54 protein-coding genes (2 of these 54 only partly in view) are annotated in these 56,330 nt (G+C 65.4%); 21 read left to right on the top strand and 33 right to left on the bottom strand.

What is annotated here, in order from left to right; all coding sequences use genetic code 11:
• Positions 1-1,156 carry the 3' portion of an autotransporter assembly complex protein TamA gene (locus C5F44_RS01335; RefSeq protein ID WP_107671689.1) on the top strand. 620 nt of this gene lie to the left of the window's left edge, so 1,156 of the gene's 1,776 nt are visible here — the last part of the coding sequence; the start codon falls outside the window, past its left edge; its stop codon occupies positions 1,154-1,156.
• Entirely contained in the window at positions 1,156-4,680 is a 3,525-nt protein-coding gene (locus tag C5F44_RS01330) for a translocation/assembly module TamB domain-containing protein (protein ID WP_107671688.1), read from the top strand. The genes C5F44_RS01335 and C5F44_RS01330 overlap by 1 nt, the downstream gene beginning before the upstream one ends.
• A gap of 97 nt (positions 4,681-4,777) precedes the next feature.
• Here C5F44_RS01330 and C5F44_RS01325 read toward each other — a convergent pair whose 3' ends face one another.
• From C5F44_RS01325 to C5F44_RS01275, 11 genes are all read right to left on the bottom strand, one after another.
• Complete coding sequence (locus tag C5F44_RS01325) at positions 4,778-5,008, bottom strand: hypothetical protein (RefSeq protein ID WP_107671687.1); 231 nt, start codon at positions 5,006-5,008, stop codon at positions 4,778-4,780.
• A 78-nt stretch (positions 5,009-5,086) separates the two neighbouring features.
• Complete coding sequence (locus C5F44_RS01320) at positions 5,087-5,374, bottom strand: hypothetical protein (RefSeq protein WP_146161884.1); 288 nt, start codon at positions 5,372-5,374, stop codon at positions 5,087-5,089.
• Between the two features lie 37 nt (positions 5,375-5,411).
• Complete coding sequence (locus C5F44_RS01315; protein ID WP_107671685.1) at positions 5,412-5,636, bottom strand: hypothetical protein; 225 nt, start codon at positions 5,634-5,636, stop codon at positions 5,412-5,414.
• 145 nt (positions 5,637-5,781) lie between these two features.
• Positions 5,782-6,420 (bottom strand): YjbF family lipoprotein, encoded by a 639-nt coding sequence (locus tag C5F44_RS01310; protein WP_181318141.1) that lies wholly within the window; start codon positions 6,418-6,420, stop codon positions 5,782-5,784.
• On the bottom strand, positions 6,417-8,531 hold the full coding sequence (locus tag C5F44_RS01305; protein WP_235822474.1) for a YjbH domain-containing protein: 2,115 nt from the start codon (positions 8,529-8,531) through the stop codon (positions 6,417-6,419). Before C5F44_RS01305 ends, C5F44_RS01310 begins: the two co-directional genes overlap by 4 nt.
• Before the next feature lie 58 nt (positions 8,532-8,589).
• Positions 8,590-11,154: a polysaccharide biosynthesis protein gene (locus tag C5F44_RS18300; RefSeq protein ID WP_181318140.1), complete on the bottom strand. Its 2,565-nt coding sequence runs from the start codon at positions 11,152-11,154 to the stop codon at positions 8,590-8,592.
• A complete protein-coding gene (locus C5F44_RS01295) occupies positions 11,151-11,990 on the bottom strand; it encodes an NAD-dependent epimerase/dehydratase family protein (protein ID WP_107671681.1) in 840 nt (279 codons plus the stop codon). The genes C5F44_RS18300 and C5F44_RS01295 overlap by 4 nt, the downstream gene beginning before the upstream one ends.
• 87 nt (positions 11,991-12,077) lie before the next feature.
• A complete protein-coding gene (locus tag C5F44_RS01290) occupies positions 12,078-12,524 on the bottom strand; it encodes a MarR family winged helix-turn-helix transcriptional regulator (RefSeq protein ID WP_107671680.1) in 447 nt (148 codons plus the stop codon).
• Positions 12,521-13,351 carry a carbon-nitrogen hydrolase family protein gene (locus C5F44_RS01285; RefSeq protein ID WP_107671679.1) on the bottom strand — a complete coding sequence of 277 codons (831 nt, stop codon included), beginning with the start codon at positions 13,349-13,351 and terminating at the stop codon, positions 12,521-12,523. Before C5F44_RS01285 ends, C5F44_RS01290 begins: the two co-directional genes overlap by 4 nt.
• Entirely contained in the window at positions 13,351-13,605 is a 255-nt protein-coding gene (gene grxC, locus C5F44_RS01280; RefSeq protein ID WP_107671678.1) for a glutaredoxin 3, read from the bottom strand. The genes C5F44_RS01285 and grxC overlap by 1 nt, the downstream gene beginning before the upstream one ends.
• Positions 13,606-13,640: 35 nt before the next feature.
• Positions 13,641-14,354 carry a ComF family protein gene (locus tag C5F44_RS01275; protein WP_107671835.1) on the bottom strand — a complete coding sequence of 238 codons (714 nt, stop codon included), beginning with the start codon at positions 14,352-14,354 and terminating at the stop codon, positions 13,641-13,643.
• A 30-nt stretch (positions 14,355-14,384) separates the two neighbouring features.
• On the opposite strand from C5F44_RS01275, the gene C5F44_RS01270 reads away from it, so the two are divergent.
• Together C5F44_RS01270 and hemH are read left to right on the top strand one after the other, a co-directional pair.
• Positions 14,385-15,224 carry a methyltransferase domain-containing protein gene (locus tag C5F44_RS01270; RefSeq protein WP_107671677.1) on the top strand — a complete coding sequence of 280 codons (840 nt, stop codon included), beginning with the start codon at positions 14,385-14,387 and terminating at the stop codon, positions 15,222-15,224.
• A 57-nt stretch (positions 15,225-15,281) separates the two neighbouring features.
• Positions 15,282-16,397 (top strand): ferrochelatase, encoded by a 1,116-nt coding sequence (gene hemH / locus C5F44_RS01265; RefSeq protein ID WP_107671676.1) that lies wholly within the window; start codon positions 15,282-15,284, stop codon positions 16,395-16,397.
• A gap of 99 nt (positions 16,398-16,496) precedes the next feature.
• Here the strand turns inward: hemH and C5F44_RS01260 are convergent, their stop codons facing one another.
• Together C5F44_RS01260 and C5F44_RS01255 are read right to left on the bottom strand one after the other, a co-directional pair.
• Entirely contained in the window at positions 16,497-16,676 is a 180-nt protein-coding gene (locus tag C5F44_RS01260; protein ID WP_107671675.1) for a hypothetical protein, read from the bottom strand.
• A gap of 144 nt (positions 16,677-16,820) precedes the next feature.
• Positions 16,821-17,417, bottom strand: a complete 597-nt coding sequence (locus C5F44_RS01255; RefSeq protein WP_164681940.1) for a L,D-transpeptidase — start codon at positions 17,415-17,417, stop codon at positions 16,821-16,823.
• Positions 17,418-17,619: 202 nt separating this feature from the next.
• On the opposite strand from C5F44_RS01255, the gene dalA reads away from it, so the two are divergent.
• Positions 17,620-18,111, top strand: a complete 492-nt coding sequence (gene dalA, locus C5F44_RS01250; RefSeq protein WP_235822473.1) for a divisome-associated lipoprotein DalA — start codon at positions 17,620-17,622, stop codon at positions 18,109-18,111.
• A gap of 15 nt (positions 18,112-18,126) precedes the next feature.
• On the opposite strand, the gene C5F44_RS01245 is transcribed toward dalA, so the two are convergent.
• The 8 genes from C5F44_RS01245 to hslO form a co-directional block, all read right to left on the bottom strand.
• Entirely contained in the window at positions 18,127-18,888 is a 762-nt protein-coding gene (locus tag C5F44_RS01245) for a class I SAM-dependent methyltransferase (protein WP_107671673.1), read from the bottom strand.
• Between the two features lie 79 nt (positions 18,889-18,967).
• The gene (locus C5F44_RS01240) at positions 18,968-19,462 is read right to left on the bottom strand and encodes a L,D-transpeptidase family protein (protein WP_107671672.1); all 495 of its coding nucleotides are present in this window, start codon (positions 19,460-19,462) and stop codon (positions 18,968-18,970) included.
• 89 nt (positions 19,463-19,551) lie between these two features.
• Positions 19,552-20,778 carry a class I SAM-dependent RNA methyltransferase gene (locus tag C5F44_RS01235; protein ID WP_107671671.1) on the bottom strand — a complete coding sequence of 409 codons (1,227 nt, stop codon included), beginning with the start codon at positions 20,776-20,778 and terminating at the stop codon, positions 19,552-19,554.
• The gene (locus C5F44_RS01230) at positions 20,775-22,628 is read right to left on the bottom strand and encodes an ABC transporter ATP-binding protein (RefSeq protein WP_107671670.1); all 1,854 of its coding nucleotides are present in this window, start codon (positions 22,626-22,628) and stop codon (positions 20,775-20,777) included. Before C5F44_RS01230 ends, C5F44_RS01235 begins: the two co-directional genes overlap by 4 nt.
• A gap of 10 nt (positions 22,629-22,638) precedes the next feature.
• Complete coding sequence (locus tag C5F44_RS01225) at positions 22,639-24,489, bottom strand: ABC transporter ATP-binding protein (RefSeq protein WP_107671669.1); 1,851 nt, start codon at positions 24,487-24,489, stop codon at positions 22,639-22,641.
• Positions 24,490-24,684: 195 nt separating this feature from the next.
• Positions 24,685-25,824 (bottom strand): CCA tRNA nucleotidyltransferase, encoded by a 1,140-nt coding sequence (locus C5F44_RS01220; RefSeq protein ID WP_107671668.1) that lies wholly within the window; start codon positions 25,822-25,824, stop codon positions 24,685-24,687.
• Positions 25,821-26,414 (bottom strand): CoA pyrophosphatase, encoded by a 594-nt coding sequence (locus C5F44_RS01215; RefSeq protein ID WP_107671667.1) that lies wholly within the window; start codon positions 26,412-26,414, stop codon positions 25,821-25,823. The genes C5F44_RS01220 and C5F44_RS01215 overlap by 4 nt, the downstream gene beginning before the upstream one ends.
• A complete protein-coding gene (gene hslO, locus C5F44_RS01210; protein WP_107671666.1) occupies positions 26,407-27,390 on the bottom strand; it encodes an Hsp33 family molecular chaperone HslO in 984 nt (327 codons plus the stop codon). Before hslO ends, C5F44_RS01215 begins: the two co-directional genes overlap by 8 nt.
• A gap of 80 nt (positions 27,391-27,470) precedes the next feature.
• On the opposite strand from hslO, the gene C5F44_RS01205 reads away from it, so the two are divergent.
• Positions 27,471-27,908 (top strand): NUDIX hydrolase, encoded by a 438-nt coding sequence (locus C5F44_RS01205; RefSeq protein WP_107671665.1) that lies wholly within the window; start codon positions 27,471-27,473, stop codon positions 27,906-27,908.
• Here the strand turns inward: C5F44_RS01205 and C5F44_RS01200 are convergent.
• Positions 27,845-29,176 (bottom strand): PP2C family protein-serine/threonine phosphatase, encoded by a 1,332-nt coding sequence (locus C5F44_RS01200; RefSeq protein WP_107671664.1) that lies wholly within the window; start codon positions 29,174-29,176, stop codon positions 27,845-27,847. The genes C5F44_RS01205 and C5F44_RS01200 overlap by 64 nt on opposite strands.
• Before the next feature lie 153 nt (positions 29,177-29,329).
• Between C5F44_RS01200 and C5F44_RS01195 the strand changes: the two genes are divergently transcribed.
• Positions 29,330-29,659, top strand: a complete 330-nt coding sequence (locus C5F44_RS01195; RefSeq protein ID WP_107671663.1) for an Hpt domain-containing protein — start codon at positions 29,330-29,332, stop codon at positions 29,657-29,659.
• Here the strand turns inward: C5F44_RS01195 and ilvA are convergent.
• Complete coding sequence (gene ilvA / locus C5F44_RS01190; protein ID WP_107671662.1) at positions 29,656-30,903, bottom strand: threonine ammonia-lyase IlvA; 1,248 nt, start codon at positions 30,901-30,903, stop codon at positions 29,656-29,658. The genes C5F44_RS01195 and ilvA overlap by 4 nt on opposite strands.
• Before the next feature lie 102 nt (positions 30,904-31,005).
• Between ilvA and C5F44_RS01185 the strand changes: the two genes are divergently transcribed.
• The 3 genes from C5F44_RS01185 (at position 31,006) to C5F44_RS01175 (ending at position 33,974) form a co-directional block, all read left to right on the top strand.
• Positions 31,006-32,229 (top strand): argininosuccinate synthase, encoded by a 1,224-nt coding sequence (locus C5F44_RS01185; protein WP_107671661.1) that lies wholly within the window; start codon positions 31,006-31,008, stop codon positions 32,227-32,229.
• A 242-nt stretch (positions 32,230-32,471) separates the two neighbouring features.
• Positions 32,472-33,110 carry an outer membrane protein gene (locus C5F44_RS01180; protein WP_181318139.1) on the top strand — a complete coding sequence of 213 codons (639 nt, stop codon included), beginning with the start codon at positions 32,472-32,474 and terminating at the stop codon, positions 33,108-33,110.
• Positions 33,111-33,245: 135 nt separating this feature from the next.
• On the top strand, positions 33,246-33,974 hold the full coding sequence (locus C5F44_RS01175) for an outer membrane protein (protein WP_107671659.1): 729 nt from the start codon (positions 33,246-33,248) through the stop codon (positions 33,972-33,974).
• 17 nt (positions 33,975-33,991) lie between these two features.
• On the opposite strand, the gene C5F44_RS01170 is transcribed toward C5F44_RS01175, so the two are convergent.
• Positions 33,992-36,247, bottom strand: a complete 2,256-nt coding sequence (locus tag C5F44_RS01170; RefSeq protein WP_107671658.1) for an NADP-dependent malic enzyme — start codon at positions 36,245-36,247, stop codon at positions 33,992-33,994.
• A 125-nt stretch (positions 36,248-36,372) separates the two neighbouring features.
• Between C5F44_RS01170 and mutS the strand changes: the two genes are divergently transcribed.
• Entirely contained in the window at positions 36,373-39,000 is a 2,628-nt protein-coding gene (mutS, locus tag C5F44_RS01165; protein ID WP_107671657.1) for a DNA mismatch repair protein MutS, read from the top strand.
• A 68-nt stretch (positions 39,001-39,068) separates the two neighbouring features.
• Here mutS and C5F44_RS01160 read toward each other — a convergent pair whose 3' ends face one another.
• Positions 39,069-39,623, bottom strand: coding sequence for a nucleotide exchange factor GrpE (locus C5F44_RS01160; protein ID WP_107671656.1), 555 nt, complete (start codon positions 39,621-39,623; stop codon positions 39,069-39,071).
• 25 nt (positions 39,624-39,648) lie between these two features.
• On the bottom strand, positions 39,649-40,719 hold the full coding sequence (hrcA, locus tag C5F44_RS01155) for a heat-inducible transcriptional repressor HrcA (RefSeq protein ID WP_107671655.1): 1,071 nt from the start codon (positions 40,717-40,719) through the stop codon (positions 39,649-39,651).
• 112 nt (positions 40,720-40,831) lie between these two features.
• Here hrcA and rph point away from each other — a divergent pair, with 112 nt between their 5' ends.
• The 3 genes from rph to hemW are packed head-to-tail and all read left to right on the top strand — an operon-like array spanning position 40,832 to position 43,310.
• On the top strand, positions 40,832-41,548 hold the full coding sequence (gene rph / locus C5F44_RS01150) for a ribonuclease PH (RefSeq protein ID WP_107671833.1): 717 nt from the start codon (positions 40,832-40,834) through the stop codon (positions 41,546-41,548).
• Positions 41,545-42,150 (top strand): RdgB/HAM1 family non-canonical purine NTP pyrophosphatase, encoded by a 606-nt coding sequence (rdgB, locus tag C5F44_RS01145; protein ID WP_107671654.1) that lies wholly within the window; start codon positions 41,545-41,547, stop codon positions 42,148-42,150. The genes rph and rdgB overlap by 4 nt, the downstream gene beginning before the upstream one ends.
• Positions 42,147-43,310, top strand: a complete 1,164-nt coding sequence (gene hemW, locus C5F44_RS01140) for a radical SAM family heme chaperone HemW (protein WP_107671653.1) — start codon at positions 42,147-42,149, stop codon at positions 43,308-43,310. Before rdgB ends, hemW begins: the two co-directional genes overlap by 4 nt.
• A gap of 1 nt (position 43,311) precedes the next feature.
• Here hemW and C5F44_RS01135 read toward each other — a convergent pair whose 3' ends face one another.
• The 7 genes from C5F44_RS01135 to C5F44_RS01105 all read right to left on the bottom strand — a co-directional run bounded on the left by C5F44_RS01135 (position 43,312) and on the right by C5F44_RS01105 (position 50,631).
• Positions 43,312-44,190 (bottom strand): ParB/RepB/Spo0J family partition protein, encoded by an 879-nt coding sequence (locus C5F44_RS01135; RefSeq protein WP_107671652.1) that lies wholly within the window; start codon positions 44,188-44,190, stop codon positions 43,312-43,314.
• Between the two features lie 19 nt (positions 44,191-44,209).
• Positions 44,210-45,025 carry a ParA family protein gene (locus C5F44_RS01130; protein ID WP_328588430.1) on the bottom strand — a complete coding sequence of 272 codons (816 nt, stop codon included), beginning with the start codon at positions 45,023-45,025 and terminating at the stop codon, positions 44,210-44,212.
• A complete protein-coding gene (locus tag C5F44_RS01125) occupies positions 45,012-45,632 on the bottom strand; it encodes a 16S rRNA (guanine(527)-N(7))-methyltransferase RsmG (protein ID WP_181318138.1) in 621 nt (206 codons plus the stop codon). The genes C5F44_RS01130 and C5F44_RS01125 overlap by 14 nt, the downstream gene beginning before the upstream one ends.
• Complete coding sequence (gene mnmG, locus C5F44_RS01120) at positions 45,633-47,492, bottom strand: tRNA uridine-5-carboxymethylaminomethyl(34) synthesis enzyme MnmG (RefSeq protein WP_181318137.1); 1,860 nt, start codon at positions 47,490-47,492, stop codon at positions 45,633-45,635.
• 10 nt (positions 47,493-47,502) lie between these two features.
• Positions 47,503-48,777, bottom strand: coding sequence for a tRNA uridine-5-carboxymethylaminomethyl(34) synthesis GTPase MnmE (mnmE, locus tag C5F44_RS01115; protein WP_107671650.1), 1,275 nt, complete (start codon positions 48,775-48,777; stop codon positions 47,503-47,505).
• Between the two features lie 15 nt (positions 48,778-48,792).
• Positions 48,793-50,061 carry a transcription termination factor Rho gene (gene rho, locus C5F44_RS01110; RefSeq protein WP_107671649.1) on the bottom strand — a complete coding sequence of 423 codons (1,269 nt, stop codon included), beginning with the start codon at positions 50,059-50,061 and terminating at the stop codon, positions 48,793-48,795.
• Between the two features lie 120 nt (positions 50,062-50,181).
• Positions 50,182-50,631 (bottom strand): CopD family protein, encoded by a 450-nt coding sequence (locus tag C5F44_RS01105; protein WP_107671648.1) that lies wholly within the window; start codon positions 50,629-50,631, stop codon positions 50,182-50,184.
• A 416-nt stretch (positions 50,632-51,047) separates the two neighbouring features.
• On the opposite strand from C5F44_RS01105, the gene C5F44_RS01100 reads away from it, so the two are divergent.
• The 7 genes from C5F44_RS01100 to flgK all read left to right on the top strand — a co-directional run.
• Entirely contained in the window at positions 51,048-51,638 is a 591-nt protein-coding gene (locus C5F44_RS01100; RefSeq protein WP_107671647.1) for a Maf family protein, read from the top strand.
• Positions 51,635-52,474 carry a shikimate dehydrogenase gene (locus C5F44_RS01095; protein ID WP_107671646.1) on the top strand — a complete coding sequence of 280 codons (840 nt, stop codon included), beginning with the start codon at positions 51,635-51,637 and terminating at the stop codon, positions 52,472-52,474. The genes C5F44_RS01100 and C5F44_RS01095 overlap by 4 nt, the downstream gene beginning before the upstream one ends.
• A complete protein-coding gene (gene coaE, locus C5F44_RS01090; protein WP_107671645.1) occupies positions 52,471-53,076 on the top strand; it encodes a dephospho-CoA kinase in 606 nt (201 codons plus the stop codon). The genes C5F44_RS01095 and coaE overlap by 4 nt, the downstream gene beginning before the upstream one ends.
• Positions 53,069-53,764 (top strand): DNA polymerase III subunit epsilon, encoded by a 696-nt coding sequence (gene dnaQ / locus C5F44_RS01085; protein ID WP_107671644.1) that lies wholly within the window; start codon positions 53,069-53,071, stop codon positions 53,762-53,764. Before coaE ends, dnaQ begins: the two co-directional genes overlap by 8 nt.
• Positions 53,765-53,886: 122 nt before the next feature.
• On the top strand, positions 53,887-54,717 hold the full coding sequence (locus tag C5F44_RS01080; RefSeq protein ID WP_107671643.1) for a flagellar motor protein MotB: 831 nt from the start codon (positions 53,887-53,889) through the stop codon (positions 54,715-54,717).
• Between the two features lie 88 nt (positions 54,718-54,805).
• The gene (locus tag C5F44_RS01075) at positions 54,806-56,122 is read left to right on the top strand and encodes a flagellar hook protein FlgE (protein WP_107671642.1); all 1,317 of its coding nucleotides are present in this window, start codon (positions 54,806-54,808) and stop codon (positions 56,120-56,122) included.
• Positions 56,123-56,131: 9 nt separating this feature from the next.
• On the top strand, positions 56,132-56,330 hold the beginning of the coding sequence (gene flgK, locus C5F44_RS01070) for a flagellar hook-associated protein FlgK (protein WP_107671641.1). The gene runs 1,259 nt beyond the window's last position; the window shows 199 of its 1,458 coding nt (coding positions 1-199); the start codon lies at positions 56,132-56,134; the stop codon falls past the right edge of the window.

Raw genomic sequence — 56,330 nt, 5'->3', positions numbered from 1 at the left:
CATCAAGATCGCCGGTCTGCGCCAGGGCGAAAGGTTCAGCCAGTCCGAGATGGACCGCGCCGCGCAACGGCTGCGGCGGTCGGGCGTGTTCTCCTCGGTCACGCTGACCGAGGGCGAAAGGCTGACGGCTGACGGGCTGTTGCCGATCAATGTCGCGGTGGCCGAACAGAAGCCCCGACGTTATTCCATCGGGACCGAAGCGGCCACCATCGACGGGCTGTCGCTGACCGGTTATTGGCTGCACCGCAACCTTCTGGGCGGTGGCGAACGGCTGAAGATCGACGCCGAAATCACCAACATCGGGTCCAGTGTCAGCGGTGTCGATTACGCCCTGGGCTTCACGCTGGACCGGCCCGCCACCTTTTCACCCGATACGACCGCCAGCCTGTCGGCCAAGATCGGCCATCTGGACGAGGTGGACTATGCCGCCGATTTCGCCAAGGCCGGGCTGTCGCTGACGCATTACTTCTCGGACAGCCTGACGATCCGCGCCGGCGTCGCCTATGAATACATTGATGGCAGTGACCCGGGCGGCGATTTCCGCTTCCGCAACCTTTCGCTGCCACTTGGTGCCACATGGGACCGGCGCGACAACACGACCGACGCGCACAAGGGGTTTTACCTTGATGCCACCGTCAAACCGTTCCTGGGCCTTGGGACCACCGGCTCTGGCGTGCGGCTGACCTTCGACGCCCGCGGCTACCGCAGCTTTGGCGCCAAGGACGGGGTGACGCTGGCAGTGCGCTTCCAGGGCGGTGCGATCCTTGGCAGCGATCTGCTGGAAACCCCGCGCGACGATCTGTTCTTCTCGGGCGGCGGCGGCACGGTGCGGGGGCAACCCTACCGCTCGCTGGGCGTATCCGTCACACGCGGCTTCGGCCCGGCCTTCATGATTGGCGGCACGCACATGCTGGCCGGCTCTGCCGAAGTGCGGACACGGATCACCGAAAAGATCGGCATCGTCGGCTTTGTCGATGCCGGGCAGATCGGGGTGGACGGGTTCGATGGCGTGCTCAGCGACTGGCACGCCGGCGCGGGCCTGGGCCTGCGCTATGAAACCGGCTTCGGCCCGATCCGGCTGGATGTGGCCGCCCCGGTGGGGGGCGACACGGGCGACGGGGTGCAGGTCTATATCGGTCTGGGGCAATCGTTCTGATGCGCGGCGTATTCCTTTCCTGCATCCTGATCACCTCGGCCGGCATCGCCGCCGCGCAAGAGGATGATCGCGGCTATCTGACCGCCTTTCTTGAGGACAACCTGTCCTCTGCCGGCCGCAAGGTGACGATCACCGGCTTTGCGGGGGCGTTGTCGTCGCAGGCCACCGTGCAGCGGATCGAGATTTCAGATGACAAGGGCATCTGGATCACGCTTGACGGCGTGGTGCTGGACTGGAGCCGGTCTTCGCTGCTGGCGGGCCGGGTCGAGGTGAACGCGCTGACCGCCGAGAAGATCGTGCTGCAACGCTGGCCCGCGTCTGACGAGGAAAGCCTGCCGTCACCCGAAGCCAAGGGGTTCAGCCTGCCCGAATTGCCGGTTTCGGTGAAGGTGGGCGAAATCGCGGCGCGTGAACTGGTGCTGGGCCCCGATATTCTGGGCGAGCCGGTCGAGGGCGTGGTCAGCGCCTCGGTCGAACTGGCCGGGGGTGAAGGCGACATCTCGGTTACCATCGAGCGCACCGATGACGGCCCCGATGGCAAGGTGACGCTGACCGCAGGCTATGCCAACGCAACCGGGCAACTGGACGTGGCGCTGGCCGCGGTTGAGGACAAGGGCGGCATCGCCGCGAAACTGCTGGGGTTGCCGGGGGAACCTGCCGTCGGGCTGACGCTGGATGGCACCGGCACGCTGGACGATTTCAACGCCAGTTTCCGGCTGGAAAGTGACGGGGCTCCACGCCTGTCGGGGCCGATCACGATCAAGGCCACCGAAGATGGGGCGCGCGATTTCGCGGCGCAGCTTCAGGGCAACCCCGCGCCGCTGTTCGTGCCGGAATATGCCGAGTTTCTGGGCGACCGCGTGGCGCTGGACGTTTCGGGCACCACCTTCCCGACCGGCCGCCTGCTGCTGGACCAGTTGCACCTGACAGCGCGGGCGCTGGACCTGCGCGGCAGCCTTGCGCTGGCCGATGACGGCTTGCCGCAGGCCTTTGATCTGACCGGCCAACTGGGCCTGCCAGACCGCAGCCCCGTTGCCCTGCCGCTGCCGGGTGAGGGGGTCACCCGCGTGGCTGCGGCGGATCTTTCGCTGAAGTTCGATGCCGCCACCGGCAACCTCTGGACAGCGCAGATCACCGTGGACGGGCTGGATCAGCCCGACTTTTCCGCCACCCAGGCCACGCTTTCCGGCGAAGGCCGGATCGAGCGGACCGCCGGCAAGGGCGGCGTTGACGGCACGCTGGATTTCCGGCTGACCGGCGCCGCCCCGCGCGATCCGGCGGTGGCGCAGGCCATGGGCGCCAACCTGGGCGGCAAGCTGGCGTTTTCCTGGGTCGAAGGCGCGGATGCCCTGTCGCTGCCGCAGCTTTCGGTTACCGGCGAAGGCTATGACCTGACCGGCGCCTTGCAGATGGAAGGCCTATCCGAAGGCCTGCGGACCAGCGGCACGGTCAAGGCGACGCTGGCCGATTTCGGACGGCTCTCGGGCCTGGCCGGGCGGCCGTTGGGCGGGTCTGGCACGCTGCAGCTTGAGGGGCAGGCCAGCGCCCTGAGTGGCGCCTTCGATGCGGTGATCGCGGCCACGACGCGCGGGCTGAAGGTTGGCCAACCCGAGGCTGACCGCCTCATGGCGGGCGATGCCACGCTGACCGCATCCATCCTGCGCGATGAAACCGGCACCCATCTGCGGGCGATGGATTTCGGTGCCGCCTCGGTCAAGGCCTCGGCCTCGGGCGAATTGTCGTCGCAGACAAGCACGCTGAAAGGCCGGGTCGATATTGGCTCTCTGGCCGACATTCGCCCCAGTCTGGGGGGCAGCCTGTCGGCCGAAGGAACCTTTGCCGGAGATGCCAGCAACGCCGCCCTGACTCTGACCGGCGATGCCCGCGGCCTGCGCATCGGCCAGCCCGAGGTTGACCGGGTGCTGGCGGGCGAAACGCGGCTGACCGCCGCAGCGCGGCTGGTCGATGGTGCCCCGCGCCTGGACAACCTTGATCTGGCCGGCCAAAGCCTGACCCTGACCGCCAGATCCGAAGGCAACGGTCCGCGTCTGCGGGTGGATGGTCGCCTGCGCGATCTTGCCCTGCTTGTGGCGCAGTTCCCCGGCCCCGTCTCGGTAACCGGCAGCCTTGAACCGCGCGGCACCGATCAGGTGGTGGACCTTCGCGTCACCGGCCCCGGCGGCATCAATACCCGTGTGGCCGGAACCGCAGGCGCAAGGGCAGACCTGACACTTCAGGGCACGGCGCAGGCCGGCGTGGCCAATGGCTTCATCGACCCGGTCAGCGTAGACGGCGCGCTGTCCTATGACCTGCGGCTGAACGGGGCCTGGGGCCTGTCGGCGCTGTCAGGCCGGGCCACGCTGTCGGGCGGCAAACTTGCCATTCCGGCGCGCGGCCTGTCGCTGAACCGTCTGGCGGTGGCCGCCGATCTGGGCAATGGCCGGGTGCGGCTGACCGCCACCGGCGAAGGCCCGCGCGGTGGGCGGCTGCGCGTCGATGGTCCCGTCGGGCTGACCTCGCCCTATCCGGGCGACCTGACGGTGCAGATCGACGGCCTGCGCCTGCGCGACCCCGAGCTTTACGAGACCATCGTTTCCGGCGGGCTGACGCTGAACGGCCCGCTGATGGGCCGAGCCCGGCTTGCCGGCGAAGTGAACGTCGGCGAGACCGAGCTGCGCGTGCCCTCGACCGGCTTTGCCACCGCGGCCGAGCTTGAGGCGGTGCGCCATGTGAACGACCCGGCGCCCGTGCGTGCAACCCGTAGCCGCGCGGGTGTTGGCGCCGCAGGGTCGGGTGGCGGAAGCAGCGCCTCGGGCGGCGGGATGCCCGACTGGGCGCTGGACCTGATCATTTCCGCCCCCAGCCGCATCTTCCTGCGTGGCCGCGGACTGGATGCCGAACTTGGTGGCACCCTGCGCCTTGGCGGCAGCCTGCGCGCCATCGTCCCCTCGGGCGGGCTGGACCTAATCCGTGGCCGGCTTGATATTCTGGGCAAACGTCTGGTGCTGACCGAAGCCTCGCTTGCGATGGAGGGCGACTTCATTCCCTTCCTGAAAGTTTCCGCCTCGAACGAAACCGATGGTGTCACCAGCACCGTCTCGATCGAAGGGCCGGCGAACGAACCTGTGGTCACCTTCTCCTCAAGCCCCGAACTGCCACAGGAAGAGGTGTTGTCCTGGCTGTTGTTCGGGCGCGGGCTTGATACGCTGTCGGCCTTCCAGGCGGCACAGCTTGCCAATGCGGTGGCCGTTCTGGCCGGGCGGGGCGGCGAAGGGCTGGTCGGGAAACTGCGCAAGAGTTTCGGCTTCGACGATCTGGATGTCGGCACCGATGACAGCGGCAGCGTCTCGGTCAAGGCCGGCAAGTACATTTCCAAGAACGTCTACACGGAAATTGATCTGGGCCAGGACGGCAACAGCCGTATCAACCTGAACCTTGATGTCAAACCCGGTGTCACCATCAAGGGCCGCGTCGATTCAGACGGCGACAGCGGTGTCGGGGTGTATTTCGAGAAGGACTACTGACGGCCGTCGATCAGCGCGGGACGTTCCAAAAAATATGCCGGGCCCGCCAACGCGGACCCGGCCATCACGACTGAGCGTGTTCTCCTGGGAGGTGATGTCAGTCCAGCGCGGGTTCTTCCCCCCGCTGCGGATCGTCGCTGCCGCCGCCGCAGGCAACGGCACAGAGCAGGACAAGGCCGATCAGAATCGGTAGGGCGCCAACGCTGGACGAGGATTGTTGTTGAACGACCTCGGGCTGGCCTTCCTCAACCACCACAACAGGGCCGCCGGCAAAGGCAACCGAAGCGCTGAGGGACAAGGCCGCAAGAGTGGCGACAATCTTCTTCATGGCAATTCTCCGCATGGAATTCAGGGCGCGTCAGGTTGGGCGGCAAGCCGAACTGCCGCCCACCCCCGCAAAATCGTCTTAGCCCGCAGGCTGCGGTTCCGGGTCGTCACTGCCACCACCGCAGGCGACGGCGCAGAGCAGGACAACCCCGATCAGGATCGGCAGAAAGCCGACGCTGGATGAGGACTGTTGTTGAACAACCTCGGGCGGGGGCTCTTCAACGACAACGACAGGACCACCCGCAAAGGCGGCCGAGGCGCCAAGGGAAAGCGCAGTGATGGCAGCAACAAGCTTCTTCATGGCATTTCTCCGGTTGGAAGTAAGGGCACTCTTGTCGAAACCGTTCTGAACCAGATTGGCGGTCAATTTTGTCTCACGACCGATCCGCCAATCTGCAGAAATGTTATTGTTCCTCGAGCTGCGGCTCCGGGTCGTCACTGCCACCACCGCAGGCGACGGCGCACAGCAGGACAAGGCCGATCAGGATCGGCAGGGCGCCGACGCTGGACGAGGACTGTTGTTGAACCACCTCGGGCTGGCCTTCTTCGACCACGACAACCGGGCCACCGGCAAAGGCGACGGATGCGCTCAGCGAGAGGGCTGCAATGGACGCGACAAGCTTGTTCATTCTGGTCTCCTCAAAAGTGATGTGTTCATAGAAAAGTTATATCTTTTGATAGCATCGTGTAGACGGTCAAAAAAGCCGGGGCATTTTTATGCGGGGGTCTGTGCTCAATTCCACACAGTTCCCAACATATTCTACTTGCGGAATACTACTCCTTGATCGTTTCAAACACCGCAAAGCCGGCGCCCGGACCGGCCCATTGCCGTGACGCCCGGACCGTTCGGCCATCAATCCAGTAATCCGATGTCAGCTTTCCACCGGATCTCTGGCAGGTTTCGCGCAGATGGCGAAGGTGCCGCCTAGCGGGCGCCTCATCCGGCACAGCCTCTGTGCTGCATGTGTAAGACCGCTGATCTACATCGTTTTCAAAACCGCTGACGAAGAAGGTCCGGCTGTAGGGCGCCCCCGTCCGCGCCAGTTGCGCCGGGGAAGGGGCGGCTGACGACATCAGATCAAGGCTGAGACCGCGCGTTTCGATCAGCACCCCGTCGCGGAGGCTGAAGGTGGCCCCGGTGGGTGCCTGCCAGGTTGCCACATCGCCATCGCGGTCGCGCAGCGTCAGATAACTGTCCAGCCCCAGCGCGGCGATCTGCACCCGCATCAGCGGCTTGTCATAGGCGGCAATCTCGGCGGCGGTCAGCGTGCTGCGGCCCGGCGCGGCCTGCTTTTTGCCACCGATTATCTTCTGCGCGCTGCCCATCACGGCGGTCAGCGGCGACTTGCCGCCGCAGCCGGCAAGAACAAGGCCGGCCGCCAGCAGAACGGCAAGGGGAAATGCGCGCCTCATCGCCAGAAGCTTCCCCATTGGTCGTCCAGCTCATTGCCCTGATAGTCGCGAATCGTCTCATACAGCCGCCCCGAGACGTTCAGCCGCGCGCCACCATCGCTGGAATAGGGCCGGAAGGTGCGGCTGACGCTGTTTCCGGCCTTGCGGCCCATCAGCCAGTCAAGCGGGATGGTGACGCGGATGCCCTTGTCAAACGAGCCCGGACCGAATTCCTCATCCGAGGCGTCGGTCAGCGTGGCAAAGGCGCCAAACCGCCAGCCGTTGGCAAACTCACGGTCCAGCGACAGGGTCGCGCCCACATCGCCGGCCAGGTACTTGCCGACGTCAAGCTGGCCGGAATAGCCGCGCCCGAAATCGTAATAAGCCGACACATGGCCGGTGGTGACCTCATAGTCGAACTCACCAAAGCCGAACCCGCCATCGGTATCCCGCTGCTTGGTGTGGTTCACCTCGACGCCCAGCGCCAGCCGGCTATCGACCGGCTTCCACAGCAGTTCGGCAGAAATGCCGGCGTGCATGGTTTCAAGATAGCCAACGGTGACGCGCGAATAGAAATTCTCGGCCGGCCGGGCATACCAGGCCAGCGTCAGCGATTCGAGCGCGGGTTCGCCGTTCTCCAGGTATTCGGCGCTGCGGCTGCGCACGGGCGGCAGCGGGCCCGGCGTTGCCGGGTCAGCCGCAGGCCGGCCAGTCAACGTCTGATAAACCGATCCGCCAAGGATCAGGCCCGGCTGAATCTCATAGGTGCCGCGCAACCGGAGACCCGCATCGCCCTTGAGCGAGGAACTCAGCCGCAACGCGGGCTTCAGGCTCCAGGTGAACTTGGGATAGCGATCCTCGGGGAAGACCAGGCCTTCGGGAACGGGGCCAGCATCGCTGATCACCACGCGGTCGCGGATCGCGGCATGGTTGCCGGCGATATGTTCAAGCGCCTCAAGATCAGACCGGCGCACGGTGATCTTTGACACACCAATACCTTGCGCCACCGGAACGATCTCGAACACCTCGACCGAGGCCGGCATCACATGGCTCATCGCACGGGCGACCCGGCCGATGACCTGCGCTTCGGGTTCGGCCCGGGTTGACCGGATGCGCAACTGCGCCTTGCCGGGGCTATAGGCCAACCCCTCGACCCGGATGCCATCAACCGCCAGCCGTTTGGCCAGGTTGGCCTGCAACACGGTTCCGGCGTCGGGCTGGGTAACCCAGCCACCGTCATAGGCCTCGGGGTCAGCGGAGCGCGACGGGCGCTTGCCAATCGCCACCGGGGCCCGGCCGCCGGGGGCGATGGCGGTCTTGGGGTCCAGCACAAGCTGGAAGGAAAGCCCGATCTCGGACCCGTACAGCGAATAGAGGCCGGCCTTGAAGAACCGGCCACGGCTGTATTCGACCCCAAAGTTCAGCGGGCTGTCCCGTTCGAACACATCCCGGGTTCCGGCGTATTCGGCATAGGCATCCGACGAATACTCGGCCTTGACCGTCCAGGCGTCGTTGATCTTCCATTCCACGCCGGCAAAGGCGGCGGCCGGGCCGGCGAACCAGTTTTCGGGTTCGGGCTTGCCGCCCAGACCGAAATCGCTGACCGGGCGCGCGCCGAAGGGTGACCCCATCGACCCGTATGACCCCAGCCGCCCCCAGCCCACGCCGGCGGTGACCTTCAGCCGGTCGCCAAAGGTCTTGGTTGCCGCGATATATTCCGCACCGTCCTTGCCGGTGTTGAACACGTCCTGCAGGCCAAGGGTCACAGACGGCAGGCTGTCGGTTTCCTCAAGCAGGGTGAACCGCAGGTCAAAGCTCTTACCTTCGTAGGTCGAGGAATCGCCGGGAAACAGCGCGTTCCAGTCGCCCACCCTTTCGAACCGATAGGTGGCGGCAACGCGGGACGAGATCTGAAAGCTGAGGGCGCCCCGGCGAATTCCGCCGAAATGCGAGGCGCTCATCGAAAAGGTGCCGTCGGGCTGGCTTTCGCCGGACGGCATGTCGATAACACCGGGAACGCCGCGGAAACTGAGCGTTGGCTTCATCTCGGCCTGCGCCGGAAAAGCGGTTGCCAAGGCCAGCCCCGAAAGGCAGGCCGCCATCCGCCATTGCCGCTGGGTCAGTCGCGCCAAACGTCACCCCCCTCATGCAACGGACAGGGCAATTCATGGCCCGAAACCCGTTATGCGTTCATATGCCGCCGGCCGCGTTCACCCGGCCTTTTCCGGCATCATGGGCATGGACGACCCCAAGCGCAAGCCGCCGTGCAGCCTCGGGACTGCCGGTCACGGCACAACGCCCGATTTCCTGCAGCATCGCGGCCACAGCCACAGGTTCAGGCGCAGCCTCCCGCGCCCGAAGGATGCGCGGATGGGGGGTGGGCAACAGCCCGTCGCCGATCAGCAACTCTTCATGCAGCTTTTCGCCCGGACGCAGACCGATCACGCGAATCTCGATATCGCCAGCCGGGTTCACGTCGTCGCGCAGCGTATAGCCGGCCGCCTGGATCAGATGTTCGGCCAGGTCGCGGATGCGGACAGGGCGCCCCATGTCCAGCACGAAGACATCGGCATCCGCCGTCTCCGCAGCGGCATCCAGCGCACCGGCCAGCAGGACCAGGCGGCAGGCTTCCTCGATCGTCATGAAATAGCGGGTGACATCCTCATCTGTCAGGGTAACAGGGCCGCCCCGGGCGATCTGGTCCTTGAACAGCGGAATGACCGACCCGGATGACCCCAGAACATTGCCAAAGCGCACGATGGCAAAGCGGGTGGTCTGGCTGCGGCGGGCCAGATCCTGCACCACCATTTCCGCCAGCCGCTTCGACGCCCCCATGACATTCGCCGGTCGCACGGCCTTGTCGGTGGAAATCAGGATGAAGCGGCCCACGCCCGCCTGTCGGCAGGCCGTGGCCAGAACGCGGGTGCCGGTGACATTGTTCACCAGCCCGGGCAGCGGGTTCGCCTCAACCAGCGGAACATGCTTGTAGGCCGCCGCGTGCAGAACGATCTCAACCTCATGCTGGCGCAATATCCGCTCTACCGTGACCGGATCGGTGACCGAGCCCAGCACCGGCACCACCTCGGTCCAGCCGTCGGCGTTCAGATCCGAAAGCTCGCGGTCGATCTGATACAGCGCGGCTTCGGACAGATCGAACAGCACCAGCCGCCGCGGGCGGCAGGCCAGCACCTGCCGGCACAGTTCCGCCCCGATCGACCCGCCCGCCCCGGTGACAAGCACATTGCGCCAGCCATAGCTTTCGCCCGGGTCGGGCAAACCTTTCACCACGGGGTCGCGGCCAAGAAAACGATCCGGCTGCAGTGCCGTCAGCGTGTCAACCAGCCGCTCGGTTCCCACCAGTTGCGCGAATGAGGGCAGAACCTGCACCTCAAGGCCCAGGGTCCGCAGGCGGCGGCCCAGTTGCGCCCGTTTCGGTGCCGAAAGATCCGGCATCGCCAGGATCACCCGCGCGATGTCATAGCTGCGCACCACATGGGCAAGCCGGTCCGGCGCGTGGATCGGCAACCCGCCCAGCCGCTGCCGCGCCAGCGAAGGATCATCATCGACGAAACCATAGACGGCAATCCCGGCATGGGATCGCAGGGCCGAGGCCAGTTGTTGCCCGGTTGGCCCTGCGCCATAGATCAGAACCCGCGTCTGCGGCTGCCCCGACCGCAGCGCCCAGCGCAGCAGCAGCAGCAGCGACAACCGGGCAGCCAGCGCCCCCAGATGCAGGATCAGCGAAAATGCCACCAGCCCGGCCAGCGGAAACTGCAAATCCAGCCCGCGGGTCATGATGGCCAGCGCCAATGTGACCAGCGCAGCCATGGGCAGCAGCCCTGTGGTGCCAAGGCTTTCATAGGTTTGCAGCTTGATCCGTGGCAGGCCAAGCGCCAGCGAGATGCCGGCGGTAACCAGCGCGATCAGCCCGAAGATTTCGCCATGGCGCAACAAGGCCGGGTCAGGCCAGGGCGCCGCGTGCACAACCGCGCCCGCCAGATACAGCGCGACGGGTGCCGAAATGATGTCGATGCCCCACAGCACCAGTTGCTTGGCCCGGCGTGACATCCGGCGCGACAGGACAAGCATCAGATGCCGCGGCATCCGCCCGATCCTGGCGCCTTGCCGGCGAACGCCACCCCTTGCAAGGCCCATCACCCGCAGCCCCGTTTGCACCAGGATATAGACATCCAGCCAGACCGAGGCCCTGCGCTGGTAAAGCAGATCCAGCCGCGCCTTTCGGGGAACGCAGCGACGGGCATAAACGGCATCGGTCTCGGCCGCGGTGCGGCAGCGGGCCAGAATCCGCCCTTCGTGCCGGTGAAAGACCAGCGTTGCCAGCCCGGTCAGGCCCGGGCGGCTGCGCAAGACTGCCGCGTAAAGATCGGGGAACCGCTCGACATAGGCGCGCAGGGGCGGGCGCGGCCCCACAAAGCTCATGTCGCCGCGCAGGATGTTCCAGAGTTGCGGCAGTTCATCCAGCCGGGCGCGGCGCAGGAACCGCCCTTCCGGCGTGATGCGGGCCGCCTTGTCATCGCCCGAAACCCCCTGATCGGCAACGCCGGCGGGCATCATCGTGCGGAACTTCCACAGCCGGAAGGGGCGGTCGGGGGCCGCCATACGCTCGGCAACATGGAACACCGGCCCGCCCCCGCGCGCCCACAGCCAGGCCGCGATCAGCAGGCCGGGCACGGCCAGCAGCACCGCCAGCACCACGGCAAGCGACAGGTCGAAGGCCCGCTTTGCCGGGGTCATGCGGCAACCTCCTGCCCGGACAGTTCGGCCAGCAGCCCTGCGGGCGTGGCCGGTGGCAACCTGACCCATCGCGCCAGCCGTTCGGTGTTCAGCACATGCGCCGCCACGACGGCCGGGTTGGGCGCGCCCCAATCCCAGACACGCCCGGAGGCGCGCAGCAGCGCGGCCATCGGCAAGGGCGGGTGTTGCGCAAGGTTCAGCAGGGGCGGCAACTGCCCCGCCGCCGCCAACCGCAGCAAGGCCGGCAGGCAAAGCGCCAGCGTCTGCGGCCCGATCCAGGACCGCAGCGGTCCATCGACCTGCCCCGGCACCGGGTCAAGGCGCAGGGGGGCCGTTCCACCCAGCCCGAACAGCGCATCCGCCCCCAGAACATTGCCGATTCGCAACGCCGTGACCGGCAAACCGCCAGAGGCAGCAAAGGCCGCTTCCTCGGCCTCAAGTTTTGATACTCCATAGGCGGAAACCGGGGCGGGTGTCTGGTCTTCTGCCGCAGGCAATGGCCCCGGGGCATAGACAGCCACGGTTGAAGCCAGAACCACCGCTGCCGCACCGCTGGCATGGGCGGCGGACATCAGGGCCGGGATCATACGGGGATTGGCGGCCATACCAGACCCACGCACCACGCCGGCGAGATGCAGGATCACCGCACCCCGTGGCAGGCCCGGGGCCGGGGCGGACAGCAGATCCCAATGAAGGCCATGCCCCGGGCACCGGGCCGACCACAGAACCGACAGGCCGCGCGGCGGGCGATCTGACCACACCCGCCGCAACAGCCCGGCCACCCGCCCGTTGGCGCCGGTGATGACCACGGTCAGGCTGTCTGTCTGTGCCGGCATGGACCACCCCCGATTCCGCGCGGCCACGGAACCACGCAGCCCAACTATCTGGGTCAAGTGGTTACGATCCGGTTTCCGGCTTTCGGGTCAGTTGTCCTGTTCCAGCCGTGCCCGCATCTCGCGCAGCACGGGCAGGACGGCGCGCACCCGGTCCGCACCCAGCGCCGCCACCACATCGGCAATCATCGGTGCCACCGCCTGCACCGCGGCATCGCGCGCAGCCCGGCCCGAGGGGCTGATCGACACAAACTTCTGCCGGGCATCATCCCAGTCGGGGCGAATGTGAACATGCCCGGCCCATTCCAGCCGGGTCAGCGTATTGGTCATCGCGCCACGCGTCACATGAAACGCCCGCGCCAATTGGGCCGGGGTGCGTTCATCGCCCACCCGCGCCAGATGGTTCAGAACCGAAAAATGCGACAGTTCCATTCCGCGCGGCAGCGCCTTCGACACGCGGTTGCGCGCTAGTTGGTCAGCCATGAACAGCTCACCAAACAGGGCTACCGCAATGTCGTCGTTGCGCTCGGTGCTCATGGCCCGTCGAACCCGCGGTCATGGTGCAGCGAGGGCACGCGACCCCGCGCCTGATCGACCTGTGAGAGATCAAGATCGAAAAAAGTCACGCCCGGTTCGGTTCCGGCATCCGCCAGAACCTCGCCCCAAGGGGCCACGGCCAGCGAATGACCATGGGTGCGGCGGCCCTTGCCCTGCGATTCGGCGTGAAACCCGGTTTGCGCCGGTGCCAGAACAAAGCACCCGGTCTCGATAGCCCGTGCCCGGACCAGCGTTTCCCAATGCGCCGCGCCCGTGATGTGGTTGAAGGCCGCCGGAATGGTCAGCACCCGCGCGCCGCCCTGCGCCAGCCGGCGGAACAGGTGCGGGAAACGCAGGTCGTAACAGACCGCCATGCCAACAGGGCCAAAGGGCGCCTCGGCCACCACCGCCCGGCCCCCGGGGCGATAACTGGCGCTTTCGCGGTAAACCTCGGTTTCCGACACGTTCACGTCGAACATGTGAATCTTGTCATACCGGGCCCGGATGTCGCCCTCTGGCCCGATCAGGAAGGAACGGTTGGCAAACCGCCCGTCCGCATCATGGGTCAGCAGACCCAGCGACCCGATCAGCAGCCAGATCCCGGCCTGCGCCGCGAACGCCCGCAGCGCGGCCAGCGTCTCATCGTCCTCTTCATGCCGGAAGACGCTGCGCTGATGGTCACGGCTTGACGACAGGCCGTTCGTCATTTCGGGCGTCAGCAGAAAGCCTGCCCCGCCGGCCACCGCCTGACGGCAACAGTCCAGCGTCTGCACAAGGTTCGCCTGCGGGTCATCGCTGACATTCAACTGGATCAGGGCGGCGCGCATCAGTCAGCCAGCAGCGCGTCAAGCTGCCCCCTGTGCTCCAGCGCGTGCAGGTCATCGCTGCCACCGACGGGCTGTCCGCCAATGAAAATCTGCGGCACGGTATAGCCACCAGACCTGTCCATCATCACCCGGCGCTGCGCCGGATCGCGGCTGACATCCGTTTCGATAAAGGGCACGCCCTTGCGGTTCAGCAGCCGCTTGGCCGCTAGGCAATAGGGGCAGGTCGGGGTTGTATAGATCTCGACGGGTTTCATGGCCTAATCCCTTGTCCGGCACGGACTATAGGGATTTAGGCCTGCTTCGCAACGCGTGCCAGTGACACAACCGAAACAGAAGCCGCGCCGCCCGCCATCAACCCTTCGGTCGCAGCGGCGAAAGTCGCGCCCGAGGTCATCACATCATCGACCAGCAGGACAGGGTGCCCGGCAATCCGGGTTGCCCGGCGCGGGTGAACGGCAAAGGCGCCTTGCAGGCTGGCAAAGCGGGCATCCCGGCTGCGTCCTTCCTGACTGCCGGTGTTGCGCTGCCGGATCAGGGCGTCCGGGCAATGCTCCAGCCCGGTTGCACGCGCCAGCGCCGCCGACAACAGGGCCGACTGGTTGTATTTGCGCCGCAGCATCCGCAGCCAGTGCAGCGGCACCGGCACCACCACCATCCCGGGCCGCAGCAAGGGCTGCGCCGCCCGCGCCAGCCAGTCGCCGGCGGGGCGCGCCATTTCCATCTGGTCGCCATGCTTCAGGGCCAGCACGATCTTGCGCGCATTGTCCTGATACAGCATGGCGGCGCGCCCTGCCTCCCACGGGCGGGCGATCTGCAGACAGTCGTCGCAAAGCGCGGTGTCCTCCGGGTCACCGGGCAGGGGGGCGCCGCATTTCCGGCAGGCCAGCCCGGTGATGAAGGGCGTTGCGCGCCAGCAATCGCCGCAAAGGCCGAAGTCTGTGGCCACCAGCGCCTTGCAGGTCATGCACTGCGGCGGGTAAAGCGCATGGATCAAGGCTTGCATCATGCCCGTCTGCCCCCAAAGATCACACCCATGGCCCACCCCCCGCTGACCGACCGACCGGCCCTGCTGCGCGCCCGCGCCCGTGCGCTGCGGTCGCCTGAACCGGCCCTGTTCCTGCAGGACGAGGCGGTTGCCGAGGTTCAGGAAAGGCTGGAACTGGTTAACAGGGCCTTTACGTCCGCCAGCGTGGTGACGGGTTTTCCGGCTCTGTGGCAGACTGCCCTGCCGCAGGCGCGCGTGGTCGAGGATGCCGAGGTGCTGGACCTGGCCCCCGCGACGCAAGATCTGGTGGTTCATGCGCTGGCGCTGCACTGGGCGGATGATCCGCTGGGCCAGATCATCCAGTGCCGCCGCGCCCTGCGCCCCGATGGCCTGTTCATCGGGCTGATGTTCGGCGGCCGCACCTTGCACGAACTGCGCAGCGCGCTGGCCGAGGCCGAGGCCGAGGTGTCGGGCGGGCTGTCGCCGCGCGTGGTGCCCATGGGCGACATCCGCGATCTGGGGGCGCTGGTGCAGCGGGCCGGTCTGGCCCTGCCGGTGGCCGACAGTTTTACCCGCATCGTGCAGTATCGTGACCTGTTCCATCTGGCCGCAGACCTGCGCGCCATGGGGGAAACCAATGCCCTTGCCGCCCGCCTGCGCCGGCCGACGCGCCGCGCCGTCTTTCTTCGGGCGGCGGAAATCCTGGCGCGCAGCTTCCCGGCCGAAGGTGGCCGGATCACCGCCACCTTCGAAATCGTCTGCCTTACCGGGTGGGCCCCGCACGAAAGCCAGCAACAACCCTTGCGCCCCGGATCGGCTGCCCAACGGTTGGCCGATGCCCTGAATGTGACCGAGCGTCCGTTGCCCACATCGTCTCAGGACGGTTGACCCCGGCGCATAACCCTTTATCTCCGCTAGGACTGCGCCCCCTAAGAAAGCGACATCATGCCGGATTCCCGCGAAGCCAAGGACGCCCTGCCCCCGAACGGGAACGGCGACGGCTTCCTCGCGGCGGGTCAGGGGCGGCTGGCCCACGCCCCCGCAGACCACCCGCCGGTGCGGCGACCACGGATCGGGGTCTTGCTGGCCAACCTGGGCACGCCCGATGGCTATGACTACTGGTCGATGCGGCGCTACCTGAACGAGTTTCTCTCGGACAAGCGGGTCATCGACTACCCAAGCTGGAAGTGGCAGCCGCTGCTGCAACTGGTGATCCTGTCCAAGCGGCCGTTCTCCTCGGGACACAACTACCAGGAAATCTGGAATCACGAGCTGAACGAAAGCCCGTTGATGACCATCACCAAGGCGCAGACCGCCCGGATTGCCGAAGCGATGTCCGCGCGGCACGGGGCCGATGTGATGGTCGATTTCTGTATGCGCTACGGCAACCCGTCCACCGAATCAAAGGTGCGCGCGATGGTTGATGCGGGCTGCGAGAAGATCGTGTTCTTCCCGCTGTATCCGCATTACGCCGGCGCGACCTCGGCCACCGCGAATGACCAGTTCTTCCGTGCGCTGATGCAGGAAAAACGGCAGCCGGCGGTGCGGACCGTGCCGGAATACTTCGACCATCCGCTTTACATCGACGCGCTGGCCCAGTCGGTTGAACGCGCCTGGAACAGCCTTGAACGCAAGCCCGATGTTCTGGTGGCCAGCTATCACGGGATGCCGAAGCGCTATCTGATGGAGGGTGACCCCTACCATTGCCAATGCGCCAAGACCACGCGGCTGCTGCGCGAACGGCTGGGCTGGGCGCCCGAGATGATCAACACCACCTTCCAGTCGGTGTTCGGGCCGGAAGAATGGCTGAAACCCTATACGGTGGATCATGTGGCCGAGCTGGCCCGTCAGGGCAAACAGCACATTGCCGTGATCGCACCGGCCTTCTCGGCCGACTGCATCGAAACGCTGGAAGAGATCAACGGCGAGATCCGCGAAAGTTTTGAACACGCGGGCGGCAAGGAATTCACCTACATTCCCTGCCTGAACGACGATGCCGCCCATATCTCGGCCCTTGTCGCCGTGATCGAGGACAACCTGTCGGGCTGGCTGCGCCGCTGAAACTGGCGCCGCTGCCAGGCAGAACCAACGCTGAATCGGCCCTGCAGAAATGACAAAGGCGGCAGCTAGGCTGCCGCCTTTTCTTCGGTCAGACCGAAATCAGTTCGAAGCAGCAGCAGCCACCAGAACGAGCAGCAGCAGCGGGATGATGATGCCGCCGGCCGACGACGAGGTCTGAGCCTTGACGACTTCCGGTTCCATCACCGGCTCAACCATGCCGCCAGCGAACGACGACGTAGCAGCGGCCGAGAGCACAGCGGCGAGCGCGAGTTTCTTCATGTTAGCCTCCAGTTACGGCACACCATCGAGATTGCAGAGGCGACGGCATGCACCCAATTTTTTCCTCGTAACGCCCTCTAAGCAGCCGCAACGAAATTTTGCAATCCGGCTTGTTTCGTTGCAGCTTCGCCGGCGAAGGTATTGTCAAATTAGCAACACTTGCGTCCCGATCTTCACCATGTCGTAGAGTTCTTCGACGTGTTCATTGTACAGGCCGATACAACCGTTCGATGATTTCCGGCCGATCTTGCGGGTATCGTGCGTTCCGTGGATTCGGTAATAGGTCCAGCTCAGATACATCGCGCGGGTGCCAAGCGGGTTATCCGGCGCGCCGCCTTCAACCACATCGGGCCATTCGGGATTGCGTTCTTTCATCGAAGGCGTCGGGCGCCACGGCGGGTTCACCACCTTCTGCACCACTTCGGTCCGGCCACGGCGCGTCAGGTCTTCCGACAGCGGCACCGAGGTGGGATACAGCCGGTAAACCGACTGATCTTCCGACCAGAAATGCAGCGCGCGCGAGGTGATATCCACCAGGATCGCGCCCTTCTTGGTGTTGTCGAAGTACTGCTTCCAGTCCAGCATCCGGAAACTTGAGATGTTGTTGCGGATCGTGCTGGACGCGGGCGGCGCGAATTCGGTGGTGCCGTCCTGGGCGCGGGCCGGAACGGTCAGCAGACCAGTCCCAAGGGCAGCGGCGGCCCCAAGAAACGCTCTGCGCGGAAGCCTTTCGGCAGTCATCATACACTCCTGACACATCGGATTTGGCGGGAAGTTACTCCTTCCGGCAGAAAGTCGCAAATCAAAGACCCGTCAACCCGCAAGTTCACGCAGACTTGGGTTTGCCTGTTGCCGGGGCTTTCGCTAAAGGGAGGGCGCAATTTGCCCGTCCGGGGCCCCCAATAGCTGGTGAAATGACATGAACAGACGCGCCCTTGTCCTGATGGCTCCCGCCCTGCTGGTTGCCGGCTGTGTGTCGGGCGGAGGCGGCGCGCAACTGGGCGCGGACGGCAAGCCGCTGCCCCGCGTCTATCAGATCACCCCCGCGGTCGCGGCCGAAATCCCCTATCGCCTGCTGGATGGCGTGAACGCGCTGCGGTCGGCCAAGGGCCTGCAGGCGATGGCGCTGAACCCCCAGCTCAACGCCGCCGCCGAAACCCATTCGCGCGACATGTCGGTGCAGAACCGGCCCTGGCATTTCGGTTCCGATGGCTCTTCGCCGCTCGTGCGGGTGCAGCGGGTGGGCTACACCGGCCGCCTGATGGGCGAGCTGATTTCGGAAACCTACCAGACCGAACTGGAAACCCTGTCCGCCTGGATGGCCCAGGCCGACACCCGCGCCGTGATTCTGGACCCCGCCGCCCGCGATCTGGGCTTTGCCTGGTTCCAGGAAAGCAACGGCAAGATCTGGTGGACGATGGTCACCGGCGGCTGATCCGCCGCCGCAAGATCAGGGGCTGACCGGCACGGGGGTTTTCAACGTGTCCGGTCGCCGTGCAACGCGCCTGAAATCGGGAAAGCCCGCCTTGGCATAAGATCGCGCGTCGGTCAGGGCGAAGCTGCCGAAGAACCGGTCAAGCCCGTAGGGCACAAGATCCACATCCGTCCAGTCGGCAATGATCCGGTCATAGGCCTGCCGCAGCACCGTGTTCACCGGGTCCAGCCCGGAAATCAGCACAAGCCCGGTGGGCTGGCAGTTCAGCACCGTGATCTTCAGATCGGGCCGGTAGTGTTGCAGGATCGGGATCAGCTTCCAGACATCCCCCGTCCAGGCGCCGCGCGGCAGGTTTTCCAGATCGCGGGTCAGCATCCCTTCGCCGAAGGGCACGCAGTCATGCAGGGCGATCACGCCTTCGGGGCGGCTGTGCGCCTCGGTATTGATGAAATCGCGCAGCAGGTATTCGAACAGGTGCAGCCCGTCGAGGAACGCGAAGGATACGCGAATTCCCAGCTTCTCAAGCACGCGCGAGGCGAAGAAATCATCGCTTTTCTGCTGGAACAACAACAGGCTGGGCTTCGAGCCGATCACATTGCTCTCAACCTTGAAGAACGGATCAACAGCGATCGTCGGGCCCCGGACGGGCGCGATGGTGCGCCCTGTCCGGCATCCGATTTCCAGATAGCAGCCAAAGGCCATGACCCGGTGAACGGCATCCAGAAAGGCCAGGTAAGAGGGGCCGTCCACCCGGGGGAACCGGGTCTCGTCATCCATAACTCGTGCTCCACGACACCCGTATTTCCCGCCGGATCGTATGGCCGGCGGGGCTGCCGTCAAGGGCCTGCGCCCGCGATCAGGGCAGGATGTGGATCGGCGTTCCCGGCTTGATCATCGAATAGATGACTTCGATCTGCTTGTCGGTCACGGCCACACAGCCCGCCGTCCAGTCGCGCCGGTCAACTTTCCGTTTCGGCCCGCCATGAATGAAGATGTCGCCGCCCGGCAACTTGTTCATGCTCTTGGCATAGGCCCGGTCGGCCTCGTTCGGATATGACACCCGCAGCGACAGGTGGTATTCCGAGTTCGGGTTCTTGTGGCTGATGTAATAGGTGCCTTCCGGCGTCTTGCCGTCGCCTTCGAACTGCTTGTGCCCGACCGGCGCAAAACCCAGACCGATGTCATAGCTTTTCAGCACCTTGTCATTGTGCAGGAGATACATCTTGCGCTCTCCCTTGTGCACCTGGACCGAGGTCACCTCCGGGCCGTTGTACCGCTTGAACTTCGAACTTCCACAGCCCGCCAGTCCGACAAGGACCAGCAGGACCACAATGATCTTGAACGCCCGCATACTCGTTTCCGCCTGCTCTTTTTTTCCGGTCTTAACCGAAAACCCGGGTCCGATCCAGCGATCAGAAACAAGGGCGACTCACGGATGTGTTATTGGCGGGAAAAGCGGGCGGCCAGCTCGACATGCACCGACCAGCGGAACTGGTCCACCACCTGCACCCAGTCCAGACGGTAGCCGGCTTCGGTCAGCGTTCGCGCATCGCGGGCAAAGGTGGCCGGGTTGCAGGACACCATGGCAATCACCGGCACGGTGCTGGCCGCCAGCCGCGCCGCCTGCGCCTCGGCCCCGGCCCGCGGCGGGTCGATCACCACCGCGTCCAGCCCCTTCATCTCATCCGCTTCCAGCGGGCGGCGGAACAGGTCGCGCGTTTCGACGGTGATCCGTTTCAGCCCCGGCGTCAGGCGGGCGGCGCGGTCCAGCGCAGCCGTCAGGCCCGAGTCGCCTTCCACCGCGTGAACCTCGGCCCGGGCGGCCAGCGGCAGGGAAAAGGTGCCCAGGCCGCAGAACAGATCGGCCACCCGCCGGGCCGGACCCACCGCCTCTTGCACCGCAGCGACCAGCGCCGATTCCCCGGCCTCAGTCGCCTGCAGGAACGCGCCCGGCGGCAGCGCAACCCGCGCGGCCCCCACCTGCACCATCGGCTCGGCCCGCAGGGCCACCGTCTCGTCCTCCCAGGTCAGCCGGGCCAGCGCGAATTGTTCGGCCAGCCGGGCAAGGTCCATCCGCAGCGCGGCATCGGCCGGCTTGCCGCCGCTGACGGCCACATCCAGCCCGCCAAGGCTGCGCGTCACCGTCAGTTGCACCTCGGCACTGCGCGATCCGCCAAGGGACACCAGCGCCTCAAGCGCGGGAAGACCGGCCATCAGGTCAGGGTGCAGCAACCGGCACTGCGGCACCGGAATCACCAGATCGCGGCCCCGGGCATGGAACCCCATCAACACGCCGCCCTTGGTGCGCCGCCCCGACAGCGTGGCCCGCCGCCGCGATGCCGGGGGCGATGTCAGCACCGGCCCGCGAAACGGCGCCTCCAGCCCCTGCTGGGCCAGCGCCTGCGCCACAACGCCCTGTTTCCAGCCCGCCAGAAAACTGTCGGAGACATGCTGCAACTGGCAGCCACCGCAACTGCGGGCATGGGCGCAGGCCGGGCGCACGCGGTCGGGGCTGGGGGTGACGATCCGCACCTCCTCAAGCCGGTCACCGCGCAATTCGCCTTCGGCCACCTCGCCGGGCAACAGGCCCGCCGCGAAGATCGGGCCATCAGGCCCCGGCGCAACCCCATCGCCCAGATGGCCCAGCCGTTCGACGGTAATCCTCACTCAGCCGCCTCCGCTTCGTCATCGGTGCCGATGAAGCCACCCGATTGCCGCTGCCAGTAACGCGCATAAAGCCCGCCCGGCGCCAGCAATTCGGCATGGCTGCCCTGTTCCACGATCCGGCCCGCATCCAGCACGACGATCCGGTCCATTTCCGCAATGGTCGACAGCCGGTGCGCAATCGCCAGCACCGTCTTGCCCTGCATCACCCGCTGCAAGGCGGTCTGGATGCTGGCCTCAACCTCACTGTCCAGGGCCGATGTCGCCTCGTCCAGCACCAGAATCGGCGCATCCTTCAGGAAGGCCCGCGCCAGCGCGATGCGCTGCCGTTGCCCGCCTGACAGTTTCACCCCGCGCTCGCCCAGATGCGCTTCATATCCGCTGCGCCCCTGATGATCGCGCATACGCAAGATGAACTCATGCGCCTCGGCCGCTTCGGCGGCGGCGAACAGTTCGGCCTCGGTGGCATCGGGGCGGCCATAAAGAATGTTCTCGCGGGCAGATCGGTTGAACATCGCGGTTTCCTGCGTGACCATCCCGATCTGCCGCCGCAGGCTTTCCTGCGTGACACCGCGCACATCAATGCCATCAATCAGCACCCGGCCCTTTTCAGGATCGTAAAGCCGCAGCAGCAGCGAGACGAGCGTCGATTTCCCCGCCCCCGAAGCACCGACAATGCCGATCTTTTCGCCCGGCTGAATGGTCAGCGTCAGGCCGTCCACGCCGCCATGCCCGTCGCCGGTCTTGCGGCCATAGGCAAAGCTGACGCCTTCCATGCGGATCTCGCCCCGCACGCGCGGCAGCTCGGTCGCATCCGGCGCATCGGCCAGCGTATAGGGCGCGGTCAGCGTGCGGATGCCATCCTCGACCTCGCCCAGATTGCCGAAGATCGACATCAGGCTGAACGACACCCAGCCGGTCATCTGCGCCAGCCGGAACGAGATTGCCCCCGCAGCGGCAATTCCGCCCGCGCTGGCCTGGCCTTGCGAATACAGCCAGACCGTGGTGCCCACCAACGCCACCGGCAGCGTGCCCGCCAGCAGCATCAGCCAGAACCGGAACCATGAAGACACGATGCCATAGCTGATCGCGCTGTCGCGAAAGCCCTCCATCGCCTCCAGCGCCACCCGGTCCTCATGCCCGGAGGAGGCAAACAGCTTCACCGTCTTCATGTTGGTGACGGTATCCACGATCTGCCCCGTCACCATGGCCCGCGCCGCCGCCCGCGCCCCGCTGGCCTTGCGCACCTTGCGCAGGAAGCCGCGGATGAAGGCGATATAGGCGATCACCCAGATCACCAGCCCCGCCGTGGCCCAGCCCGAAATCGCCGCCATCAGCGCCACTGACCCCAGCACCGAGGCCAGGCCGAAGGCCACCGTTTCAACGCAGCCCGAAACCACATCGGTCGCCGCCCGCGCCGTCTGCATCTGCTTTTGCGCGATGCGGCCGGCAAAATCGTTGTCGAAGAACGTCACCGCCTGCCCGATGGTCCAGCGGTGCAACCGCGACAGGATCAGCGGAAACAGGTTCGGCTCGATGGTGATCGAGGTGGCGCTGGTGTTCAGCCCGAACACCAGCGGCCGCGCGATCAGGTAGAACAGCGCAAACCCGATGAACAGCGTGCCATGCAGGCCGAACACCTGCGCGGGTTCAGCGGAATTCGCCGCGTCGATCACCATGCCCAGCAGCGTGGCCGACACCGCCTCCAGCGACCCGGCCATTGCCGACCAGAACGTCGCCCACAGGATGCCGGGCCAGGCCCCGCGCAGGGCCCAGCGGAAGAAGGGCCCCATCTGCCCGGGCGGGTTTTCCGTGGCCCGGGCAAAGGGGGCGATGCTTGGTCCCAGTCTCATTCTGTCCGTCTCACTCCGCGGCCTCTTCGGCGTCTTCGCCCAGGAAACCACCCGACTGCCGCGCCCAGAACCGGGCGTAAAGCCCGTTCTTCGCCAGAAGTTCGGCGTGCTTGCCTTCTTCAACGATATGGCCGCCGTCCAGCACCACGATCCTGTCCATCGCCGCGATGGTTGAAAGCCGGTGCGCGATCGCGATCACCGTCTTTCCCTCCATCACGCCATAAAGCGCCTCCTGAATGGCCGCCTCGGCTTCGCTGTCCAGCGCCGAGGTCGCCTCGTCCAGAATCAGGATCGGCGCGTCCTTCAGGATCACCCGCGCCAGCGCCACCCGCTGCCGCTGCCCGCCAGACAGCTTGACCCCGCGTTCGCCCACATGCGCGTCATAGCCCTTGCGGCCTTCGGGATCTTCCAGCGTCAGAATGAAATCATGCGCCTCGGCCTGCTTCGCCGCCGCAATCATCGCCTCTTCGCCGGCATCGGGGCGGCCATACAGGATGTTCTCGCGCACGGAACGGTGCATCAGCGACGAATCCTGCTGCACCATGCCGATCTGCAAGCGCAGGCTTTCCTGCGTAACCTGCGCGATGTCCTGCCCGTCAATCAGGATGCGGCCGCTTTCGCAGTCGTAGAACCGCAGCATCAGCTTGACCAAAGTGGACTTGCCCGCCCCCGATCGGCCGATCAGCCCGATCTTCTCGCCCGGCCGCACGGTCAGCGACACGTCCTGCAACCCGCCGGACCCACGGCCATAATGGTGGCTGACACCCTGAATCTCGACCTTGCCCTTCTGGAAATCCAGTCGTTTCGCCTGCGGGGCATCGACCAGCGTCACCGGCTGGGCGATGGTTTCCATCCCCTCCTGCACAACGCCCAGCGCCTGCACCAATGAGGTGAAGGCCCACATGATCCAGTAGGTCATGTTGTTAAGCCGCAGCACCAGCGCCGTCGCCGCCGCCACCGTGCCCGCCGTGGCCGATCCCTGCACCCAAAGCGCCACCGCCCAGCCGGTGACCGAAACGATCAGAAAGCCGTTCAGCAGCGTCAGCGCCAGATCCATCTTGGTGACGATCCGCATTTCCTGCGCAAAGGTGCTGCGGGCATGTTCGATGGCCTCTTTCGCATAGGAAAGCTCCTGATCGTGATGCGCGAACAGCTTGACCGAGTGGATGTTGGAATAGGCATCCACCACCCGCCCCGTCACCGCCGACCGCGCATCCGAGCTGGCCTTCGACGCCGGACCGGCACGCCGCACGGTCCAGCGCACCAATGCGCCATAGAGCAGGAACCAGATCACCAGCGGCAGCAGAAGCCGCGGGTCGGCATCGGCCAGCATGATGCCCGCGCCAATCACCGTGACGCTGGCAAAGGCCATGGCATCAAAGGTCTGGAACACCGCATCGCCCGCAGCGGGCGGCGTCTGCATGATCCGGTTGGCGATCCGCCCGGCGAAATCGCCCTCGAACCAGCCCACGGGCTGACGGATCACATGGCGGTGTGACCGCCAGCGGATCATCGTGCCGAAGTTCGGCAGAATGGTGTTGTGCAGCAGCGCCACGTTGCCAACCAGGATCATCGGCCGCAGCACCAGCACCGCCAGCGCAACCAGCCCCACCTCGACCCCGTGGTCGGCCAGAAACGCCGCCGGCCCGGTGGCCGCCATCAGGTCGATCAGCCGGCCCAGATACCACAGCAGTGCCACATCGGCGAAGGCCGCCACAACCGACAGCACAGCCGTAACCGCGAAAACCTTGCGGAACGGCCGCATGTATTCGGCCAGAAAGGGCCACAGCTTGCGCGGCGGGGTATCGGTCTGCTCGTAAGGACCATAAGGGTCCACGAGGTTTTCAAAGAAGGAAAACATGGGGGAAGCTCCAGAACTTCAGCAAACATGGAATGGCTTGGCGGCGAAAGACAGGCCGCCCGAACGGGTTTCGAACCTGTCAGGTCAGGTTTCGGTTATTCCCGTTCTCCATGTTGCTTTCCTTCTGTTTGCTCGCTGAAGTCGTAACGCGGATTTTGCGGCTTGTCACGCCGAAACCGGCGCGCACCGGCAGGGTCAGCGCAGCAGATCGCTCTTTCCGGCGCGCAGACCACCCGCAAGCCATTGGCTTTCCAGCTCTTTCAGCCGGCGCCCCAAAGCCGCGCCCGCCAGTGGCGCCAGATCGGCGGCGCTGACCGGAAACCGCGCGATTGCCCCGCGCGCCACCTCGGCCTGCCACCCGTCGGGCGGCGGCACCCCAAGGCTTGCCGCCCGGGCCAGCACGGCATCGGCCCCGCCGACCGCCCCCAGACGCCAGCCCAGCGCCGCCGGGCCATCCGTGCCGCCAAGGGCCGTGCGCAGGGCCGCCAGATCGCGCGCCTCGGCCCGCGACAGGCGTAGCGCCTCCGTCGCTCCCTCGCCGCCCAACACCGCCAACCGCCGCAACCAGCGGATCGGCTCTTGCCCCTCCAGATGCACCAGCGGCGCCAGCATCCGCGGGTCGGCCCCCGGCAGAACCTGCGCCAACACGCCCGCCGCCGCCATCGCCGCAACGGCCGGCGCAGGGTCGGGTGCAGCCAGCAGCTTGCGCATCTCGGCCCCGATCCGCTCTCTTGAAAGCGTCTCTATTCCTGCGGAAAGGGCCGCACAGGCCGCCAGACCCTCGGCATCCAGACCCTGATCGGGGTCGCCATATTGCGCGTGAAACCGGAAGAACCGCAGGATGCGCAGATAGTCTTCCCTGATCCGCTCTTCGGCATCGCCGACAAACCGAAACCGCCGCGCCCGCAGGTCAGGCAACCCACCAAGCGGGTCAATCACCGCCCCGCGGCGATCAGCATAAAGCGCGTTCATGGTGAAGTCGCGCCGGGCGGCGTCTTCCTCGATCCGGGTCGAAAAGGCCACCACCGCGCGCCGCCCGTCGGTTTCCACATCGCGGCGGAAGGTCGTTACCTCATGCGGCACGCCCTTGGCGATCACCGTCACCGTGCCGTGGTCAATGCCGGTCGGCACAACCCGAAATCCGGCCTTTTCCGCAATAACAGACACTGTTTCAGGCCGCGCATCGGTGGCAATGTCCACATCGGCCACCGGCACGCCCAGCAGCGCATTGCGCACGCAGCCGCCAACGAACAGCGCCCGGTGACCAACGGTTTCCAGCGCCGTGCACAGCGCCTGCGTCCCCTCATGCGCCAGCCAGTCGCCCGCTACCTTCATTCCGCCGCCCGCTCTGCCAGCCCGCGCAGGATGCGCGCCGTGGCGCCCCAGATGTAATACGGCCCCCAGGGCACCGCATAGTAGCGCCGCACCTGCCCCTGCCAACGCCGCCCTTCGATGGCATAGCGGCTGCGGTCCAGCACATGCGCCAGCGGAACCGAGAACACTTCCTCAACCTCGCCCGGCTCCGGCACCGGAATGAAGGGCTGCCGCACCAGCGCAAGGATCGGCGTTACCCTGAAGCCGGTCACCGTTTCATGCGCCGGCAGGGCGCCAAGGATTTCAACCGCGTCGGGGGGCAGCGCCACCTCTTCCCGGGCTTCCCGCAGGGCGGTGGCTTGAAGGCTGGCGTCGGTCTGGTCCTGCTTGCCGCCGGGCAGGGAAATCTGCCCCGGGTGGTGTTTCAGATGCGACGCGCGCTTGGTCAGGATCAGCCGCGCGCCCTGCGGAACGGGCTGCACCGCCACCAGCACCGCCGCGGACCGCAACTTGCGGCCTTCAGGCAGGCGGATGGCGGGGTTCAGGTCAAAGTCGGACGATTCGCCCGCGGGGCGTGCCAGGGCACGGCGCAGGCGGGCCTCGTCATCCATTCTTGCCCTCAAAGCCCAGCGTCTTGGGGTCCAGCTCGTAATGCGCGCCGCAGAACTGGCAATCGGCCGTCACCATGCCATGCGCCGCCGTCATCTTGGCAATGTCCTTCTGGCTGTAGATCGACATGGTGTTGCGCACCTTGTCTTCCGAACAGGAACAGCCAAACCGGACCGGCTGCGCATCGAACACGCGCGGCCCTTCTTCATGGAACAGCCGCACCAGCAGTTCGGTCGGCGCCACCGTCGGGCCGATCAGCTCCATCTCTTCAACCGTATCCAGCAGCAGGTTGGCGCGGTTCCAGTCTTCCGACGCCTCACCCGACAGGATGTCGGCATGTGTCAGCAGCCCGCCCTCGCCCGAACCGCCTTCCGCCGCCACGCCCCCCGTCTGCGGCATGTGCTGCAGCATCACCCCACCGCCCCGCCAGTGCGACACGCGGCCGGGTTCGGTGCTTTGGCCGAAGCTCAGCGAAAACCGGGTCGGAATCTGCTCGGACTGGGCGAAATACGTCTCTGCACAGGCAGAAAGGCTGCCCCCGGCAATGGGGGTAAAGCCCTGATAGGGCACCATGCCTTCGCCCTGATCCAGCATCACCGCCAGATAGCCGGCCCCGATCTGGCTGAACGGCTGGGCGGTCAGATCCAGCGCCTCGGCGTCATAGCTGGCATAGGCGCGGATGCGGGCCGGTTCACCATCGGCCTGCGGGCCATAGTAATCGGTCGCAATAAGCCGGGCCGGGCCGTTACCGCGAATCTGCAGGCTCAGTTTCCAGCGCAGCTTGATCGCCTGGCCGATCAGCGCCGTCAGCAACGCCGCCTCGGCCACCAGCGCCTCGATCAGCGGCGGGTAGTCATGCTGTTTCAGAACCTGCTCCAGCACCCCGTCAAGGCGGGCCACCCGTCCGCGAATACCGGACTGGTCAAGCTGGAACGGCAGGACGGTATCATCCCAGGCGAGTTGTGCGCCAAGCGTCATCGGGGGGTTTCCTTGCACGGCCATGTCTGGCAATCCGTGGCTATATAGAGGCACCGACCTTCCGCACCAAGAGGCCCCCTATGATCCGTCGTTATGGTGAGCCGGTTCGTCCGGGGCAAAGATACCGCCGCCGCCCCGGTGTCTATGCCATCCTGCTGGACGGCGATCAGTTGCTGGCCACCCATCAGGCAGAGCCGATTCCAGAATACCAGCTTCCTGGCGGCGGCATCGACAAGGGCGAACACCCCATCGCCGCCCTGCACCGCGAGGTGTTTGAGGAAACCGGCTGGTCGATCCGCATTGATCGCCGCCTGGGCGCCTACCGACGCTTTACATACATGCCCGAGTATGACCTGTGGGCTGAAAAGGTATGCACCATCTATCTGGCGCATCCCGTGCTGCGCCGCGGCCCGCCGACAGAGGCCGGGCATACCGCCGTCTGGCTGCCGGCGCATCAGGCGGTGGGCGTTCTGTCCACCCCCGGCGACCGGGCCATGCTGGCGGGGCTGCTGGGCTGATCGCGAAACAGCAGGATCAGGCCTGACACATCATCCGGCAGCCGGTCGGTGCCGGCGTGGCGGGCCAGATCCCAGACCAGCGATTCCAGCAGCGCAGGACCATCCAGATCGGCCAGACGCGCCAGCATCTGCGCAAGCCCGTCTTCCCCCAGTTCGGCACCGCCCTTGCCGGGACATTCGGTGATGCCGTCCGACATCAGGAATAGCCGGTCGCCCGGCCGCAGGGTCACTTGGGTATCCTCATACCCTGCGCCGGAAATCAGCCCCACCGGCAGGCCACCGGCACCGACACGCTCAACCCCGCCATCGGCGCGCAACAGCACCGGATGCGGATGCCCCGCCTGCGCCAGCCGCGCCACGCCGGTTTCCAGATCCAGCTCGGCATAGGCCATGGTGAAGTACTGTTCGACCTGCAGCTCTTCCAGCATCAGGCGGTTGAATTCGGCCATCAGCCGCGCCGGCGACCGCACCGCCCGCCCGCCATCTGGCAACGCCTGAAAGGCAAGGTTCTGGTCGGGCGACGCGCCGGACAGATAGCCCGCCAGCCGCGCCGTCATCATGGCCGAGGCGACGCCATGCCCCGAGACATCAACCGAATAGACGGCGATCCGCCGGTCATCCAGCGCGAAGCAGCCGACCAGATCGCCCCCCACCCGACCCGCGGACCGGATCATCAGGCTGACCGTGGCGCGACCGAAATCGCGGAACCTGTCGCGCACCAGCGTCTGTTGCAGCTTCCGCGCCTCGATCAGATCGCGGTCAAGCGAATCATACAGGCGCTGCAATTCTTCCAGGGTCTGGGCGACCACCCGGTTCTTTTCCACCAGCTCGGCCTGCATCGAGATGATCCGCATCCCGGCCCGCAACCGGGCACGCAATTCCTCGCTGCTCACGGGCTTGGGAACGAAATCATCGGCCCCGGCTTCCAGCCCATCGGCGATTTCCGATGTTTCGGATTTTGAGGTGAGCAGGATGAAATACCCGTATCCGTCGCGCGGAAGCGCCCGGAATCGCTTGCAGAATTCCACGCCGGTCATTCCGGGCATCATCCAGTCGCTGATCACCACATCAACGGCAACCGCCGAACACAGCGCCAGCGCCTCTTCGGCCGAGGCGGATTGCATCACCTCATACCCCCAGCGGCGCAGGTACATGGCCAGAAGCTGCCGCTGGGCACGGCTGTCATCCACCACCAGCACCCGCGCCGGCAGACCGGGGGTTTCGCTGGCCAGGTGGCCCTGCCGCCTTGGGTTCTGATCCTGCGCCATCCGCTATCCGCTGCTGTTTCACGGCCGACAGTGGCGGCGGCAGGTTAAGCGGCGGTGAAGCGTAAAATTGCCCGCGTCCGGCCTGCGCGGGCTTACCGCTTGTTAATCGACAGATGGAAGCCTTGGCGCCGGGTGTGCGGGCCAGGGGATGCCATGATCGACTGGGACAGACTGAACGAATTGCGCGGCGAGATCGGCGATGACGATCTGGCCGAGGTTGTCACCGTGTTTCTGGAAGAGGCGGATGATGTTGTCCGCCGCATTGCCGCCGGCCAATCCGCCGGGCTTGAGGCTGATCTACATTTCCTGAAGGGCAGCGCACTGAACCTTGGCCTTTCCGATCTGGCCATGCTGTGCCAGTCGGGCGAAAAGCTGGCCGCCGCGGGCCGGGGAAATCAGGTCAACCTGCCCCGCGTCGCCAGCCTGTATGAGGCCTCGAAACGCCGCTTTCTGGGCGCGCTGGCCCAGGGCAGCGCCGCCTAGATCAGAAATTCGGCCAGCGCTTCGTCATTGGTGATGTCGCGATAGCTGAAATCGGCGGCGTCCATCCGGCCGGTGAAATGGGCAAAGTTCTCGGCCCTCTTGGTTTCGATGCCAATCAGGACCGAGCCGAAGTTCCGCGCCGATTTCTTCAGGTATTCAAAGCGGGCGATGTCGTCTTCCGGGCCCAGCATCGACAGGAATTCGCGCAATGCGCCCGGCCGCTGCGGCATTCGCAGGATGAAGTATTTCTTCAGCCCGGCGTAGCGCTGTGCACGTTCCTTCACTTCCGGCAGCCGCTCAAAATCGAAGTTGCCGCCCGAGGTGACGCAGACCACCGTCTTGCCCCGGATCTGCGCCGCAATCTCGGGCAGGATGTTCACCGACAGCGCACCCGCCGGTTCCAGCACGATGCCTTCAACGTTCAGCATTTCAAGCATGGTCACGCAGACCCGGTCTTCCGGCGCCAGATGCACCTGTTCGGGGCGCACCCAATCCAGCCGGCGCCAGGTCAGATCGCCCAGCCGCGCCACGGCCGCGCCATCGACAAAGCTGTTCACACGCGGCAGCTTGACCGGGCCGCCATGTTCCAGCGCCGCCATCAGGCTGGCCCCGCCCAGCGGTTCGACGAACTGGAACCGCGTGTCGGGTGCCACATCGCGCAAGTATCCCGTGACGCCCGAGGCCAGACCGCCACCGCCCACCGGCAGCACCACCACATCGGGGGCGCGGCCAAGCTGTTCCAGCATTTCCACCGCCACACTGGCCTGCCCTTCGATCACATCGGGGTCGTCGAACGGGGCCAGGAAATGCGCGCCCCGCTCATGGCACCAGCTTTGGGCGGCGGCCAGCGTCTGGTCGAAATAGTCGCCGGTCAGTTCCACCGTGACATTCGGCCCGCCGAAGATGCGGGTCTTGTCGATTTTCTGCTGCGGGGTTGTCACCGGCATGAAGATGGTGCCCTGCACGCCGAAATGCCGGCAGGCAAAGGCCACGCCCTGCGCATGGTTGCCCGCACTGGCGCAGACGAACTGCCCCTGCCCGGGGTTTTTCGCCCGCACCTTGCGCATGGCGTTGAAGGCGCCCCGCAGTTTGTAGCTGCGCACCGGCGTCAGATCCTCGCGCTTCAGCCAGATGTCGGCCTGATAACGCGCGGACAGGTGTTCGTTGCGCTGCAAAGGGGTTTCCGGGAACAGGTCGCGGATGGCTTCGGTGGCGGCGCGGGCAAGGCTGGGAAAATCGGTCATGCGGGCGACCCTACAGCGCCCCGTCGGCGGGGCCAACTGGTCTTGTTTGCCGGGCCGAAACCCAATAGACGCGCAGGCAAGAATTCAGTGCAGGAGCGGCAGATGCTGAAGCCGAAGAAAGTCGTCCTCGCCTATTCGGGCGGCCTCGATACCTCGATCATCCTGAAATGGCTGCAGACCGAATATGGCTGTGAAGTGGTGACCTTCACCGCCGATCTGGGCCAGGGCGAAGAGCTGGAGCCGGCCCGCAAGAAGGCCGAGCTGATGGGCATCAAGCCCGAGAACATTCACATCGTCGATGTGCGCGAAGAATTCGTCCGCGACTTCGTGTTCCCGATGTTCCGCGCCAATGCGCTGTATGAGGGGCTGTATCTGCTGGGCACGTCGATCGCGCGGCCGCTGATCAGCCAGCATCTGGTGCGCATCGCCCATGAAACCGGCGCAGATGCCGTGGCCCATGGCGCCACCGGCAAGGGCAACGATCAGGTTCGCTTCGAACTGTCCGCCGCCGCGCTGGACCCGGCGATCAAGGTCATCGCGCCCTGGCGGCTGTGGGATCTGACCAGCCGCACCCGGCTGCTGGAGTTTGCCGAGGCGAACCAGATTCCGATCGCCAAGGACAAGCGCGGCGAAGCGCCGTTCAGCGTGGACGCGAACCTGCTGCACACCTCGTCGGAAGGGCGCGTGCTGGAGAATCCGGCCGAGGAATTCCCCGATTACGTTCTGCAGCGCGTGGTGCCGCCGGAACAGGCCCCCGATCAGGCCGAGATGGTGGAAATCACCTTCGAAAAGGGCGATGCCGTGGCGATCAACGGCGAACTCCTGTCGCCCGCCACCATTCTGACCCGGCTGAACGAACTGGGCGGCAAGCATGGCGTGGGGATTCTGGACCTGGTGGAAAACCGCTTCGTCGGGATGAAGTCGCGTGGCGTTTACGAAACCCCCGGCGGCACCATCCTGCTTGAGGCGCATCGCGGGATTGAACAGATCACGCTGGACAGCGGCGCGGGCCACCTGAAAGACAGCATCATGCCGCGCTATGCCGAGCTGATCTACAACGGCTTCTGGTTCAGCCCCGAGCGTGAGGCGCTGCAAGCCCTGATCGACAAGACGCAGGAACATGTGACCGGCACCGTACGGGTGAAGCTGTACAAGGGCAGCGCCCGCACCGTGGCCCGCTGGTCGGACCATTCGCTTTACAGCGAAAAGCACGTCACATTTGAAGAAGACGCCGGCGCCTATGACCAGAAGGATGCCGAAGGCTTCATCCGCCTGAACGCCCTGCGTCTGAAGCTGATCGCAACGCGCAACGCACGGTTCGGCTGAACCTTGCGCTTGCAGCCGGGCCCCGCTTCGGTGGCCCGGCAACCGTTGCATATGTGTCACCTTTGATGGGCCGGAATCCGCAGGCGTTGGCCTGCGGTCTTGTTTTCTTGGGGATGACCCTCTACCTCAAGGCGTATGAATTTCTGTTTAGTGAGTGCGACAAGATGAAACGTTCCATCTCCCTCCTCCCCCTCACCGCTGCTCTTCTGGTCTCGGCCGCTGCCCCTGTGCTGGCCGGCGGTATGGCTGAGCCTGTGATGGAGCCGGTGATCACCCCGGTGCCGGAAACCCCTGCCGAAGTTGAAGCCTGGTCGGGCCTCTACGTTGGTGCCACGCTTGGTTATGCCTTCAACGGCGATGACCGTCTTGGCATCCGCGATGTGGCCAGCGGCGAATTCCTTGGCGATGCCGACAACCTGAAGGTTTCCGGCGCCAATGCCGGCCTGCGGATCGGCTATCGCTGGCAGACCGGCAACTGGGTGATCGGGCCGGAACTGGGCTATGAAGGCGGCGATATTTCGGACACGGTGACGGCGACCGTCGCGAATGTCGAATACACCGGCGAATCCCAGGTCAACAGCCTGCTCGCCCTGCGCCTGAAGACCGGCTATGTCGCCCAGCCCGACCTGATGGTTTTCGGCACCCTTGGCATCGGCCGTGCGGATGTTGACTATCGGCTGAACGGCCTTGTCGGCGACTACAAGACCACGGGCTACATCCTGGGTCTGGGCGTTGAAAAGATGCTGAGCACCGACTGGTCGCTGACCGGCGAACTGGAATATGTCGGCCTTGGCAAGGAAGAGCGCATTTTCGAGGATATCTCGACCCAGGCGACTCCGTCCTACACCAACGTCAAGGTTGGTCTGAACTATAGGTTCTGATCGGACCGCGCCGCGTTTCGGCGGCTGAAATCAAGCTGAAATCAAGGCGCGCACATCGCGGGATGTGCGCGCTTTTTTGTTGGTTCTCCACAAGATAAAGTCGTGTTACCATTCCGCGATGCAACCGGAGAGGACATGGCCATGCTTTTCCTGAAACAGATTGCCCAGCCTCTTGTCGTGATCGCCTGCGGTCTGACACCTGCCTTTGCAGGCGGCCTTGCCACCGCCCCCGAACCCGCCGCGCCCGTGACCGCGCCCGTGACCGCGCCCGCGCCCGCGCCCGCGGAAGACTGGGCCGGGCTTTATGCCGGCGCCACACTTGGCTATGGCTTCAATGGCGATGACCGGCTTGGCATCCGCGATGCGATCAGCGGCACCCTGCTGGGAGACGCCGGTGACATCTCGGTTTCGGGCGCAGAGGCCGGGCTTCGGATCGGCTATCGCTGGCAGCGCGGCGGGCTGGTGTTCGGCCCGGAACTGGGCTTCTCGGCCGCAGACATTTCCGACAGCGCAAGCGGCGTGGTCGATGGGGTGGCCTATACCGGCGAATCCACGGTAACGGATCTTCTGGCCCTTCGCTTCAAGACCGGCTTTGTCACCGAAAATGACCTCCTGATCTTTGGCACCCTTGGCGTTGCGCGCGCCAGCATCGACTATCGGCTGAACGGTCAGGCCGCCGACTACAAGACGACCGGCTATATCGCCGGGCTTGGCATCGAAAAGGCGATCAACACCGACTGGTCGCTGACGGGAGAGCTGGAATACATCAGCCTGGGCAAGGAAACCCGCACCTTCGGCCCCGTCACGACAGAAGCAACCCCCAGCCACACCAGCGTGAAGGTTGGGCTGAACTATCGCTTCTAGCCTGACGAAACGGCCGCCTACCCCACCTTGCAGGCGGCCATCACGGCCATGTTCAGGATGTCGTTCACCGTGGCCCCGGTCGAACAGATCTGGATCGGCTTGGTCACGCCGGTAAGGATTGGCCCGATCACGGTGGCCCCCGCCATTTCCTGCATCAGCTTGACCGAGATCGAGGCCGAGTGCCGCGCCGGCACCACCAGAATGTTCGCGGGGCCCGTCAGCCGGCAGAACGGATAGGCGGCCATGCGCTGCATGTTCAGCGCCACGTCCACCGTCATCTCGCCATCGAATTCAAAGCTGACGCCGCGCTTTTCCAGCACGGAACAGGCGCGGTGCATCTTGGTGGCGCGCTCGCTGACCGGATAGCCGAAGGTCGAGAAGCTGACAAAGGCCACGCGCGGTTCCAGCCCAAGGTTCTGGGCCACGCCGGCGGCCTTGGTGGCGATGGTCGCCAGATCTTCCTCATCCGGCCATTCATGCACCAGCGTGTCGGCGATCAGCACGATCCGCCCCTTGTGCAGCAAGGCCGTCACCCCCACCGCCCCGGCCGTGGCCGAAGCGTCGAAAACGGTGTTGATCAGGTTCAGCACATGGGCCGACTTGCGCGTGGCGCCCGTCACCAGCCCGTCCCCGTGCCCATGCGCCAGCATGAGCGAGGCGAAGACATGCCGGTCACGCGCCGCCAGCCGGTGAATATCCTCCCGGTCATGGCCCTGCCGTTGCAGGCGCTGATAGAGAAAGTCCTTGTAGGCATCGAGGTGGCGGGAATTGCCGGCGTTGACGATCTCAAGCTCACGCACGGCATCGCCCAGACCGACCGATTCAAGTTTGTCCTTCACATCCTGATCGCGGCCCACCACCAGCGCCTTGCCCAGACCACTGCGCTGCCAGGCCACGGCCGCCCGCAGCACGCGCGGATCGTCGCCTTCGGCAAAGATCATCCGGGCCTGCGCCTGCCGCGCGCGGGCATGGATGCCCTGCAACAGCGTCGCGGTCGGGTCCATCCGGGCCTTCAGCCCGGCCTCATAGGCCTTCATGTCGATGATCGGGCGGCGGGCCACGCCGGTATCCATGCCCGCCTTCGCCACGGCGGGCGGAATGGTGTAGATCAGCCGCGGATCGAACGGCGTGGGAATGATGTAATCGCGGCCAAAGCTCAGCTTGCGACCATAGGCCATGGCCACCTCATCCGGCACGTCCTGCCGCGCCAGGGCGGCCAGCGCGCGGGCGCAGGCGATCTTCATCTCGTCGTTGATGGCGCGGGCGTGAATGTCCAGCGCCCCCCGGAACAGGTAGGGAAAGCCCAGGACGTTGTTCACCTGGTTGGGGTAATCGCTGCGCCCGGTTGCCACAATGGCATCAGCCCGCACAGCATGGGCCTCTTCCGGGGTGATTTCCGGGTCGGGGTTCGCCATGGCAAAGATCACCGGGTTTTCCGCCATGCTGCGCACCATTTCGGGCGTCACGGCCCCCTTGGCGCTGACACCCAGGAACACATCGGCGCCCACCATCGCCTCTTCCAGCGTGCGCAGGTCGGTTTTCACGGCATGGGCCGATTTCCACTGGTTCATGCCATCGGGGCGACCCTGCCAGATGACGCCCTTGGTATCGCACATGATGCAGTTTTCATGCCGTGCGCCCATGGATTTCAGCAATTCCAGACAGGCGATGCCCGCCGCCCCCGCGCCGTTCAGCACGATCCGGCAATCCTCGATCTTCTTGCCGGTGATCTCCAGCGCGTTGATCATGCCGGCCGCGCAGATCACCGCGGTGCCGTGCTGATCATCGTGAAACACCGGGATGTCGCAGATTTCCTTGAGCCGGCTTTCAATGATGAAACATTCCGGCGCCTTGATGTCTTCAAGGTTGATGCCGCCGAAGGTGCAGCTCATCAGGTGGACAGCCTTGATGATTTCGTCCGGGTCTTCGGTGTTCAGCTCGATGTCGATGGCGTTCACATCGGCAAACCGCTTGAACAGCACCGCCTTGCCTTCCATCACCGGCTTGCCCGCCAGCGCGCCCAGGTTGCCCAGCCCCAGAATGGCGGTGCCGTTCGACACCACCGCCACCATGTTGCCCTTGACCGTATAGTCATAGGCCGTCTCGGGCCGCTCGGCGATGGCCAGCACCGGCACCGCCACGCCCGGGCTGTAGGCCAGGCTCAGGTCGCGCTGCGTTGCCATCGGCTTTGACGCGACGATTTCGTATTTTCCGGGGGTCGGTTCGAAATGATACAGCAGCGCCTCTTCGGGCGTGGTCTTGGAACGGGTCATCAGGGGGCCATCCTGTGTGCGAATTCGTGGGTCATAGACCCGGCGGATCAACCTGAAAAGGTGCGAATGAAGCCTTTTCGCCGCAGCCCCGCTTTTGTAGGTTCGGCAGACCCAAGGGGGGACGCATGACCGAAGACGCCGTGACGCCGATGATGGCGCAATACCTTGAGATCAAGGCCCAGAATCCCGGCGCGCTGCTGTTCTACCGGATGGGCGATTTCTACGAGATGTTCTTCGATGACGCCGTGGCCGCCGCCGAGGCGCTGGACATCGCGCTGACGAAACGCGGCTTCCATCTGGGCGAACCCATCCCCATGTGCGGCGTGCCCGTCCATGCCGCCGAAGGCTATCTGCTGACGCTGATCCGCAAGGGCTTTCGTGTGGCCATCGGCGAACAGATGGAAGACCCGGCCGAAGCGCGCAAGCGCGGCTCGAAATCGGTCGTGCGGCGCGATGTGGTGCGCCTTGTCACCCCCGGCACCCTGACCGAGGATTCGCTGCTGGAAGCCCGCCGCCCCAACCACCTGGTCGCCTGGGCCGAGGTTCGGGACGAGGCGGCGCTGGCCTGGGCCGACATTTCCACCGGGGAACTGCGCGTCATGCCCTGCCCGCTGGCCCGGCTGTCGCCCGAACTGGCCCGGCTGGCCCCGCGTGAGGTGCTGGTCAGCGAAACCCGAGACCGCGACCTGGCGACGCTGGTCGAAGACACCGGCGCCGCGATCACGCCACTGGCCCGCGCCAGTTTTGACAGCGCAGGTGCGGAAAAGCGGCTCTGCGCGTTGTACGGAACCGGCTCGCTGGACGGGTTCGGCACCTTCACCCGGGCCGAACTTTCGGCCATGGGGGCGCTGGTCGATTACCTTGATCTGACGCAGCGCGGGAAACTGCCCCTGCTGCGCCCCCCGGTGCGCGAAACGCCCGGCGGCGCCATGCAGATCGACGCCGCCACCCGGCGCAACCTTGAACTGACCGCCGCGCTGTCAGGCGGCCGCGAAGGCTCGCTTCTGGCGGCAGTTGATCGCACGGTCACCGCCGCCGGCGCCCGCCTGCTGGACCGGCGGCTGTCTGCGCCTTCGCGCGATCTGGCCACGATCCACGCCCGTCTGGCCGCCGTGCGCCACCTGATCGACCAGCCCCGCCTGCGCGATGACCTGCGCGACCTGCTGCGCCGCGTTCCCGACATGGACCGCGCCCTGTCACGTCTGGCGCTGGATCGGGGCGGCCCGCGCGACCTGGCCGCCATCCGCGCCGGTCTGGCGCAGGCGGGCGACATTGCCGCCCGCGTGGCCGAAGCGCCGCCGCTGCTGTCGCGCGCGGGCGCGGCGCTGGTTGGCCATGACGCGCTGGTTGATCTGCTGACCCGCGCGCTGGTGGCGGAACCGCCGCTGCTGGTGCGCGACGGCGGCTTCATCGCGCCGGGCTTCGATGCCGAACTGGACGAAACCCGCCAGCTTCGCGACGAAGGCCGCGGCGTGATCGGCCGGTTGCAGGCCGAATACAGCGACCGCAGCGGCGTGCCCTCGCTGAAGATCAAGCACAACAACGTGCTTGGCTATTTCATCGAGGTCACAACCACGCATGAAGACCGGATGCGCGCCCAGCCCGATCTGTTCATTCACCGCCAGACCACGGCGGGACAGGTGCGCTTTACCACGCTGGCGCTGTCCGAACTGGAAACCCGCATCCTGAATTCAGGCAACCACGCGGTCGAGATCGAAAAGCGTCACTATGACGGCCTGAAACAGCAAATTCTGGCCGCAGCCGGCGCCATCGGCACCGCCGCCCGCGCCCTGGCCGAGATTGACCTTGCCGCCGCCTTTGCCGAACTGGCCGTGGCCGAAGACTGGTGCGAGCCGCAGGTTGACGACAGCCACGCCTTCGCCATCGAAGGCGGCCGCCACCCGGTGGTGGAACGCGCCCTGCGCCGCGCCGGGCAAACCTTCGTTGCCAATGACTGCGCCCTGACCGAAGACCGCACACCCGCGATCTGGCTGCTGACCGGCCCCAACATGGCGGGTAAATCCACCTTCCTGCGGCAGAACGCGCTGATCGCGCTGCTGGCGCAGGCCGGGGCCTATGTGCCCGCGCGCAGCGCCCGCATCGGCCTTGTCAGCCAGTTGTTCAGCCGCGTCGGTGCCAGCGACGATCTGGCCCGCGGCCGGTCAACCTTCATGGTGGAAATGGTGGAAACCGCCGCCATCCTGAACCAGGCCGATGACCGCGCGCTGGTGATCCTTGATGAAATCGGCCGCGGCACCGCCACCTGGGACGGGCTTTCCATCGCCTGGGCCACGCTGGAACACCTGCACGGCGTCAACCGCTGCCGCGCCCTGTTCGCCACCCACTACCATGAGATGACCACCCTGGCGCGCAAGCTGCCGGGCGTGGAAAACGCCACCGTCACCGTCAAGGAATGGGATGGTGAGGTGATCTTCCTGCACGAAGTCAGACAAGGCGCCGCCGACCGCAGCTATGGCGTGCAGGTTGCCCGGCTGGCGGGCCTGCCGCACAGCGTGATCGAACGCGCCAAGGTGGTGCTGGAGGCGCTGGAAAAGGGCGACCGGGATGGTGGCAAGCAGGCCGCGCTGATTGACGACCTGCCCCTGTTCCGCGCGGCACCGCCGGCTGCCCCCGCCCCGAAGCCGCCAAAGACCTCGGGCGTGGAAGAACGCCTCAAGGCGCTGCACCCCGACGAGATGACCCCGATCGATGCGCTCAAGGCGCTATACGACCTCAGGTCGCTTCTGACCTGATCGCTTTCATCTGTCTGAAAATATCCTGCGGGGGTCCGGGGGCGCAAAGCCCCCGGCGGCTGCCCCCATCAGCCCGGGTTGGACGAAACGCCCACCTGCGCCGGCCGCAGCAGCCGGTCGTACAGCATGAAGCCTTCGGTCATCACCTGGATGATCTGCCCCGCCTTGGTGCCCGGCACTGGCGCTTCGAACATGGCCTGGTGCAGTTGCGGATCGAAGACATCGCCCACGGCGGGGGTGATGGTCGTCACGCCGTGCTTTTCCATGACCTTGGTCAGCTCGCGCAGCGTCAGCTCGACCCCCTCGATCAGCGCTGCCGAAGCGGCGCGGCTTTCCTCGGGAATGGAGGCCAGCGCACGGTTCAGGTTGTCGTAGACCGGCAGCAGATCCCGGGCCAGCCGGGTGCTGCCGTATTGCTCGGCCTCGCGCCGGTCGCGTTCGGCGCGCTTGCGGGTGTTCTCCGCCTCGGCCAGGGCGCGCATGAACTTGTCGCGATATTCGTCACGCTCGGCCTGAAGGGCCACAAGCTCTTCTTCCAGGGCCAGATCATCCGACACCGGCTCCGTGTTCTCGGGCAATTCCTGTTCCACAGCCTCGGCGGCCTTGGCCTCGTCCTGCGCCATACGTCTTTCCTCGTCTCTCTCGGTCTCAGCCCCGCCCGCGGTCGGACACCATCCGCCCCACAAGCTGCGCCGTGTAATCCACAATCGGAACGACCCGTCCGTAATTCAGCCGCGTGGGGCCGATCACGCCGACGGCGCCGATAATCTTCCGCTCGGCGTTCATATAGGGAGAAACCACGAGACTTGAACCCGAAAGTGAGAAGAGTTTGTTCTCGGACCCGATGAAAATGCGAACGCCGTCGCCTTCGTCGGCCAGTTCAAGGAATTCCGCGATGTCGCGCTTGCGTTCCAGGTCATCAAACAGGGTGCGAACGCGGTCCACGTCGGCCTCATTCGTGGCCTCCAGCAGGTTGGACCGGCCCCGCACGATCAGCCGTTCGGACGACAGCCCGGCATTTTCCCAGACGGCCAGCCCGCTTTCCACCAGTTCCCGCGCCAGCGAATCAATCTCTTGCCGCCGCTGAACGATCTCGGCCCCGATCGACCGGCGCAGTTCTTCCAGCGATTTGCCTTCGGCCATGGCGTTCAGGAAATTCGCCGCCTCCCGCATACTGCTGGGCGTCTGGCCGGGCGGCGGCAGGAACAGGCGATTCTCCACCTGACCATCGGCAAAGACCAGCACCACCAGCGCCCGTTCCGGCGACAGGCTGACAAACTCGATATGCCGGATCGGGGCTGATTCATGCTTGGGCGCCAGCACGATGCTGGCCCCCCGCGTCAGCGCCGACAGCGCCGATCCCACATGATCCAGCAGCACCGCCACATCCTGATCGTTCTGCGTCAGCGTGGCGTCGATCCGCTCGCGGTCCTCGGCGGCAAGGCCGCCCATTTCCAGGAACCCGTCCACGAACAGCCGCAGCCCCGCCTGTGTGGGCACCCGCCCGGCCGAAACATGCGGGCTGTCCAGCAGGCCCAGAAACTCCAGATCCTGCATCACGTTGCGGATGGTCGCGGCGGAAACCTGTTCGGTCATCGTCCGGGTCAGCGTGCGCGAACCGACCGGCTCTCCGGTCGTCAGATAGCCTTCCACCACGCGGCGGAACACCTCGCGTGAGCGGTCGGTCATTTCTGTCAGCAATCGCGATCCGTTCTGCATTCCTGCCCTCCGGGCACATCCTGAATAAAGGGTGCAAGACGCGCGGCGTCAATCGGGGTTGCATGGGTTGGCCGCTGGGGGGTATCTGGCCGAAACCCTGAAAGGATGGATCATGCGCCCTTCCGGCCGCGCCCTTGATGAACTGCGCCACGTCACGATTGAAACCGGCGTCACCCGCCATGCGGAAGGGTCTTGCCTGATCCGCATGGGCGGAACGCACGTCCTGTGTACCGCCTCGGTCGAGGACAAGCCCCCGCAATTCCTGCGGAACACCGGCATGGGCTGGGTTACCGCCGAATACGGGATGCTGCCCCGCGCCACGCATACCCGCAGCAAGCGTGAGGCTGCCACCGGCAAGCAGAGCGGAAGAACGCAGGAAATTCAACGCCTTATCGGTCGCGCTCTGCGGGCAGTGGTGGATCGGCACGCACTTGGCGAACGCCAGATCGTCATCGACTGCGATGTGATCCAGGCCGATGGCGGCACCCGCTGCGCCTCAATCACCGGGGGGTTTGTCGCCCTGCGGCTGGCCATCAACAAGCTGCGGGAAAAGGGCCTGATCACCTCGGACCCGATCCTTGATCACGTCGCCGCCGTGTCCTGCGGCATCTATGCCGGCCAGCCTGTGCTGGATCTGGATTATGACGAAGACTCGGTCGCCGGCACCGATGGCAATTTCGTGATCACCGGCCGCGGCAAGCTGGTTGAGGTTCAGGCCTCGGCCGAAGGCGCGCCCTTCACCACCGCCGACCTGACGGCGCTGATGGCGCTGGCAGACCGCGGGATCGAGGCGCTGGTTCTGGTGCAGCGCAAGGCGCTGACCGAATGACCCGGCGCTTCTCCGGCACGCAACTGGTGATCGCCACGCACAATCGCGGCAAGCTGGACGAATTCGCCCAGCTTCTGGCGCCGCTGGGCATCACCTGCACCTCGGCAGGCAACCTTGGCCTGCCCGAGCCGGAGGAGACCGAGTCCACCTTCCTGGGCAACGCGCGGATCAAGGCCCATGCCGCCGCGCGGGCCACCAGCCTGCCCGCGTTGTCCGATGATTCCGGCCTGACGGTTGACGCGCTGGATGGTGCGCCGGGCGTCTATACTGCCGATTGGGCCACCACCCCCACCGGGCGCGACTTCGTTCACGCGATGAAAAAGACCCATGCCGCGCTGGCAGGCCATCCGCAACCCTGGACGGCGCAGTTCCGCTGCACGCTGGTTCTGGCCTGGCCGAATGGGCATGACGAATGGGTTGAAGGCACTGCCCCCGGGCGTCTGGTCTGGCCCCGTCGCGGGCAGGATGGCCACGGCTATGACCCGATGTTCCAGCCCGACGGCCAGACCCGCACCTTTGCCGAACTGTCGGCTGCCGAAAAGAACGCGATCTCGCATCGCGGGCAGGCTGTCGCGCGTATGCTTGCCAAGTGTTTCACGTGAAACAGCCCGAAGACTGGCAGGCCGGCGGCTTTGCGCTGTATCTGCACTGGCCGTTCTGCAAGGCCAAATGCCCCTATTGCGATTTCAACAGCCACGTCCGCACAAGGATCGACCAGCAGGACTGGCAATCCGCCTATCTGGCCGAACTTGACCGCGCCGCAGCCGAAACCGGCGGTCGCATCCTGCGGTCGGTGTTTTTCGGCGGCGGCACGCCTTCGTTGATGGACCCGTCGCTGGTTGGCGCGGTGCTTGACCGGATTTCGCGGCACTGGCGGTTCGAGAATGACATCGAGATCACGCTTGAGGCCAACCCCACCTCGGTTGAGGCAGATCGCTTTCGCGGTTATCGCGCCGCAGGCGTAAACCGCCTGTCGCTGGGCCTGCAGGCCCTGAATGATGACGATCTGCGCCGCCTTGGCCGCCAGCACAGCGCGGCCGAGGCCTTGGCGGCGCTGGATCTGGCCCGGTCCACCTTTGACCGGGTGTCGGCAGATCTGATCTATGCCCGGCAAGACCAGACGCTTGCCGCCTGGGAATACGAACTTTGCTCACTGCTGGATCGTGGCCCCGATCATCTGTCGCTGTATCAATTGACCATCGAGGATGGCACCGCCTTCGGCGCCCTTGCCCGCGCGGGCAAGTTGCGCGGCCTGCCCGATGAAGACCTGGCCGTTGCCATGTATGAAATGACCGGCGAAATCTGCGAAGGCGCCGGCCTTTCCGCCTATGAGGTTTCAAATTATGCGGTCGAAGGCTCGGAATCGCGGCACAATCTGGTGTACTGGCGCATGGGCGATTACGTCGGCATCGGCCCGGGCGCGCATGGCCGCCTGACGCTGGGCCAAACGCGCTATGCCACCAGCACGCATCGTAACCCCGAAGTCTGGCTTCGCGCCGTTCGCGATACCGGCAGCGGCGAAACCCCGCGTGAGGTTCTTCTTCCCGCCGCGCAGGCCGATGAATACCTGATGATGTCGCTTCGCCTGTCGGAAGGCACCCGCATTTCGCGGTATCGCGCCCTTTCGGGCAGCGATCTGAACGCCGGCGCACTGGAAGCCGCGCTGGATGGCGGGCTTTTGCAGCAAGACGGCGACCACCTTCGCACAACCGAAGCCGGCCGCCTGCTGCTGAACCGTCTGGTTCTGGAACTTTCGGCCTGACTCAGTCTGCCAGACCGGCCGATGCCTGCGACAGCAGATTGCAAAGCCGGTCCAGATCTTCAAGCGACCGATAGGAAATGGTCAGCGACCCGCCTTCGCCGCGATGATCAATCTTCACCGACAAGCCAAGATGCGCGGAAAGATCGCCCTCCAGCGCGCGCGTATCGGCATCCTTGGACGAATCAACGCGGTCGCGGATGGGTTTGGTGGCTGCCGGGCCACTTTCGCGCACCAGTTTCTCGGTTTCGCGCACCGAAAGCCCCTGCACCGCCACCCTGCGCGCCAGCGCCACCGGGTCCGGCGTGCCGATCAGCGCCCGGGCATGGCCGGCGCTGATGGTGCCCGCGCGCACCATGGCCTGCACCTCATCCGGCAGCGCCAGAAGGCGCATCAGGTTGGCAATATGGCTGCGGCTTTTCGACAGCGCCTCGGCAATCTTCTCCTGCGTATGACCGAACCTATCCACCAACGCCTTGATTCCAAGGGCTTCTTCGATGGCATTCAGGTCTTCGCGCTGGATATTCTCGATGATCGCAACTTCCAGCACCTCGGTGTCGTCCAGATCGCGGATGACAACCGGCACTTCATGAAGTTGCGCGATCTGCGCCGCCCGCCAGCGGCGTTCACCGGCGACAATTTCGTAATCGTCGCCCACCGGGCGCACCACCAGGGGCTGGATCACGCCCTTCTGACGCAGCGAATCGGCCAGCGATTCCAGCGCGCCCTGGTCAAAATCCTTGCGGGGCTGCAACGGGTTCGGGCGCAGACGCGCCACCGGCAGAATCGTATCGGCCCGGCGCGGACCCTCGCTTTCCGGCCGCAGGTTCACATCCGACATCAGCGCCGAAAGACCGCGCCCAAGCCCTTTTCTCGGCTCCATACCCACCCCCAATACGTCTCTAACGCTGCAGTTTGGCAGCAATTTCTCCGGCCAGCGCGCGATAGGCCTCGGCCCCGCGCGAGGCGCTGTCGTATTCCGTCACCGGCTTGGCATAGGACGGTGCCTCGCTCAGCCGGACATTGCGCGGAATGACGGTGCGGAACACCATGTCCCCCAGATTGTCGCGCGCATCCTTTTCAACCTGCTGCGCCAGGTTGTTGCGGCCGTCATACATGGTCAGCGCCACACCCTCGATCCGCAGCGCCGGATTTGCCGACCGGCGCACGTCGCGCACGGTCAGCAGCAGTTGCGACAGGCCTTCCAGGGCAAAAAACTCGGCTTGCAAGGGCACCAGAACGGCATGGGCCGCGACCAGCGCGTTCACCGTCAGCAAACTCAGCGAGGGCGGGCAGTCGATCAGGATCACATCGAAGCCCATCGCCTCGATTTCCGGGTGGCGAAGGGCATCATGCAGCAGAAAACTGCGCTTTTCGTTCGCCACCAGATCAATATCCGCCGAGGCCAGGTCAGAATTCGCCGGGCTGATCCACAGCCCCTTCACCCCGGTCGGCCGGATGATCTTGTCCGGCGCCCCGTCCGACACCATCAGGTCATAGGTCGTCTGCTTGCGGTCTTTCGGGGTGATCCCAAGGCCGGTTGAGGCATTTCCCTGCGGGTCAAGGTCCACCAGCAGAACCGTCAGCCCCCGTTCGGCCAGCGCCGCAGACAGGTTGATCGCCGTGGTCGTCTTGCCCACGCCCCCCTTCTGGTTGGCGATGGCAATCACATGCGCAGGTGCGCGGTCGGTCGCGGCAATGGGGTCAGCTGCGGGCAAGGTCGATCTTCCTCAGGCAAAGGATGGCCCCCTTATGGCGCGGATCGGTAACGGTCTCCAGATCGAAGCGCCAGTTTTTCCGGGCTGCGTCGATTTCCGCCTCGTAATTCTCGCCCTTGGGAAAAATCGCCACGCCACCCGGCGCCATGTGCCGCTGCGCCAGGGCGCAAAGCCCATCAAGCGCGGTCAGCGCGCGGGCCGAAACCACATCGGCCCCAAGGGGCGGCAGCGATTCCGCCCGTTCACTGCGCACCTCGACCGGCAGATCCAGCAAGCGTGCCGATTCGCGTAGGAAGGTGGCCTTGCGCAGGTCTGATTCCACCAGAATCACCCGCGTTTTCGCCCCCCGCGCCTGCAACACAACGGCCACCACAATGCCCGGAAACCCGCCGCCTGCGCCGAAATCGGCCCAGATCGCGGGGCTTTCGGGGGCCGTCAGGCACAGGCGGGCGGAATCCTCGATATGGCGCTCCCAGATATCGGGCAGGGTCGAGCGGGCCACGAGATTGATCCGCACCGTCCATTTCTCAACCAGCGCCACAAAGGCGTGCAGCTTGTCCAGCCCGCCCTCGCCGACGCCCAGGTCTTTCCACAAGGCGGCGTCCACCTAAACCGCCCGTTTCTGGGGTTTCTTCAGGCTGGCAATCAGCAGGGTCAGCGCCGCCGGCGTCATGCCCTCGATCTGCCGCGCCTGATGCAGGTTTTCCGGCCGCAGCCGCATCAGCTTGGATTTCAGCTCATGCGACAGGCCCGAAAGCGGGGCATAGTCGAAATCGGGCGGAATCGCCGTGGTTTCGTGGCGGCGCAATTCCTCGGCATCCGCCGCCTGCCGGTCGGCATATTGGGCATACAACGCCTCAATCCCCGCCTGCGCGCGGGCTTCGGCCGGATGTTCGGCCAGTTCCGGCATCAAACCGTCCAGTTGCGCAGGGTCATAGTCCGGCAGCGCCATCACATCGAAGGCTGACCGCCGCGCGCCATCCTGGCTGACAACCACGCCCCCGGCCAGCAGCTCTTTCGGCGTGAAGCTGCGCGCTTTCAGGGCGGAAACCACACGCTCCAGCGCCTCCATCTTCGTGCCGAAGGCGCGCGCGCGGTCTTCGCGCACACAGCGCAGCCGCAGGCCAAGCGGTGTCAGCCGCTGATCGGCATTGTCGGCGCGCAGGCTCAGCCGATATTCGGCGCGCGAGGTAAACATGCGATAGGGTTCCGTCACCCCCCGCGTCACCAGATCGTCGATCATCACGCCGATATAGCTGTCGGTGCGCGAGAACGTCACAGCCTCGCGGTCTTTCGCAAACAGCGCGGCGTTCAGCCCCGCCACCACGCCCTGCGCCGCGGCCTCTTCATAGCCGGTGGTGCCGTTGATCTGCCCCGCCAGCCACAGCCCAGGCATGGCGCGGCTTTCCAGCGTGGCGCGCAGCTCCCGCGGATCAAGGTAATCATATTCAATGGCATAGCCCGGCTGGGTGATCACCGCCCGCTCCAGCCCGACGATAGTGCGAACGTAGGCCTCCTGCACTTCGGCGGGCAGACTGGTGGAAATGCCGTTGGGATAAACCGTGTCGTCGTCCAGCCCTTCGGGTTCCAGGAACACCTGGTGGCTGGTCTTGTCGGCGAAGCGCACCACCTTGTCCTCGATCGACGGGCAATAGCGCGGGCCGACGCCTTCGATATGGCCGCCATACATGGCGCTGCGGGCCAGATTGGCGCGAATGACATCATGCGTCGCCTCGGACGTATGGGTGATGCCGCAGGAAATCTGCCGCACCAGCGGCGCGCGGTTCAGGAAGGACAGCATCACCGGCGCCTCATCCGCCGGCTGCATGTCCAACCGCGCCCAGTCGATGCTGCGCCCGTCCAGCCGGGGTGGCGTGCCCGTCTTCAGCCGGCCCGTTGTCAGCCCCAGTGCGCGAATCTGTTCGGCCAGCCGAACCGAGGCCGCATCACCAACCCGCCCCCCGGACCGGCGCTGATCACCGACATGGATGATCCCGTTCAGAAAGGTGCCCGTCGTCAGCACCACAGCCCGCGCCGCAATTTCGGCGCCATCGGCCAACCGCAGCCCCGTGCAGCGCCCGCCCTCGAGCAGCAGTTCAGCCGCCTCGCCTTCAATCACCGTCAGCAGCGGCTCTTCGGCCAGCAGCGCCTGCACGGCCTGGGCGTAAAGCCTGCGGTCGGCCTGTGTGCGGGGGCCTTGGACCGCCGGCCCCTTGCGGCGGTTCAGCAGCCGGTACTGAATACCTGCCCGGTCGCCCGCGCGGCCCATGATGCCATCCAGCGCATCCACTTCGCGCACCAGATGGCCCTTGCCCAGACCGCCAATGGCCGGGTTGCAGGACATCACGCCAATCGCGGCCGCCCGCATGGTGACCAGCGCCGTGGTCGCGCCCATCCGTGCCGCCGCTGCCGCCGCGTCGGCACCGGCATGGCCTCCGCCCACCACAAGCACGTCATAGTGTTTCACGTGAAACATCCTATTTCCCGATGCAGAAGCTGCTGAAGATTTCCCCCAACAGCTCATCCACGTCCACCCGTCCCACCAGCGCATCCAGCGACCGGATCGCCCGCCGCAATTCTTCGGCGGCGATCTCGGTCAAGGTCTGCGGTTGCGCCAGCATGTCCAGCACCCGGCGAATCGACCGAAGCCCCTGCTCCAGCGCCAGCCGGTGCCGTTCCCGTACAAGGATACCAGCCCCCGCCACCTTTTCCGAGAGGCGATGCGTCACCTCGGCCAACAAAGCGTCAACGCCCGCGCCGGTCTTGCCGGAAACCGCAAGCCCCGGACCGGCGGCCAGGTCAGCCTTGGGCTGCACCACCAGATCACCCGGTCGCGGTGCCAGCATCTGCGTCGGCCCCAGGAAGATGCGCAGGTCCGCAGCCTCGGCCCGCTCAACCGCGCGGCGGATGCCGATGCGTTCCACCGGATCGGCACTGTCGCGCAAACCGGCGGTGTCCAGCAGCGTTACCGCGAAACCGTCAAGGTCCATCCGCACCTCGATGACATCGCGCGTCGTCCCCGCGATTTCCGAGGTGATGGCGGCATCCCTGCCAGCCAACCTGTTGAGAAGGGTGGATTTTCCGGCATTCGGTTCACCCACGATGGCCACTTCGAACCCGTCGCGAATCCGCTCGGCCTTGGCGGCGGCTGTGGCTTCGGCCTCAAGCTCGGACACCAGGCCGGTCAGCAGATCGCGCACTTCCGGCGTTACGTCCACCGGCACGTCTTCCTCGGCAAAGTCGATGGTGGCCTCCAGCAGCGCCGCCGCCCGGATCAACCGCGCGCGCCAACCGTCAACCCGCTGCCCGATGGCGCCACCCAGCACCCGCAGCGCTTGTTTGCGCTGCGCCTCGGTCTCGGCGTCGATCAGATCGGCCAGCCCTTCGACCTGCGTCAGGTCAAGCACGCCGTTTTCCAGCGCACGCCGGGTGAATTCGCCCGGTTCGGCCAGCCGCGCCAGCCCGGTGGCCGCAACCGCCCGCAGCACGGCCGCGCCTGTCGCCAGCCCGCCGTGAATGTGGAACTCGACAACCGGCTCTCCGGTGAAGCTGGCCTTTTCGGCAAAGGCCACCACAAGGGATTGATCCAGAATATCGCCATCCCACCGGATGTTGCGAAGGGCGGCCCGCCGGGGCGCCGGCACGTCGCCGCAAAGGGCGCCACAAACCGCCCACGCCTGCGGCCCGGAAACCCGGATGACCGCAACGCCGGCGCGTCCCCGCGCCGTGGCCGTGGCATAGATCGTGTCCATGGCGGGTGATCAGCCTTAGCTGTTCATCGAATCGAAGAATTCGCCGTTGGTCTTGGTCTGCTTCAGCTTGGAAATCAGGAACTCGATGGCATCGGTGGTGCCCATCGGGTTCAGGATGCGGCGCAGGACATAGGTCTTTTGCAGATCGTTCTTGTCGACCAGCAGGTCTTCCTTCCGGGTGCCGGACTTCAGGATGTCCATCGCCGGGAAGACGCGCTTGTCCGCAACCTTGCGATCAAGCACGATTTCGCTGTTCCCGGTGCCCTTGAATTCTTCGAAGATCACCTCGTCCATCCGGCTGCCGGTGTCGATCAGCGCTGTGGCGATGATGGTCAGCGACCCGCCTTCCTCGATGTTCCGCGCGGCGCCGAAGAACCGCTTCGGCCGTTGCAGGGCGTTGGCGTCCACACCGCCGGTCAACACCTTGCCCGACGACGGCACAACCGTGTTGAAGGCGCGGCCCAGGCGGGTGATCGAATCGAGCAGGATCACGACGTCGCGCTTGTGTTCGACCAGGCGCTTGGCCTTTTCGATCACCATTTCCGCCACGGCGACGTGCCGGGTTGCCGGTTCGTCGAAGGTTGAGGAGATCACCTCGCCCTTCACGCTGCGCTGCATGTCGGTCACTTCTTCGGGGCGTTCATCGATCAGCAGCACGATCAGGTAACATTCCGGGTGGTTTGCCGCCACTGACCGGGCAATGTTCTGCAGCAGCACGGTTTTCCCGGTGCGCGGCGGGGCCACGATAAGCGCCCGCTGGCCTTTGCCGATGGGCGCCACCAGGTCAATGATCCGGGCCGAGCGGTCTTTGATCGTCGGATCCTCGATTTCCATCTTCAGCCGCTCTTCGGGGTAAAGCGGCGTCAGGTTGTCGAACAGAACCTTGTGCTTGGCCTTTTCCGGGTCATCGAAGTTGATCTTCGTGACCTTGGTCAGGCTGAAATAGCGTTCATTTTCCTGCGGGGCCTTGATGACACCTTCGATGGTGTCGCCGGTCCGCAGCGAGAAGATGCGCAGGATTTCCGGGCTGACGTAAATGTCATCCGGGCCCGGCAGATAGTTCGCAGAAGGGCTGCGCAGGAAACCGAAGCCGTCCTGCAACACCTCAAGCACGCCATCGCCGCCGATTTCATAGCCTTCCTCGGCATGTTCCTTGAGGATCTGGAACATCATCTCGCCCTTGCGCATCGAAGGGGCGTTCTCGATTTCCCATTCCTCGGCCATGGCCAGCAGATCGGCAGGCGTCTTGGCCTTGAGGTCGGAAAGATTAAGGCGTTCGGTCATGAGAAGGCTCCACGGGCCCGCACAATCAGGGGCCGCACGTCGGATATACAAAGGGAAACGCAGGGGCCGGACGGCCTTGCATACAGGCAGATATGCCGCGCCCGTCTCAAAGTCAACGGATCAGAATTTGACGATCACCGAGAAGACGATGAAGAACATCAGCACCGTGGGCAGTTCGTTCATGGCCCGATAGGCGCGTCCGGTCAGCCGGTTCTGCCCTGCCGCGAAATCACGGCGGCGCAGCATAAGCCAGATATGGAACCAGGTCATCGTGATCACCGCCGTTGCCTTGAACCACGGCCACCACAGGCTCCAGTCCACAATGCCCGGCGTGAACACCAGACACAGGCCGAAGACCCAGGTCGAAACCGCAGCCGGCGTCATGATCGCCTTCAGCAGCCGGCGTTCCATCACCTGAAACAGGTCATCGGTCGGGTTGCCCGACCCCACCACCTCGACATGATAGACGAACAGGCGCGGCAGGTAGAACAACCCCGCCATCCACGCGATGACCGAGATCACATGCATGGACTTGATCCATCCATACCATTCCCAGAGAAAATCGCCCATCGGTCCGGCTCCCTGTCGCCCGGACATCCTTTAACAAGAAGAAATATAGAAAGGAATTGATGATGTAGGGGCAGGGGATAACGGGATTGTCGCAGGTTCCCCGGCAGTTACCCCAAGCCTGGCCCGGGTGTGGAAAATCTGTGGACAAGAAGCATGTTCGCGAGCTTCAGGAATAAAATAACAATAAAAACAGATAGATAAATGGAATAGCGGCTGAAGTTTATCCACATGTCTGCACAGAACAGACCCGGGGGAAGCGTGTCTTGTCCCCAGACCCCGCGAAACCGCATCCCCTTCTGGATAAGTTCCGCGGCGCTTGACAGCCATCCACAGCTTGCCGATCCTGCCGCCTTCTCGGGCCGGGATCACGCTTTCCGGCCTATGGAACGTAACGCGAATATCCCCAGAGTCGCCCCATGCTCATTCTCGCGTCGGCCTCGGAAACCCGCGCCCAGCTTTTGCGTGCTGCGGGTGTGCCCACCACCCCCTATCCCGCCCGCGTGGATGAGGAACAGGCCCGCCTTGCCCTGCTGGCAGAAGACGCCAACCCCCGCGATCTGGCCGATGCCCTGGCCGAGATGAAGGCGCTCAAGGTGGCCGAGCGCTTCCCCGAGGCGCTGGTTCTGGGCTGTGACCAGATCCTTGAATACAAGGGCGCGGTCTATGCCAAACCCGAAACGCCCGAAGACGCCCGCGCGCATCTGACCGATCTGCGCGGCCGCACCCACAAGCTGATGTCGGCGGCGGTGCTGTATGAAAAGGGCCGCCCGGTCTGGCGCACCATCACCGATGCGCACCTGACCATGCGCGACTTTTCCGATGCCTACCGCGATGATTATCTGGCCCGCAACTGGGACACGATCCGCCACAGCGTCGGCGGATATCGGCTGGAAGAGGAAGGAGTGCGGCTTTTCTCCCACATCTCGGGCGATCATTTCACCATCCTCGGCCTGCCTTTGATCCCGCTCTTGTCCTATCTTGGGCAGAGAGGAATCATCCCGGCATGACCGAATTACCCCGTATCCCCCTTGCCGGTGTTCTTGGACATCCGGTCGCTCACAGCCGCAGCCCCGCGCTGCACGGCTACTGGCTGCGTCGCTATGGTCTCAAGGGGTTCTACATCCCCATGGATGTGGCGCCCGGCGATCTGGAAACCGTCCTGCGCACGCTGCCGAAAATGGGCTTTGTCGGCGTCAACGTCACGCTGCCGCACAAGGAAGCCCTGCTTCAGATTGCCGACATCATCACTGACCGCGCGGCGCTGATCGGGGCGGCGAACACGGTAATCTTCCGCAAGGATGGCAAGATCCACGCCGACAACACCGATGGATCGGGTTTCATCGCAAACCTTCGCCAGAATGCGCCGCACTGGAACCCCGCCGCCGGGCCGGCCGCTGTTCTGGGTGCCGGGGGCGCCTCGCGCGCCGTGGTGGCCGCGCTGATCGAGGTGGGGGTGCCAGAAATCCGCATCGCCAACCGCACCAGACCCCGGGCCGAGGTGATACGCTCCGACTTCGGCGCCCGCGTCACCGTGCATGAATGGGTGCAGGCCGGCCCGATGCTGGAAGATTGCGCCACCGTGGTGAACACCACCTCGCTGGGCATGACGGGCAAGCCCGATTTCAAGGTGTCGCTGAACGCGCTGCCCTTTGGCGCGCTGGTCACCGATCTGGTCTATACCCCCCTCAAGACCCAGTTCCTGATCGAGGCCGAGGAGCGAGGAAATCCGGTGGTCGATGGCCTTGGGATGTTGCTGCATCAGGCCGCCCCCGGGTTCGAACGCTGGTTCGGCCAGCGCCCCGAGGTGGACGAAGCCACCCGCCAGGCCGTTCTTTCGGCATGACGCCGTTCCGCCTGGGCCTGACCGGCTCGATCGGGATGGGCAAATCCACCACGGCCGCCATGTTTGCCGAACTGGGCATCCCGGTCTGGGATGCCGATGCCACCGTCCACCGGCTCTATGCGGCCGGGGGTCTGGCGGCGCAGACCATTGGCGCGATCTTTCCGCAGGCGGTTGATGAGACCGGCGCCGTTTCGCGCCCGGCGCTGCGCGCCATCATCGCCGCCGATCCCACCGCGCTGGACCGGATCAACGCGCTGGTGCATCCGCTGGTGGCCGCGGACCGCGCCGCCTTTCTGGACAGCGCGCAGGCCGACATCGTGCTGCTTGACCTGCCCCTTCTGTTCGAGACCGGCGCCGAAACCCTGTGTGATGCCGTTGTCGTGGTCACCGCCCCGCCCGATGTGCAGCGCGCACGGGTTCTGGCGCGCGGCACCATGACGGAAACCGATCTGGCCGCAATCCTGGCGCGGCAGATGCCCGATGCCCAGAAACGGGCCCGCGCCGATTACGTCATCAGGACAACCACCCTCGACACCGCCCGCGCGGCGGTCAAGGATGTGGTTTCCGACATTCGCCGCAGGATCGCCGCTTCACATGCGTGAAATCGTTCTCGATACCGAAACCACCGGGTTTGAACCCAGCGAAGGCCATCGCATCGTGGAAATCGGTGCGGTTGAGCTGATGAATCACCTGCCCACGGGGCGGACCTATCATCAGTATATCAACCCCGAACGCCTGATGCCGAAAGAAGCGTTCGAGGTGCACGGCCTGGGTGATGATTTCCTGCGCGACAAGCCGGTCTTCCAGCAGATCGGCGCCGCCTTTCTGGAATTTGTCGGCGATGCGAAGCTGGTCATCCACAACGCCGCCTTCGACATGAAGTTCCTGAACTTCGAACTGTCGCGCATCGGCCTGCCGACCCTGCCGATGAACCGCGCCATCGACACGCTGATGATTGCCCGCCAGCGGTTCCCGGGATCGCCCGCCTCGCTCGATTCGCTTTGCCGCCGGTTCGGCGTGGACAATTCCGCCCGTGAAAAGCACGGGGCGCTGCTTGACAGCGAAATCCTGGCCGAGGTGTATCTGGAACTTGTGGGTGGCCGTCAGCCCGATCTGGTGCTGGCCCCCGTGTCCGGGGCCAATCGCAGCGGCACGGTCGAAACCGAAACCTGGCGCCCCCGCCCCCGGCCCGAACCGCTGCACCCCCGCCTGACCGCCGAGGAAGAGGCCGCGCATCTGGCCTTTGTCGCCAAGCTGGGCGACGCGGCGATCTGGCTCAAGCGCAGTTAAGGCGCAATACCCGCTGCCCGAACATGGCGCCCTTGCGGCATATCACTAAAAGGCCGCCGGTTAAGCCCTTTTTGACCAACCGATGCGATGGTTTCCCCCGGCTGTGAAACGGGGGTGCAGGGATGGCAGAGCCGGCAAAGAATACCGCGCCCGTCATCATCAGGCGAAAGAAGGTCATCCGCGGCGGCGGCCACCACGGCGGCGCCTGGAAGGTGGCCTATGCCGATTTCGTGACGGCGATGATGGCCTTCTTCCTGCTGATGTGGCTGCTGAACGCCACCACCGAAAAACAGCGCAAGGGGCTGTCGGACTATTTCAATCCCACCATCCCGGTGAACCGCGTCTCGGGCGGGGGCGACGGCACCCTGGGCGGCGACACATTGTTTTCCGAGGATACCAAGGTTCGCAACGGCGCTGGCGGCACCTCGAACGACAACGGCAGTTCCACCGGCTCGGCAGACGATACCCTGTCGCAAGAGAAGGAGGCTGAACAGCTTAAGGCGGTGCAAGAGGCGCTGTTTGACCGGGGCGGTGAAAGCCGCACCATGGAAACGCTGCTGAAGCATGTCATCACCCGCGTCACCGACGAAGGTCTGGTGATCGAGATCTTCGATGTCGAAGGCGCGCCCCTGTTCGCCGAAGATACCGCCACCCCGCAGTCGGTGACCCTGCAACTGGCCGACCTTCTGGCCGAGGTGATGGGGTTGACCACCAACAGAATTGCCGTGAACGGCCATGTGCGCACCTATCCCGTCACGCTGGCCACCAACCCGGTGTGGGAACTGTCCGCCGCCCGCGCACAGGCGATGCGTGGCCTGCTGGAAGCGGCCGCGCTTGACCCCGCCCGCCTGGCCCGCATCGGCGGCTATGCCGACCGCAAGCCCGCCGTGGCCGACCCCGCCGCCATCCGCAACAACCGGATCGAGATCATCCTTCTGCGGGCTGACCGCTGATCGTTTGAATTTGAGATGTTAGCGGTTCGTTAGCCTGGCCCGGTGCAGTCTGGCCGCGACACAGGTCAGGCAGCAGAAAGGTGCGACGATGACCATTTCTTCCGCGCTCTCGGCGGGTGTGGCCGGGTTGAACGCAAACGCGACCCGGCTTGCCACGATTTCCGACAACATCGCCAATTCGGGAACCTATGGCTACAAACGCTCTTCGGCCGAATTCGACAGCATGGTCATTACCAATGCCCGCGGCGCCGGCGTCTATTCCGCCGGGGGCGTGCGCGCCAGCACCCTCCGCCTGATTGAGGAGCGGGGGGCGCTTGTCGGCACCTCGAACGCGCTGGATCTGGCCGTTGCCGGCCGCGGTATGCTGCCGGTGATCCCCGAGGTCAGCCTTGGCAACATCACCGGCGACACGCCGCTTCTGATGACACGCACCGGCGCCTTCCGCACCGATGCGGACGGTATCCTGAAAACCGAATCCGGCATGGTTCTGCTGGGCTGGCCCGCCAACCCCGATGGCACCATCCCCGTCATGCCGCGCGACACGATCACCGGGCTGGAACCTGTTGTCATCAACTCGAACCAGACGGCGGGCGACCCGACCACGACCATGACACTGGGCGTCAACCTACCCGCCACCGGAACCGAGGCCGGGGCCGCCGGCACCAGCCTGCCCCTTTCGGTTGAATACTTCGGCAACCTCGGCACCTCTGAAACGCTGGACATCACCTTCACGCCCACCGTGCCGGCAACCGGAACGTCCAATACCTGGACGATGGTCATCACCGATTCCGCCAGCGGCGGGGCCGAAATCGGCCGCTACACCCTGACGTTCGACGACAGTCGCAGTTCCGGCGGAACGCTGGAAAACGTCAGCCAGACCGCGGGCTGGCCCGGCGGAACCTACAACGCTGCCACCGGCCGGATTGACCTGACCGTTGCCGGCGGCCCGATCAGCGTGGCCATCGGCCGCTTGGGCGATCCGAACGGCCTGACCCAGCTTTCCGACAAGTTCGCCCCGGTGCGGATCACCAAGGACGGATCGCCCGTCGGCAATCTGACCACGGTCGAGGTGGACGAGAACGGCTATATCACCGCCACCTATGACACCGGTTTTACCCGCCGCCTTTACCAGATTCCGCTGGTTGACGTGCCCAACCCGAACGGCCTGCTGTCGCTGAACAACCAGACCTATCAGGTCTCGCCGAAGTCTGGCTCGTTCTTCCTGTGGGATGCGGGGGATGGGCCCACCGGCTCGGTCGAAGGCTATGCGCGCGAAGGCTCCACCACCGATGTCGCGGCAGAGCTGACCTCGCTGATCCAGACGCAACGCGCCTATTCCTCCAACGCCAAGGTGATTCAGACGGTGGACGAAATGCTTCAGGAAACCACCAACATCAAACGCTAGGGGTAAAGGATGAGCGTGACCTCGGCCCTTGCCAGCGCCCTGACCGGAATTCAGGCCACCTCCCGCCAGGCCGAGGCGATTTCCTCGAACGTCGCCAATGCCACGACGCCGGGCTATGGCAAGCGGTCCGTGGCCCTGGCGGCCCTGTCCGTGGGCGGCACCGGCCAGGGCGTGCGGGTCACCGGCATCCGGCGCGACATCGACCAGT

Source organism: Fuscovulum blasticum DSM 2131 (assembly GCF_003034965.1).
In the GTDB taxonomy this organism is placed as follows: Bacteria; Pseudomonadota; Alphaproteobacteria; order Rhodobacterales; family Rhodobacteraceae; genus Pseudogemmobacter; species Pseudogemmobacter blasticus.
The sequence above is the reverse complement of the archived record's forward strand: the minus strand, read 5'-3'. Positions and strand labels throughout refer to the sequence as shown.

Bases quoted from the DNA above. Each gene is read 5' to 3' on its own strand.
- C5F44_RS01220 (WP_107671668.1), bottom strand. From the start codon at position 25,824: ATGAAGGTAGCGGGCGACTGGCTGGCGCATGAGGGGACGCAGGCGCTG.
- C5F44_RS01245 (WP_107671673.1), bottom strand. From the start codon at position 18,888: ATGGATGACGAGACCCGGTTCCCCCGGGTGGACGGCCCCTCTTACCTG.
- C5F44_RS01225 (WP_107671669.1), bottom strand. From the start codon at position 24,489: ATGTTTTCCTTCTTTGAAAACCTCGTGGACCCTTATGGTCCTTACGAG.
- C5F44_RS01095 (WP_107671646.1), top strand. From the start codon at position 51,635: ATGACCGAATTACCCCGTATCCCCCTTGCCGGTGTTCTTGGACATCCG.
- C5F44_RS01255 (WP_164681940.1), bottom strand. From the start codon at position 17,417: ATGACTGCCGAAAGGCTTCCGCGCAGAGCGTTTCTTGGGGCCGCCGCT.
- hemH (WP_107671676.1), top strand. From the start codon at position 15,282: ATGCCGGATTCCCGCGAAGCCAAGGACGCCCTGCCCCCGAACGGGAAC.
- C5F44_RS01275 (WP_107671835.1), bottom strand. From the start codon at position 14,354: ATGCAAGCCTTGATCCATGCGCTTTACCCGCCGCAGTGCATGACCTGC.
- hslO (WP_107671666.1), bottom strand. From the start codon at position 27,390: ATGACGCTTGGCGCACAACTCGCCTGGGATGATACCGTCCTGCCGTTC.
- C5F44_RS01270 (WP_107671677.1), top strand. From the start codon at position 14,385: ATGGCCCACCCCCCGCTGACCGACCGACCGGCCCTGCTGCGCGCCCGC.
- C5F44_RS01240 (WP_107671672.1), bottom strand. From the start codon at position 19,462: ATGCGGGCGTTCAAGATCATTGTGGTCCTGCTGGTCCTTGTCGGACTG.
- hrcA (WP_107671655.1), bottom strand. From the start codon at position 40,719: ATGCAGAACGGATCGCGATTGCTGACAGAAATGACCGACCGCTCACGC.
- C5F44_RS01230 (WP_107671670.1), bottom strand. From the start codon at position 22,628: ATGAGACTGGGACCAAGCATCGCCCCCTTTGCCCGGGCCACGGAAAAC.
- C5F44_RS01330 (WP_107671688.1), top strand. From the start codon at position 1,156: ATGCGCGGCGTATTCCTTTCCTGCATCCTGATCACCTCGGCCGGCATC.
- C5F44_RS01080 (WP_107671643.1), top strand. From the start codon at position 53,887: ATGGCAGAGCCGGCAAAGAATACCGCGCCCGTCATCATCAGGCGAAAG.
- C5F44_RS01175 (WP_107671659.1), top strand. From the start codon at position 33,246: ATGGCCATGCTTTTCCTGAAACAGATTGCCCAGCCTCTTGTCGTGATC.
- grxC (WP_107671678.1), bottom strand. From the start codon at position 13,605: ATGAAACCCGTCGAGATCTATACAACCCCGACCTGCCCCTATTGCCTA.
- C5F44_RS01325 (WP_107671687.1), bottom strand. From the start codon at position 5,008: ATGAAGAAGATTGTCGCCACTCTTGCGGCCTTGTCCCTCAGCGCTTCG.
- C5F44_RS01285 (WP_107671679.1), bottom strand. From the start codon at position 13,351: ATGCGCGCCGCCCTGATCCAGTTGAATGTCAGCGATGACCCGCAGGCG.
- C5F44_RS01160 (WP_107671656.1), bottom strand. From the start codon at position 39,623: ATGGCGCAGGACGAGGCCAAGGCCGCCGAGGCTGTGGAACAGGAATTG.
- coaE (WP_107671645.1), top strand. From the start codon at position 52,471: ATGACGCCGTTCCGCCTGGGCCTGACCGGCTCGATCGGGATGGGCAAA.
- C5F44_RS01075 (WP_107671642.1), top strand. From the start codon at position 54,806: ATGACCATTTCTTCCGCGCTCTCGGCGGGTGTGGCCGGGTTGAACGCA.
- C5F44_RS01135 (WP_107671652.1), bottom strand. From the start codon at position 44,190: ATGGAGCCGAGAAAAGGGCTTGGGCGCGGTCTTTCGGCGCTGATGTCG.
- C5F44_RS01205 (WP_107671665.1), top strand. From the start codon at position 27,471: ATGATCCGTCGTTATGGTGAGCCGGTTCGTCCGGGGCAAAGATACCGC.
- rdgB (WP_107671654.1), top strand. From the start codon at position 41,545: ATGACCCGGCGCTTCTCCGGCACGCAACTGGTGATCGCCACGCACAAT.
- C5F44_RS01105 (WP_107671648.1), bottom strand. From the start codon at position 50,631: ATGGGCGATTTTCTCTGGGAATGGTATGGATGGATCAAGTCCATGCAT.
- C5F44_RS01315 (WP_107671685.1), bottom strand. From the start codon at position 5,636: ATGAACAAGCTTGTCGCGTCCATTGCAGCCCTCTCGCTGAGCGCATCC.
- dalA (WP_235822473.1), top strand. From the start codon at position 17,620: ATGGCTCCCGCCCTGCTGGTTGCCGGCTGTGTGTCGGGCGGAGGCGGC.
- C5F44_RS01170 (WP_107671658.1), bottom strand. From the start codon at position 36,247: ATGACCCGTTCCAAGACCACGCCCGAAGAGGCGCTGCTGTATCATTTC.
- C5F44_RS01195 (WP_107671663.1), top strand. From the start codon at position 29,330: ATGATCGACTGGGACAGACTGAACGAATTGCGCGGCGAGATCGGCGAT.
- C5F44_RS01185 (WP_107671661.1), top strand. From the start codon at position 31,006: ATGCTGAAGCCGAAGAAAGTCGTCCTCGCCTATTCGGGCGGCCTCGAT.
- rho (WP_107671649.1), bottom strand. From the start codon at position 50,061: ATGACCGAACGCCTTAATCTTTCCGACCTCAAGGCCAAGACGCCTGCC.
- C5F44_RS01215 (WP_107671667.1), bottom strand. From the start codon at position 26,414: ATGGATGACGAGGCCCGCCTGCGCCGTGCCCTGGCACGCCCCGCGGGC.
- C5F44_RS01100 (WP_107671647.1), top strand. From the start codon at position 51,048: ATGCTCATTCTCGCGTCGGCCTCGGAAACCCGCGCCCAGCTTTTGCGT.
- dnaQ (WP_107671644.1), top strand. From the start codon at position 53,069: ATGCGTGAAATCGTTCTCGATACCGAAACCACCGGGTTTGAACCCAGC.
- C5F44_RS01310 (WP_181318141.1), bottom strand. From the start codon at position 6,420: ATGAGGCGCGCATTTCCCCTTGCCGTTCTGCTGGCGGCCGGCCTTGTT.
- rph (WP_107671833.1), top strand. From the start codon at position 40,832: ATGCGCCCTTCCGGCCGCGCCCTTGATGAACTGCGCCACGTCACGATT.
- C5F44_RS01180 (WP_181318139.1), top strand. From the start codon at position 32,472: ATGGCTGAGCCTGTGATGGAGCCGGTGATCACCCCGGTGCCGGAAACC.
- C5F44_RS01290 (WP_107671680.1), bottom strand. From the start codon at position 12,524: ATGAGCACCGAGCGCAACGACGACATTGCGGTAGCCCTGTTTGGTGAG.
- C5F44_RS01295 (WP_107671681.1), bottom strand. From the start codon at position 11,990: ATGCCGGCACAGACAGACAGCCTGACCGTGGTCATCACCGGCGCCAAC.
- C5F44_RS01260 (WP_107671675.1), bottom strand. From the start codon at position 16,676: ATGAAGAAACTCGCGCTCGCCGCTGTGCTCTCGGCCGCTGCTACGTCG.
- mutS (WP_107671657.1), top strand. From the start codon at position 36,373: ATGACCGAAGACGCCGTGACGCCGATGATGGCGCAATACCTTGAGATC.
- C5F44_RS01200 (WP_107671664.1), bottom strand. From the start codon at position 29,176: ATGGCGCAGGATCAGAACCCAAGGCGGCAGGGCCACCTGGCCAGCGAA.
- C5F44_RS18300 (WP_181318140.1), bottom strand. From the start codon at position 11,154: ATGACCCCGGCAAAGCGGGCCTTCGACCTGTCGCTTGCCGTGGTGCTG.
- ilvA (WP_107671662.1), bottom strand. From the start codon at position 30,903: ATGACCGATTTTCCCAGCCTTGCCCGCGCCGCCACCGAAGCCATCCGC.
- mnmE (WP_107671650.1), bottom strand. From the start codon at position 48,777: ATGGACACGATCTATGCCACGGCCACGGCGCGGGGACGCGCCGGCGTT.